58 protein-coding genes and 7 pseudogenes are annotated in these 57671 nt (G+C 32.9%); 18 read left to right on the top strand and 47 right to left on the bottom strand.

Translation table 11 applies throughout. The annotated features are described in order from the left end of the window. The first annotated feature begins 67 nt into the window (after positions 1–67). Positions 68–541: a MarR family winged helix-turn-helix transcriptional regulator gene (locus ACUN26_RS27605; RefSeq protein WP_000019315.1), complete on the top strand. Its 474-nt coding sequence runs from the start codon at positions 68–70 to the stop codon at positions 539–541. Between the two features lie 526 nt (positions 542–1067). Here the strand turns inward: ACUN26_RS27605 and ACUN26_RS27600 are convergent. The 4 genes and pseudogenes from ACUN26_RS27600 to ACUN26_RS27585 all read right to left on the bottom strand — a co-directional run bounded on the left by ACUN26_RS27600 (position 1068) and on the right by ACUN26_RS27585 (position 6765). After that, positions 1068–2906, bottom strand: a complete 1839-nt coding sequence (locus ACUN26_RS27600; protein WP_000439572.1) for a M60 family metallopeptidase — start codon at positions 2904–2906, stop codon at positions 1068–1070. A gap of 270 nt (positions 2907–3176) precedes the next feature. Further along, positions 3177–4349, bottom strand: a complete 1173-nt coding sequence (locus ACUN26_RS27595; RefSeq protein WP_001258160.1) for an RICIN domain-containing protein — start codon at positions 4347–4349, stop codon at positions 3177–3179. Between the two features lie 762 nt (positions 4350–5111). Further along, positions 5112–5442, bottom strand: a pseudogene (locus ACUN26_RS27590) (DDE-type integrase/transposase/recombinase); the annotation flags it as partial. Between the two features lie 93 nt (positions 5443–5535). Further along, positions 5536–6765 (bottom strand): helix-turn-helix domain-containing protein, encoded by a 1230-nt coding sequence (locus ACUN26_RS27585; protein WP_001065619.1) that lies wholly within the window; start codon positions 6763–6765, stop codon positions 5536–5538. 240 nt (positions 6766–7005) lie between these two features. Here ACUN26_RS27585 and ACUN26_RS27580 point away from each other — a divergent pair. Continuing rightward, positions 7006–7319 (top strand): annotated as a pseudogene (locus ACUN26_RS27580) (NAD(P)H-dependent oxidoreductase); the annotation flags it as partial. A 166-nt stretch (positions 7320–7485) separates the two neighbouring features. Here the strand turns inward: ACUN26_RS27580 and ACUN26_RS27575 are convergent. Beyond that, positions 7486–7959: a MarR family winged helix-turn-helix transcriptional regulator gene (locus tag ACUN26_RS27575; protein ID WP_001016481.1), complete on the bottom strand. Its 474-nt coding sequence runs from the start codon at positions 7957–7959 to the stop codon at positions 7486–7488. A gap of 200 nt (positions 7960–8159) precedes the next feature. Here ACUN26_RS27575 and ACUN26_RS27570 point away from each other — a divergent pair, with 200 nt between their 5' ends. The 4 genes from ACUN26_RS27570 (at position 8160) to ACUN26_RS27555 (ending at position 11566) form a co-directional block, all read left to right on the top strand. After that, a complete protein-coding gene (locus ACUN26_RS27570) occupies positions 8160–8744 on the top strand; it encodes a DUF3238 domain-containing protein (protein WP_001284288.1) in 585 nt (194 codons plus the stop codon). 157 nt (positions 8745–8901) lie between these two features. Continuing rightward, on the top strand, positions 8902–9501 hold the full coding sequence (locus tag ACUN26_RS27565) for a DUF3238 domain-containing protein (RefSeq protein WP_000182098.1): 600 nt from the start codon (positions 8902–8904) through the stop codon (positions 9499–9501). 601 nt (positions 9502–10102) lie between these two features. Further along, on the top strand, positions 10103–10723 hold the full coding sequence (locus tag ACUN26_RS27560; RefSeq protein ID WP_002040165.1) for a DsbA family oxidoreductase: 621 nt from the start codon (positions 10103–10105) through the stop codon (positions 10721–10723). 216 nt (positions 10724–10939) lie between these two features. Beyond that, positions 10940–11566: an FMN-dependent NADH-azoreductase gene (locus ACUN26_RS27555; RefSeq protein ID WP_000214301.1), complete on the top strand. Its 627-nt coding sequence runs from the start codon at positions 10940–10942 to the stop codon at positions 11564–11566. A gap of 512 nt (positions 11567–12078) precedes the next feature. Here the strand turns inward: ACUN26_RS27555 and ACUN26_RS27550 are convergent. Then, entirely contained in the window at positions 12079–12261 is a 183-nt protein-coding gene (locus ACUN26_RS27550) for a hypothetical protein (protein WP_000848331.1), read from the bottom strand. Between the two features lie 296 nt (positions 12262–12557). Between ACUN26_RS27550 and ACUN26_RS27545 the strand changes: the two genes are divergently transcribed. Continuing rightward, positions 12558–12833, top strand: a complete 276-nt coding sequence (locus ACUN26_RS27545) for a hypothetical protein (RefSeq protein WP_001087721.1) — start codon at positions 12558–12560, stop codon at positions 12831–12833. A gap of 67 nt (positions 12834–12900) precedes the next feature. Here ACUN26_RS27545 and ACUN26_RS27540 read toward each other — a convergent pair whose 3' ends face one another. The 5 genes and pseudogenes from ACUN26_RS27540 to ACUN26_RS27520 all read right to left on the bottom strand — a co-directional run. Continuing rightward, positions 12901–13134 carry a YuzF family protein gene (locus ACUN26_RS27540; protein WP_000122225.1) on the bottom strand — a complete coding sequence of 78 codons (234 nt, stop codon included), beginning with the start codon at positions 13132–13134 and terminating at the stop codon, positions 12901–12903. A 237-nt stretch (positions 13135–13371) separates the two neighbouring features. After that, positions 13372–13605 carry a hypothetical protein gene (locus ACUN26_RS27535; RefSeq protein ID WP_000340028.1) on the bottom strand — a complete coding sequence of 78 codons (234 nt, stop codon included), beginning with the start codon at positions 13603–13605 and terminating at the stop codon, positions 13372–13374. A gap of 297 nt (positions 13606–13902) precedes the next feature. Next, on the bottom strand, positions 13903–14049 hold the full coding sequence (locus ACUN26_RS27530) for a BC1881 family protein (protein WP_000738547.1): 147 nt from the start codon (positions 14047–14049) through the stop codon (positions 13903–13905). A gap of 549 nt (positions 14050–14598) precedes the next feature. Next, positions 14599–15060 carry a CarD family transcriptional regulator gene (locus ACUN26_RS27525; protein WP_000486314.1) on the bottom strand — a complete coding sequence of 154 codons (462 nt, stop codon included), beginning with the start codon at positions 15058–15060 and terminating at the stop codon, positions 14599–14601. Between the two features lie 217 nt (positions 15061–15277). Further along, positions 15278–15427: pseudogene (locus ACUN26_RS27520) on the bottom strand (acyl-ACP desaturase); the annotation flags it as partial. Between the two features lie 911 nt (positions 15428–16338). Here ACUN26_RS27520 and ACUN26_RS27515 point away from each other — a divergent pair. The 4 genes and pseudogenes from ACUN26_RS27515 to ACUN26_RS27500 all read left to right on the top strand — a co-directional run. After that, positions 16339–17256 carry a helix-turn-helix transcriptional regulator gene (locus ACUN26_RS27515; RefSeq protein WP_000764451.1) on the top strand — a complete coding sequence of 306 codons (918 nt, stop codon included), beginning with the start codon at positions 16339–16341 and terminating at the stop codon, positions 17254–17256. Between the two features lie 85 nt (positions 17257–17341). Further along, on the top strand, positions 17342–17854 hold the full coding sequence (locus ACUN26_RS27510; RefSeq protein ID WP_001016311.1) for a DinB family protein: 513 nt from the start codon (positions 17342–17344) through the stop codon (positions 17852–17854). Positions 17855–18206: 352 nt separating this feature from the next. Then, positions 18207–18776, top strand: a complete 570-nt coding sequence (locus ACUN26_RS27505) for a YdeI/OmpD-associated family protein (protein WP_000402104.1) — start codon at positions 18207–18209, stop codon at positions 18774–18776. A 364-nt stretch (positions 18777–19140) separates the two neighbouring features. Continuing rightward, positions 19141–19221, top strand: a pseudogene (locus ACUN26_RS27500) (helix-turn-helix domain-containing protein); the annotation flags it as partial. 51 nt (positions 19222–19272) lie between these two features. Here ACUN26_RS27500 and ACUN26_RS27495 read toward each other — a convergent pair. The 5 genes and pseudogenes from ACUN26_RS27495 to ACUN26_RS27475 all read right to left on the bottom strand — a co-directional run. Beyond that, positions 19273–19770, bottom strand: a complete 498-nt coding sequence (locus tag ACUN26_RS27495) for a DM13 domain-containing protein (RefSeq protein ID WP_000824691.1) — start codon at positions 19768–19770, stop codon at positions 19273–19275. Between the two features lie 76 nt (positions 19771–19846). Beyond that, complete coding sequence (locus ACUN26_RS27490) at positions 19847–20926, bottom strand: sensor histidine kinase (protein ID WP_001239405.1); 1080 nt, start codon at positions 20924–20926, stop codon at positions 19847–19849. Next, positions 20923–21636 carry a response regulator transcription factor gene (locus ACUN26_RS27485; RefSeq protein ID WP_000830325.1) on the bottom strand — a complete coding sequence of 238 codons (714 nt, stop codon included), beginning with the start codon at positions 21634–21636 and terminating at the stop codon, positions 20923–20925. Before ACUN26_RS27485 ends, ACUN26_RS27490 begins: the two co-directional genes overlap by 4 nt. 536 nt (positions 21637–22172) lie before the next feature. Then, a complete protein-coding gene (locus tag ACUN26_RS27480) occupies positions 22173–24344 on the bottom strand; it encodes a binary toxin-like calcium binding domain-containing protein (RefSeq protein ID WP_000734347.1) in 2172 nt (723 codons plus the stop codon). 213 nt (positions 24345–24557) lie between these two features. Further along, positions 24558–24704, bottom strand: a pseudogene (locus tag ACUN26_RS27475) (IS6 family transposase); the annotation flags it as partial. A 479-nt stretch (positions 24705–25183) separates the two neighbouring features. Here ACUN26_RS27475 and ACUN26_RS27470 point away from each other — a divergent pair. The 3 genes from ACUN26_RS27470 (at position 25184) to dltC (ending at position 27351) form a co-directional block, all read left to right on the top strand. After that, positions 25184–25780: a TetR/AcrR family transcriptional regulator gene (locus ACUN26_RS27470; protein WP_000071633.1), complete on the top strand. Its 597-nt coding sequence runs from the start codon at positions 25184–25186 to the stop codon at positions 25778–25780. Positions 25781–25875: 95 nt separating this feature from the next. Further along, complete coding sequence (gene dltB, locus ACUN26_RS27465; RefSeq protein WP_000127960.1) at positions 25876–27042, top strand: D-alanyl-lipoteichoic acid biosynthesis protein DltB; 1167 nt, start codon at positions 25876–25878, stop codon at positions 27040–27042. A gap of 69 nt (positions 27043–27111) precedes the next feature. Continuing rightward, positions 27112–27351 carry a D-alanine--poly(phosphoribitol) ligase subunit DltC gene (gene dltC / locus ACUN26_RS27460; RefSeq protein WP_000134285.1) on the top strand — a complete coding sequence of 80 codons (240 nt, stop codon included), beginning with the start codon at positions 27112–27114 and terminating at the stop codon, positions 27349–27351. 588 nt (positions 27352–27939) lie between these two features. Here dltC and ACUN26_RS27455 read toward each other — a convergent pair. From ACUN26_RS27455 to ACUN26_RS27395, 13 genes are all read right to left on the bottom strand, one after another. Continuing rightward, positions 27940–28239, bottom strand: a complete 300-nt coding sequence (locus tag ACUN26_RS27455; protein WP_000998175.1) for a contact-dependent growth inhibition system immunity protein — start codon at positions 28237–28239, stop codon at positions 27940–27942. 18 nt (positions 28240–28257) lie between these two features. After that, a complete protein-coding gene (locus ACUN26_RS27450; protein WP_000056066.1) occupies positions 28258–29964 on the bottom strand; it encodes an RNase A-like domain-containing protein in 1707 nt (568 codons plus the stop codon). Next, the gene (locus tag ACUN26_RS27445) at positions 29961–30323 is read right to left on the bottom strand and encodes a DUF3958 family protein (RefSeq protein ID WP_000373350.1); all 363 of its coding nucleotides are present in this window, start codon (positions 30321–30323) and stop codon (positions 29961–29963) included. The genes ACUN26_RS27450 and ACUN26_RS27445 overlap by 4 nt, the downstream gene beginning before the upstream one ends. A gap of 41 nt (positions 30324–30364) precedes the next feature. Beyond that, complete coding sequence (locus ACUN26_RS27440) at positions 30365–30640, bottom strand: TIGR04197 family type VII secretion effector (RefSeq protein ID WP_000529675.1); 276 nt, start codon at positions 30638–30640, stop codon at positions 30365–30367. Positions 30641–31382: 742 nt separating this feature from the next. Continuing rightward, positions 31383–31874 carry a hypothetical protein gene (locus ACUN26_RS27435; protein ID WP_001067533.1) on the bottom strand — a complete coding sequence of 164 codons (492 nt, stop codon included), beginning with the start codon at positions 31872–31874 and terminating at the stop codon, positions 31383–31385. A gap of 393 nt (positions 31875–32267) precedes the next feature. Beyond that, positions 32268–32744: a small multi-drug export protein gene (locus ACUN26_RS27430; protein ID WP_000230641.1), complete on the bottom strand. Its 477-nt coding sequence runs from the start codon at positions 32742–32744 to the stop codon at positions 32268–32270. 18 nt (positions 32745–32762) lie between these two features. After that, positions 32763–33197 (bottom strand): hypothetical protein, encoded by a 435-nt coding sequence (locus ACUN26_RS27425; protein ID WP_000595646.1) that lies wholly within the window; start codon positions 33195–33197, stop codon positions 32763–32765. Continuing rightward, positions 33194–33406 carry a helix-turn-helix transcriptional regulator gene (locus tag ACUN26_RS27420; protein ID WP_000979036.1) on the bottom strand — a complete coding sequence of 71 codons (213 nt, stop codon included), beginning with the start codon at positions 33404–33406 and terminating at the stop codon, positions 33194–33196. The genes ACUN26_RS27425 and ACUN26_RS27420 overlap by 4 nt, the downstream gene beginning before the upstream one ends. Positions 33407–33767: 361 nt before the next feature. Then, on the bottom strand, positions 33768–34271 hold the full coding sequence (locus ACUN26_RS27415; RefSeq protein WP_000550610.1) for a DUF4303 domain-containing protein: 504 nt from the start codon (positions 34269–34271) through the stop codon (positions 33768–33770). 472 nt (positions 34272–34743) lie between these two features. Beyond that, positions 34744–35571 carry a hypothetical protein gene (locus tag ACUN26_RS27410; protein ID WP_000821262.1) on the bottom strand — a complete coding sequence of 276 codons (828 nt, stop codon included), beginning with the start codon at positions 35569–35571 and terminating at the stop codon, positions 34744–34746. Positions 35572–35731: 160 nt separating this feature from the next. Next, positions 35732–36304: a hypothetical protein gene (locus ACUN26_RS27405; protein ID WP_001035530.1), complete on the bottom strand. Its 573-nt coding sequence runs from the start codon at positions 36302–36304 to the stop codon at positions 35732–35734. A gap of 182 nt (positions 36305–36486) precedes the next feature. Next, complete coding sequence (locus ACUN26_RS27400) at positions 36487–36915, bottom strand: hypothetical protein (RefSeq protein ID WP_000473626.1); 429 nt, start codon at positions 36913–36915, stop codon at positions 36487–36489. Positions 36916–37115: 200 nt separating this feature from the next. Continuing rightward, entirely contained in the window at positions 37116–37676 is a 561-nt protein-coding gene (locus ACUN26_RS27395) for a DUF4236 domain-containing protein (RefSeq protein WP_000540765.1), read from the bottom strand. Between the two features lie 333 nt (positions 37677–38009). On the opposite strand from ACUN26_RS27395, the pseudogene ACUN26_RS27390 reads away from it, so the two are divergent. After that, positions 38010–38197, top strand: a pseudogene (locus ACUN26_RS27390) (hypothetical protein). Between the two features lie 209 nt (positions 38198–38406). Here ACUN26_RS27390 and ACUN26_RS27385 read toward each other — a convergent pair. From ACUN26_RS27385 to ACUN26_RS27360, 6 genes are all read right to left on the bottom strand, one after another. Continuing rightward, the gene (locus ACUN26_RS27385) at positions 38407–38517 is read right to left on the bottom strand and encodes a YjcZ family sporulation protein (protein ID WP_000540371.1); all 111 of its coding nucleotides are present in this window, start codon (positions 38515–38517) and stop codon (positions 38407–38409) included. A 710-nt stretch (positions 38518–39227) separates the two neighbouring features. Next, a complete protein-coding gene (locus ACUN26_RS27380; protein ID WP_000397862.1) occupies positions 39228–40121 on the bottom strand; it encodes a helix-turn-helix domain-containing protein in 894 nt (297 codons plus the stop codon). A 232-nt stretch (positions 40122–40353) separates the two neighbouring features. Then, on the bottom strand, positions 40354–40974 hold the full coding sequence (locus ACUN26_RS27375) for a DUF6241 domain-containing protein (RefSeq protein WP_000823713.1): 621 nt from the start codon (positions 40972–40974) through the stop codon (positions 40354–40356). 250 nt (positions 40975–41224) lie between these two features. Further along, the gene (locus ACUN26_RS27370) at positions 41225–41815 is read right to left on the bottom strand and encodes a hypothetical protein (RefSeq protein ID WP_001034980.1); all 591 of its coding nucleotides are present in this window, start codon (positions 41813–41815) and stop codon (positions 41225–41227) included. Between the two features lie 82 nt (positions 41816–41897). Beyond that, complete coding sequence (locus ACUN26_RS27365) at positions 41898–42242, bottom strand: DUF4064 domain-containing protein (protein WP_000831285.1); 345 nt, start codon at positions 42240–42242, stop codon at positions 41898–41900. An 18-nt stretch (positions 42243–42260) separates the two neighbouring features. Further along, the gene (locus ACUN26_RS27360; protein WP_000277060.1) at positions 42261–42902 is read right to left on the bottom strand and encodes a hypothetical protein; all 642 of its coding nucleotides are present in this window, start codon (positions 42900–42902) and stop codon (positions 42261–42263) included. A gap of 311 nt (positions 42903–43213) precedes the next feature. Between ACUN26_RS27360 and ACUN26_RS27355 the strand changes: the two genes are divergently transcribed. Next, complete coding sequence (locus tag ACUN26_RS27355; RefSeq protein WP_001055918.1) at positions 43214–44644, top strand: IS4 family transposase; 1431 nt, start codon at positions 43214–43216, stop codon at positions 44642–44644. Positions 44645–45244: 600 nt separating this feature from the next. On the opposite strand, the gene ACUN26_RS27350 is transcribed toward ACUN26_RS27355, so the two are convergent. The 3 genes and pseudogenes from ACUN26_RS27350 to ACUN26_RS27340 form a co-directional block, all read right to left on the bottom strand. Then, a complete protein-coding gene (locus ACUN26_RS27350) occupies positions 45245–45838 on the bottom strand; it encodes a TasA family protein (RefSeq protein ID WP_000053753.1) in 594 nt (197 codons plus the stop codon). A 599-nt stretch (positions 45839–46437) separates the two neighbouring features. Continuing rightward, positions 46438–47307, bottom strand: a complete 870-nt coding sequence (locus ACUN26_RS27345; RefSeq protein WP_000606396.1) for a hypothetical protein — start codon at positions 47305–47307, stop codon at positions 46438–46440. Positions 47308–47559: 252 nt separating this feature from the next. Next, positions 47560–47730 (bottom strand): annotated as a pseudogene (locus tag ACUN26_RS27340) (CPBP family glutamic-type intramembrane protease); the annotation flags it as partial. Between the two features lie 84 nt (positions 47731–47814). Between ACUN26_RS27340 and ACUN26_RS27335 the strand changes: the two are divergent. Next, positions 47815–48411, top strand: coding sequence for a DUF4030 domain-containing protein (locus ACUN26_RS27335; protein WP_000515247.1), 597 nt, complete (start codon positions 47815–47817; stop codon positions 48409–48411). 320 nt (positions 48412–48731) lie between these two features. Here the strand turns inward: ACUN26_RS27335 and hfq are convergent, their stop codons facing one another. The 4 genes from hfq to ACUN26_RS27315 all read right to left on the bottom strand — a co-directional run bounded on the left by hfq (position 48732) and on the right by ACUN26_RS27315 (position 51699). Further along, positions 48732–48920 carry an RNA chaperone Hfq gene (gene hfq / locus ACUN26_RS27330; RefSeq protein WP_000482674.1) on the bottom strand — a complete coding sequence of 63 codons (189 nt, stop codon included), beginning with the start codon at positions 48918–48920 and terminating at the stop codon, positions 48732–48734. A gap of 753 nt (positions 48921–49673) precedes the next feature. Then, positions 49674–50498, bottom strand: coding sequence for a DUF2262 domain-containing protein (locus tag ACUN26_RS27325; protein ID WP_000337474.1), 825 nt, complete (start codon positions 50496–50498; stop codon positions 49674–49676). 395 nt (positions 50499–50893) lie between these two features. Then, entirely contained in the window at positions 50894–51322 is a 429-nt protein-coding gene (locus ACUN26_RS27320) for a hypothetical protein (RefSeq protein ID WP_000873460.1), read from the bottom strand. A 41-nt stretch (positions 51323–51363) separates the two neighbouring features. Then, entirely contained in the window at positions 51364–51699 is a 336-nt protein-coding gene (locus tag ACUN26_RS27315; RefSeq protein WP_000831332.1) for a hypothetical protein, read from the bottom strand. Between the two features lie 798 nt (positions 51700–52497). Here ACUN26_RS27315 and ACUN26_RS27310 point away from each other — a divergent pair. Continuing rightward, entirely contained in the window at positions 52498–52728 is a 231-nt protein-coding gene (locus ACUN26_RS27310; RefSeq protein ID WP_000467337.1) for a helix-turn-helix domain-containing protein, read from the top strand. A 5-nt stretch (positions 52729–52733) separates the two neighbouring features. Here the strand turns inward: ACUN26_RS27310 and ACUN26_RS27305 are convergent, their stop codons facing one another. The 5 genes from ACUN26_RS27305 to ACUN26_RS27285 form a co-directional block, all read right to left on the bottom strand. Continuing rightward, positions 52734–53348: a replication-relaxation family protein gene (locus ACUN26_RS27305; protein WP_001216350.1), complete on the bottom strand. Its 615-nt coding sequence runs from the start codon at positions 53346–53348 to the stop codon at positions 52734–52736. Then, the gene (locus ACUN26_RS27300) at positions 53287–54468 is read right to left on the bottom strand and encodes an FtsK/SpoIIIE domain-containing protein (RefSeq protein ID WP_000949944.1); all 1182 of its coding nucleotides are present in this window, start codon (positions 54466–54468) and stop codon (positions 53287–53289) included. The genes ACUN26_RS27305 and ACUN26_RS27300 overlap by 62 nt, the downstream gene beginning before the upstream one ends. 100 nt (positions 54469–54568) lie before the next feature. Next, on the bottom strand, positions 54569–54754 hold the full coding sequence (locus ACUN26_RS27295) for a hypothetical protein (protein ID WP_000152451.1): 186 nt from the start codon (positions 54752–54754) through the stop codon (positions 54569–54571). A gap of 1 nt (position 54755) precedes the next feature. Further along, complete coding sequence (locus ACUN26_RS27290; protein WP_001077844.1) at positions 54756–55052, bottom strand: hypothetical protein; 297 nt, start codon at positions 55050–55052, stop codon at positions 54756–54758. 1037 nt (positions 55053–56089) lie between these two features. Further along, positions 56090–57671 (bottom strand): hypothetical protein (locus ACUN26_RS27285; RefSeq protein ID WP_445540905.1); only part of this gene is annotated, 1582 nt, incomplete at its 5' end.

The following is a 57671-nucleotide window of genomic DNA, read 5'->3' as shown; positions in this document are numbered from 1 at the left end:
TGCCATATAGTACAATAGAAATCAGATGAAGTCAATCGTATTGACTTCATTTAAGGAGGTTTTATGTATGAGTCATCCAGTATTTAGCGAATTGGACCTTACGTCACTTTTGTCATTATCCTTTAGCGCATCAATCAATGAACTACATGACAAATTGAGTGAATTGGGATTTGGAGATATTAGACCTATACACGGTTTTATGTTTAAATGCATCACTCCTAATGGAGCGACAGGTATAGAACTAGCCGAATATTTAGGAATTACAAAGCAAGCTGTGAGTAAAATGGTGGATTATCTTGAGAAAAGTGGTTATGTAATGCGCAAAGCTCATCCAACTGATAAGAGAGGGAAAATTATTGTTTTGACCGAAAAAGGTTGGCTAGTAGTGCAAGCAAAAGAGAAGATACTAACTGAAATTGAACAACGTTGGATTGAAAACATAGGCGATGAAAGAATGCAAATGCTCAAGGAAGATTTAACAAAGTTAGTTTATGAAGCAAATGAGGGTAAAACATCATCGAGGTTAAGACCTGTCTGGTAAATAATGAGTTTATAAAAGGGGCCTAACCGTGCACCCATCAAGTTAAGATATCATAATACCCCCATCTTTACATCTTGATCGTTTTTATCGTTTTGGGGCATTTGCTTTTCTTAGCTTGATTGTGATGGGGTATTAAAAAACGTTATCCTTTCTAAATAAGCTAGGTTGGGTATTTTTTCCCAAACCCCCGAACAGGGGGAATTAGCTTAATTGATTTTAAATTTATACGCTATGTCAAAAAGTGTACTATATGACATAGCAAAAAATAGGTCTTTTCATTTCAAAATTACAACCAAATCACTTTTGAAACATATCAGTAGAATTCTAGATGTTTTGACAAACCTATTTTTAAAAATAACCCAAAATCCTTATAAATAAGGATTTTGGGTTACTTTTTTCTTATTCCCTCTTTTCAAGGGGATAGACAAAAACACCCAAGAAACAAAAAAAGCTTGTGATTATTAATCAAGCAAGCTTTTTTATCAAACTTTATTTAAAAGTTACACCTTGTATGTTTTGGTAATACTTATGGTTTAACAGGCGAAGAATCAGTTAGAACATCTACTTCTGCTATAGAAGCAAATCCATTCTTTCCGTTCGTTACTTCCACTTTTACATATTTAGCGGAAACAGGTTCGAATGTTGCCAATTTTTGTGTCGTACTATTTTCCCATGTTCCAGAAGCTACTTTTTGATAGTTACTACCATCCATACTTGTATAAATATTATAGTTTAAAATACGGCCATTAATCCCACCATCTTGACGCGGGAGACACGCTACTTGAGTAATCGATTTCGTCTGATCGAGATCTAACGTTAAGTTGTATGGATATTGATTTGTTGTACTCCATTTGCTATGCCAAATAGTGTTTGGATTGTCATCAATTGCATTCCTAGCTGGATCATGCCATGATTCCTCGCTGTTTGCACTTGCTTTCATTATTTTTTTAGACAATACAGCTAGTGGTTTAACAGGTTTAGCATCCGTCGCTTCCCATATAGGGGCAATTAATGTTGGATTATTTAAAGCTTCTACTTTTTGTCTCGTTTCTTGTGATGCTTTCAGCCCCCATTGATCAAAAAATGGAAGTAAATTTTGTTTCGCTACTTTCGATGTATTGTAAATAAATAATTGTATTTTACCTTCAGCATCTAATCTAGTTTGATTCTGTGGTAACTCTCGATATAGTTTGTGAAGATTTGGATAAAAATCTTCACCATATGCTAATTGAAGTTGCCAAAGCATAACAAGTTTCACAAACAAGTCGTCAATATTTTTATATTCTTTATCTGTTTGTTTTAAATACGTAAAGGCTCTATCGTAATCCTTATTTTGTTCTAAACGTGTTGGTTGATTCGGGAATAATTGCTTTTGTGCAGCTAAAGAATATAGGTTAACAGTTACTTCCCACGTACCCCTTCGATCATCCCACGTCCATGGCTGTTGCTGCCTTTTATGTCCTGCTTCATGCATTTGTCCCCATCCAAATTTATTAACATCTAAAGCACTTTCGATTGCGTTACCAGCAGTAGTAAAAAATACTCCATTAGTACTTGCATACATGCCCCAAGTGTTTTTGTTAGGATTTTCTGCAAAAGCCCAAATGCGACGAGTTGGACGATGCAACGGACTCGGGTCTGTTTCAGATAACCCTGATATCTTATCTTGTGCTCGAATCATTTCATCATATTTTTTTAATAGAGGAACAGGATCTTGGTCCACGATATATTGCTTGGCACTATCCTGCGTAACAGTAAGTACTGCTTTTTCTGATTTCAATTGTACAGCATGTGCATCTGGGTACTTGTCCATCATTGCAATCCAGTCTTCTTTCGTATGTTTCCCTAGTTCAAAGAATGGAACAGGGCTCCCGCCTTGTGTTACTTTCACCGTAACTGTTCCTGTTTTTTGATAGTTATCAAACCCTAATAAACCACCGTTCGGAGAGGAGATCGTGTTAGAACCAGGAGAAAGGTCAATTTCTTTTCCTCCTTCTTTATCATATTCAGTTGTCCCAATAATTGCTTTAATCTTTTTTGTTCCCGATACTTCAATTGTAACTTGTTCATTCGGTTTTACATAGATTCCTGTTGGCATATATGATTTTGTATATGATCTTCTTTCTCTTTGTGCTTCTTCATAGTAATCTCCTGTACCTGGAAGTTTAAACTCCCTCTGTTCATACTGATTTTCAGTTTGCGTGGCAACCGTTTCAGCTTGAACTGTCAAGTTATTTGTTAAAGTAGGTGTAAATAGTGTAGTTGCCAAAATAACAGATGTAGCAAGTACTTTCATCGGTTTTTGGAACATAAAATTATTCCTTTTCTTCATATAAATCATCCTTTCCTTTTCAATTCGTTCCATTAAAGTCCTTTCAAACAAAAAGTGACTTAAAATCAACCCTTATTGTGTATTTGGGAGTTACTTGACGTTTCTCTTTTTTCGAATCTAAATATTTCTTCCTTTTAAATATAGCAAGGAGGGAATATGTAATTGGAATAGAAATACTTATTTTATCATTTGAAGTAAACAAATAATTATAACAAGGGAAACCCCCTCATTTTTTGAGGGGGCTCCAGCACTTCACTTTGCTTGTCCACGTACTGTTGAAGTATATTGCAATATGTTTCTTATTTATTTAGCTATTGTTCTTGCTATCGTTTGCTTACTGTCTCTTACAATCGAAGGATCTGTAACAACTGAACCGTCTGTTCTCTTTACTGTATATTTTGTTACCAGTTGATATGCTGTAAATCCTGTGTTTTTACCAGGTATACTTGGAATACTCTTTTCCTCTGTTTCTTCCGTTGCATTCGTAGAAGTTTTAGTAACTTCTGTTTGTATTGTTCTTGAAACACTCGATTTAATTGATAGAGATGATTCTCCAAATTTCAATCCCAAGTCTGAACCAAAGCTCATTGCAAGCGTATCAGACATCTTTTTTTGATCTATCTCACTTACACCTGATTTAACTGTATATTTACTAGTGGCACCAGCAGGAATAATTTCTGAGCGTACTTTCTCCCAATATTCTTCTTTTACTAAGACATAATATGGTGAATTGTGTATTTTTGTATAATCACTCGCACCATTATCCTTGACCATGATAGATGGTATTAAAGATGCCCCAACAACAACAGAATTTGACGTTTGAGGTAATTGTTGATCAATAGTCCCACTTGTATTATAATCTGGAGCATTTGGTCTAGTTCCTACAGCTGGTAAGGTTGGTAATGAAAAAGTACTGCGTGCAGCTGGAATATGAAATACCCTATTATTATCAGAAGGATTTGATTCATCCAAATCTACATAATCTTTAAATCCATACCTTTGAACCCCCGCCCAAGATGCAACTTTCCCAGATCCTTGGTTTACAATTTCAAAATTATTATTTCCCTTGTCTCGTAAATACCATTGTTCATTAGCGGCACCAGTCCAACTCGTTTGTCGCAACCCCTGATCATTGTCATTGTAAAAATCACGAACACCATCACTACCAATGAAAGCATTACCAATCCCTACAGGTTTTCCACTATTTTTATTTACGATTGCATATGCTCCTCCATCAAGTGGGAAAAATACAAATTGTTCATTGTCACCACGGGCTCCATCCCATAGAACAATACCTGCATCATCAGATTGCCACCCTTTATATACATCCCAAGCTATGTTTGTATTAGCTGCCAAATGAATAGTATGATATTCATTATTTGCTGGAGCTGCTGCTTGACTTGAAGGAGCCCAGATAGATAGACTCATTGCTCCTACACCTAACCCTGCCATGACTTTTTTTGATACTGATCTCATAATATTTCCCCCTAGTTTTGCCGGTAAAATCCCTACAAAATTACAAAAGATGAAATTATACTGTACATTGCTTATACTTTTATTGCGAAATAAAATCACTTTTGCTATGTAGAAACTTAAAACCAATTTTGTACAAATATAATACTTTTGTGATTCGAGACCTTTTAAAATAACTGAATATTAAGAAAGTTTGAAACAACATAATGTTACTTGCAACTTTACTAAACTCCTATTTAGTGTAATTTGCCCCTTTCTTAGTGGTCGTACCAGTTATGTTATTTATTAAAACATTAAATTTCCGATGCGTATATAGTAAGATTTTGTCGTAAATAGTAGAATTTCATCTTATATATTTGATAATTTTATTGTTACATACTTAATATGAGTGAAAGGATATTATACTAATAAAATTAATGATGAATTCTATTGTATTAATTATAATGATTACAACTTAATATATTCAATAAAAAAATAACTATATTAATTTAGAGGGGGGTAGTTTGTATTTTAGAAAAACATTTATAGAATAATTTAATGGTATTACTTATACTTTTTTACCTTTATTTAGGTATGCATAATTGCATGAAATGTGGATATATCAAGTAATATATGATATATTATTAAGTTTTATGGAATAATTCCCGATATTACTGTTAATAAATAATTAATTTTCCATATTATTCAAAAACATCTTTATATAGTCATAAAAAAACCTCTGAAATACAATTCATTCTAACCACCTCAATACTTGACATGAAGATAATAAGATGGATTCTTATCGATCCGTTATAACAAGAAGTATTGAAACATGAAAAGGCCGCAAAGCTTTCTTGAAAAAGCGCTTTGCAGCCTTCTGGTTTCTTGTTTTGCTTAAAAAAATGGTTTGTGTTTCCTTTCAAATTAACACCATGATATAAATATATCCATTGCCATTTTACTTTGATATATGTTTCATGGACTCTTCAAGAGTCATTGGTTTGAGGTGAAATCAGATTCATTTGTCCAATTCAGAACCATACTGATGAACGCAACGCATAATAGTTGTATAAAAAATGGATAAACCCCGTTTCTCCATCATTTTCACAAAATAACGTACCATTTCTAGAGTAATAGAAACAGTATGCTCAAGTTTTAGAGATTACTTACACGTATATTAAAGTTTTTGCACCAGAAACAGATACCAAGCTTATATTACGGTATATTTTTCACGATACTGTCTAGGAGTCATGTTTGTAATTTTTTTAAAAACCTTTATAAAATAACTTTGGTCATGAAAGTTAAGCAAAGTGCAAATATCTAATAATGGATATGTAGTTAGTGTTAATAATTTTTTTGCTTCTTCTACTCGTTCCCTTTGAATATATTCACTTAAAGGAATTCCCACTTCTTTTTTAAATAATTTAGATAAATAAGTAGGGGTAATCGCCAAATGATCAGCGAGTTCATTGAGAGATATTTCATTGTAAACATTTTTTCTAATATGATTCAGGCATGCAGTAATCGTTTTTGAATACTTTTGCGCATTGTATTCTTTCACACGATCTGCAAAAGTACGTAAAGCGTCTCCTGACAATCGCTTTACAGAGTCTACGTTATCTAGTTGTTCCATGGTTTGTATATACAAAAGACTAAGAGAAAAAGCAATATCTGATGGAAGGTTACCATCTATCGCATATCGAGTAGCTAGAGTAATCGCAATAATTCCAAGAACCTTTTGGTTTCTGAGTGGATCTGCTGCTAAAATAATCCCATCACCTTCTTTTGGAATCGCATACATATATTGTAATAATTTTTCTTTATTTCCTTCTTTGATTGCTAAAAAATAATTATGTACAAATGCCCTGTTGTGAGTTTCAGGATTATTTTGTCGGCGTTTTAAAATATATAAATCAGGTTTCACAATTTTATAGGGAACTTCCTCTAGCAATTTATTTTTTTCTAAAACGATATCTACATCTAACTTTTCATTGAAAATCATGTAATGTAATAAGATTCCGATATCAATTAAAGTAGTTTTTTTAATCTCAGGTAGGCACTGATAGTAGGCTAGTCTTTCTTCAATTTTATTACTTGAGTTAAATTCTTTCCGGATGTTAAAGGCTATATCATCTGAGCTCTTTGGGTGTATAGTGGGACCGATTATAATAGTCCCTTTTACACAATCATGATTTGCTATATGAATTAGGACGAAATTTTCAAGATAACTGTTACATCTGAAAAGTGGGAAGTTATCGGGATCATTTCCTTGATAAATGTCACTAAGATGTTCTTCTTTAGAAGAATAAAATGGACTACAAACATCATCAGAAATAGAATGATATAAGATTTTTTTGTCTGTAGATAAAATGTGAACAGGTACATTAAAGGCTTTATGTGCGAGATCACACAAGTGTTGTATGTCGATGGAATTATTCATTACCTTCTCCTTTTAATTGGGTTAAATGATAAATTTTCACATTATTCCTTTATAGATTCATAAATTATTTGCCGTCAGGTATAACTCACGACAAAATATTACTATAAAATATCAAAATAGTACAACTCACGACAAAATATCACTATATTCTTTTATAAAAATCATATATTATTTATTTGCAATTTTTATACAAATATAGAAATGGGTAGGGAAATTGCAGTACGTTAATCGGTTGTTATTCCAGCCATTTTGAAAACATATTTGGACGCTGTGGCTGTTTCAGGAAAAACATTTAAATATTCAAAAGAAGGATCAATAGGATTACTGACAGGGAAAAAAGCCTTACACATTCAAGCACGCGGTGATATTTACTCTGAAGGGTCAGAAGCTTATAGAGAAATGGGTCATCTTTATTTAGAAGTTATGATGGAATTTTTCGGTACTTCCTCCTTTGAAGGAATATTTATTGAGGCCACAACAAGTTTCCAGAAAAGGCACAAGAAATGAAGAAAAAGGCTATTCTTAGAGCTAAAGAAGTTGCTAAAGATTTTTAAATATTTTTTTAACAAATCACTAAGCTTCTACTTAACTTTTACCTAATTCATCACTAAACAATTTTTTTGCACTATTGACAGACAAATACGGATTTTTATCATTTGGGGAATCATCTGTTTCGTAAGTTAATGAATGTTTGGTTGATCCCCTTTATAGACTTTATTCTTACCAGACAGGTCTTAACCACGATGACAATTTACCTTCATTTGCTTCATATACTAATTTTGTTAAATCCTCTTTGAGCATTTGCATTCGTTCTGCACCTATGTTTTCAATCCAGCTCCCCTCAATCTCAGCTAGTATCTCCTCTTTTGCTTGCACTACTAACCACCCTCGTTCAGTCAAAACAATAATATTCCCTCTCTTATCAGTGGGATAAGTTTGGCGCATTACATAACCACTTTTCTCAAGATAATCCACCATTTTACTCACAGCTTGCTTTGTAATTCCTAAATATTCGGCTAGTTCTATACCTGTTGCTCCACTAGGAGTGATGCATTTAAACATAAAATCATGTACAGGTCTAATGTCTTCAAATTCCAATTCACTCAATCTGTCATGTAGTTCATTAATCGATGTACTAAAGGATAATGACAAAAGCGATTTAAGATCCAATTCATTACATACTTGATGATTCATATATAAAACCTCCTCCAACAAAGTCAACCCGGTTGACTTTGTTGGAATTCCATTGTACTATGCTTAACATAGTCAATTATGTTGACTATGTTAGATTCCATTGCACTATGCATAATATAGTCAATTGAATTGGCTATATTATGATTATGAAAGAAATAGGATTCACCAAAATAAAAATTAATAAATTATGGAGGTTTCTCATGGCTAATATCGTTAAAATTAGAGGTAGTGTATTTGCACCATATGCTTGGTTGGCACCTATTAAAGATTCTTCAACAGGAAGAGTATTCGAATATACTGGTGATGCACGTGAATTTACACCATATGCTGTAAACACAATGCGGTCAAGATTAGAGCAAGAAGTAATTATTGATTTTTATAAAAAAGAAATTTTCACATTTGCAGATGCTTGTATTACAACTGTAAAAATTACAAATCCAGATGGTTCTATTGAGCATAAAAAAGGAAAAACAGATACACAAAACATTGTATGTACGAATGTTTTGTGGGGCGCTGATGAAGTCTCTTTTGAAATGAAGGCAAGTGCTAACAATCCTTTAAATACAGCAGCACCTGCGGCTGACTATTTATTAACTATACGTGTTAACAAAAGTGGAGCCTTGCATATTGAAGGTTCTCATGATGGGTTCCCTTGCTATGAATTTTATAAGCAAACGGATTTTGGTCGATTTGAATTAATCTATACACATGATTACAGAGAAACTGGTGACACTCCAGCGGCGCTAGCTGGAGAGATGGAATACAGTTTTAAAAAGACAATTTAAATATAAATATGAATCAGAAGAGTATCACACTTTACAAGCGGTAGCTAGTATAAATGGAAAACAATTGATTGTTCTAAAGAAATTGTGGCCTGTTTTGCTCAATGATTAAAGGTTATGTATTATCCAAAATAAAATTAAAATTACAGAGGTGCTTCTCATGACTAATATCGTTAAAATTAGAGCAAGTGTATTCATTCCAATGTCTTGGACTGCAATAGGTTGGACTGGACCTAAGGAAGATAAACAAAAGGGAAACTTAATCGAATTCGAAGGTGACTCACGTGAATTTACCCCTTATACTGTAAACGCTATGCGTTCTAGAGTTGAACAAGAAGTAGTTGTAGATTTTCATAAAGAAGAAATTTTCACATATGGGAATACGGGTATAACAACGGAAAGAGTTACAAATTCAGATGGTGTCGTCAATAAAAAAACAGGAAAAGCTAGTACAGAACGTATTGTATGCACTGATATTGAATGGGCTTCTGATGACGTCAAGTTTCAAATGAGTGCAAGTGCTAGCAATCCATTAAATATAAATGCACCTACTGTTGACTATCTTTTAATTGTGCATGTCAAAAAAGATGGTACTGTTGATATTGAAGGTAAACATGATGGATTCCCTTGCTATGAATTTTATAAACAAACAGATTTTGGTCCGTTCGAACAAATTCATACACATGATTTCAGAGAAACTGGTGATACACCTGAAGCTCTAGGTGGGGACATGGAGTACAGTTTTAAAAAGATATTGTAAGGATGATGTTTTACCACATTGTTATTGAACCAAGATAAATTTGTATTCATGATAGGTATATCGCTCGCAAAATGGGAAAACCCATATGAAATAAATCTATATAAGAAATGCTATTGGTTTCATGCCGTTATAGATGATTCCAGGCAATATAATTTAAATCGATGTTAAAATAATGATGAAAAAACCATTCGAGTTTTTCTATTTTGTTGCCGGTATACCATTGTTATCAAACTAAGGTTAGGAAAGATCAGTTTCAAAAGAAACTTTTTTCTTTTTCTAAAAACAGTGTAGATACTTAATTAGACGTATACTGCTCGGGGGATGTTGTAGAAGCAAAAGAATTGTTTCATTTCTATGAAAAACCGAATCTTGATTCTCCTATAGGAGCAAATCTAAAAATTGTTTTAGAGTTTATTGTAATCTAAGCACAATAAATCATGGGTCAAGTATTTAGAGAGTATAAGAATGGAACAATCCCGTTACATTATTAGTAAATAAATTTTTCGCCGTAAGTATGCGGATACAATGTAAGCATATATTTTTTTATCCAGATGTAACTTAACGTGTTACATCTGGATAAAAAAAGTGAGGAAACGTATATATGACTATAAAAATTAAAGTTTATTCTGATTTTATATGCGCATTTTGTTTTTTAGCAACAGGTCCTTTGAATGAGGTTGTAAAGGAAAAAGATGTAGAAGTAGAATGGATGCCATTTGAATTGCGTCCTAGTCCATCTCCGAAAATTGATCCACGGACACAAACTCGTGTAATGGCAGCTTGGGATTCATTTATTTATCCTACTGCTGAAAAATTAGGATTAGAAATAAAGTTACCACATTTTCGTTCGTATACACATCTTGCGTTTGAAGGTTATCAATTTGCAAAGGAACTTGGAAAAGGAAATGAGTTTCACCATAGAGTGTTTATTGCACATTTCCAAGAGGTACAAAATATTGAAGACATCGAAGTGCTAACAAAATTAGCGGTGGAAGTGGGACTTTCTCAGGTTGCATTTAAAGAAGCATTAGTATCACGAAAGTACCGAAAAATGCATCAAGAAGCTCTAAGACATGCCCATCAAGAAGCTCAAATTATGGCTGTTCCAACGTTCATTATTGGTGACGAAGCCATTCAAGGATTTACTAGCAAAGAAATATTAGCAAAGGCGATTGATCAAGAATTAGAAAAGGGTAAAGAGAATGAGTTAGCTGGACTGTAATGTATACGGAGATTGTTAATGCTATAAATACTTGATGATTCATATATAAAATCGAATAAAGTCAATCGAGTTGACTTTATTCGATTTTTATTGTACTATACGGAACATAGTCAATAAAGTTGACCACATTGTTTTTTATTATAAAAGAAATGGGATACCCATTTTTACTGGGTAAATATAGAACAACGTAAAAGTGAGTAACAGGAGGAGAAGAGAATGACAACAGTTTTATTTGTAAAAGCAAACAACCGTCCAGCAGATCAATCAGTGAGTGTGAAATTATATTATGCATTTTTAGCAAGTTATAAAGAATCACATCCAAATGATACAGTGGTAGAGCTTGATTTATACAATGAGGAATTGCCATATGTAGGAGTAGATATGATTAACGGTACATTTAAGTCTGGTAGAGGATTTGATTTAACAGCAGAAGAAGCAACGGCTGTAGGTATTGCTGATAAATATTTAGATCAATTCCTTGCAGCTGATAAAGTTGTTTTTTGTTTCCCATTATGGAATTTAACAATCCCAGCTGTACTACACACTTATATTGATTACTTAAACCGCGCGGGAAAAACATTTAAATATACGTCAGAAGGTCCAGTAGGTCTTATTGGAAATAAGAAAATTGCATTATTAAACGCAAGTGGCGGTGTATATTCTGAAGGACCAAAAGCCCCAATGGAAATGGCTGTTAAATATGTAGCAAGTATGATGAGCTTCTTTGGTGTAAAAGATATGGAGAAAGTCGTGATTGAGGGCCACAATCAATTTCCTGATAAAGCAGAAGAAATTGTTGCTGCAGGGCTTGAAAAAGCGATTAAAGTAGCAAGTACGTTTTAATTAACAAAACACTTGTCACTCTATATGGCAGTACCAACACTTTTATAGCGGTGGTACTGCTTTTTTATTTGCTTAGCTCGCATCAATTGGGTAGTAAGGATCCAATTGATGTGAGCTTTCCATTAAGTTTTCTTTCTGTTATTATTTTTTGAATACCATATACATATTTTACCACAAATAGTTAATTTAATATTTATTGGGGAATTAAAAACAAAAGTAAACTAATATTCAAAAGTTTATTTTCATTTTATTATGAGAGGTATCGCCAGCATTTCGGAAAAAACCCACGCTAAGCAAAAATACAATAAACTACCCATATGGACAGCTTATATACAAAATAACTAAAATCTGACCTCACTCATTAATTGCTTTTTTAAAATGCTCCTTGTATTAAATACTTTAACAATCGAGGTGCAATTAAAGTCGTAACGATAATTACAATAATAACTGAAGTGAAATACTCCCGCTATAATACTTATTATCATTTTCACTCCCCCTTACGTTTCCCCTTATCATTCTGATTTACACCCAATGATTGAAGCTGAATATTCAATTCCATTTACAATTGCTTGTGTTCGATATTGTACTACACCCTCTAAACCCTTTGAACGAAACTTTTTTACAACTTTATCTAAGTCCATTTTTAAATCCTTACGACTCCCAGTTCTAACTATTTCAATTTCTATAGTTTTCACAGTAACATCTCCTAAACAGAATGGTAAAAATTTGTTGCGTTCACTATCTCTTTGTTCTTCTTTACAATACATTTAATCTATTAAGATTTAAAAATTATACAACAAAAGAGTGACTCGTTTAGAATCACTCTTTTCACCTACCTCTTAACTTCATACCATTTATAATTGAGTTCTTCACCAAAATCACTTGTGACAATCCCTTTGACCGATGAATGTTGCAAGTAAGAACGGCCCACTCAATATTTTCTATTCAAATATGATAGAATGAAAATATATTCAAAACGGAGGGAAAACAAATGAATTCAAACACAAAACAGTTTATTTATGATATCCAGCAAAGAAAGAACAATTATATAGAAAATGTATTAATAGCAATACAACACCCTAAAAAAGAGCAATCTGAACAGGTCATTCAAAATATAGTAGAGAAGATGGATATGATGATTAGTCTAGTTACTACGTACATGGGGATTGAATCAGGATCTACGGAAGAATTAAAAGAACTTCAGCAAGAAATTATCCATGCTCAAGCATATATCCAAAAAAGGAAATTTGAAGAAACACAGAGATAAAACCCTGTGTTTTTATTTGGACGTCTATGAAACCAATTTGTTATAAATCAAATTAGATTTAATTTAATCATTGTTTTGGCATAATCCATACAATTTGTTGAATTCGTACAATATACGGTACCGTATATTCAATAAGCAAATGATCTGGTTTCACATCCTTTAACTTTCCTCTTACATTACCTCTTACAGTTTCAATAACCACATATTTACCAATTACTGATTGTAATGTCTGATATACGTAGGGATTAGGTGTACTTACCATATGTTGTTCACTCAAGTCATTTCCTTCCGAATAACTCATTCTATAAGACTCCTTTCTAATTTGCATTCTTTCTCCTAATATATGATATAAATCTTATAAATATGCTAGAAGGATAATTCATTATATGAACGGAAATAACATTTTAATAAGGTACGGTTTCTATTTCTAAATTGCTAAAAATTATTTATATAAAGTTACTTTTACTAGTTAATAGATGAAGATATACGGATATTTTGAATGTACATCTAGGTTGTTCCTTTTAGGATATGTATGATTTTAAATACGCCCTTTATTAGAATAGTGCTCATACTTTTTTTGAGATTCTTTCGTAATACGTGCATTAAGTAAAATTGCTAACAATAAATACACTCCATATTTTCCCCCTGTAGCTCCTATGATAATCACACTACTACAAACAAGTATAATTAATAGGATAAACGAAACTGAATAAATACGATCATAATTCTTTGATATCTTCTCGTATTTTATGCGCTCTTTCCTTGCATCCATCTAAATTCCTCCTTTAAATTATCCGTTTCACTCTCAAATAAATCTTGCTCTTAAAAAGGAAACAATATATCGTTTTAAATAATTAGTTTATTTTTTTATCAACTAATTTATATAACGTAAAAAGAAATCCTACCAATATTAAGCTTTCCACCATGATAATCCCGACCCTCTCCTTCCTTTTAACCCCAACACATCAGATAAAAGTTACGTATATCCCATATTAGCTGTAGCAAACAAAAAGGATCTTCCTTTCTCGTAAAGGCTGATCCTTTTCTTCGTTCATTCAACTATTTTTAGCTATTCTTGATTAATTAGAATCACAGCTGGTCCATCTACACGAATTCCACCAACTTCGATTTTTTCATAAGGCTCAACTGTAATAGAAATAATCCCTTCTCGCTTCTTTAATTCATTACTTAATTCTTTTGTTAACATTTTTTTCATGTGTGCACTCCTTCTTACTGCTTCATTTACTATTGTTATGTAAATAAGATTAAAAATGGTTTCCTGGTCTGGAAACCATTTTTTTGTAGTTGACCATATGGTGTTACCAGTTCGTTTATCAATTTTACGTAAAGAAGATAAACAATTACTATTCACTGTCTCTGTAGATGTAAGGAACTCTTAAAGAGATAGCGGTGAGATTGCTTGTTTTTTCTTCTAGAAATAATGACTTAGATAATATATTACCTAAAACAATGAAAGCCCTACCTCTCTTTCATCCTTACGGATCCTTGTCCGTGCCAGTGTGAATCAGGATTGCAAAAATCAAGTGACTATTTAATCGAGTTATTTGATGAAACTTTGAACGTTCGTAAAAGAAATTTAAAAATAAAAATGGATAAGATTGAAGTAATAACAAAAGAGGTTCCTACTCTAAAAGTGAGTTGAAGAAGTTGAATATCTTTGAAATGATTTACTTTTAATAATCATCATATTCCCGAAAAATTCAGGATATTTTCGGGGGATGTAATACATTATCTATAATGAATCTTAACAGAAACTTTTTATTTGATTTTCAGTGATCCCTTTAATTAATCCTAGTTCACTAATCAAAAATTCATGTGCGTTATCCAACATTTTTTTTTCGCTTGTATTCAGTGCCTTTTCTTTCTTCATACGCATTAAATCACGTACAACTTCAGCACCATCTTGTATTTCACCCGTTTTTATTTTGTCCGTGTTCACTTTATACCTTTGTTTCCACGGCAATAATTTATCTGATTCTCCATGCTGAAAAATGTGCATAATGTGTTTTAATGCAAGTATATCAGTAACTGGGCGTATACTCGAACTTAGTATTTTACCCATAGGAATCATGACTTGCATATTACTGATTGACATTTTTATAACATAATACTGTTGTTTTTTTCCTGAGAATTCTTTTTCTTCTATGGCTTCAATTATACCTGCTCCGTGCATTGGATAAACAATGTTATCGCCAATTTGAAACATATAATCCACCTCCATATATGGTAACCTTCTTAACCTTAACACATATGTTATTTTTTATCAAATATTTTATAATATCATAAAATTATTTTTATAGTCAACAACTTTTTAACAAAAAATTAAATTAAGTAAAAAACATCCCAAAAACAATAGGGAGTGTGTCAGATTTCCCATAAAGGGAAGGGGAATTACCCCGCTTATATTCTGAAATCTCTACTCATTAACGTAGATCAGTTTTCACTTGAAAACGACCAAATCGATCACGTATTTTTTTCAATCTTGTGTGGTATTCCAAAATCTCAATTCTTGCTTTTTCAGCTAAAGGTGCAATTGGTCGTAAGTCTTTTAACCCCCAATAATCAACCACTAATTCCCTTATATTATCGTATTACTGATAAAGCAGGTAATACTAGCGACCCTACAGAATAAAAAAACAAAAAGAACTTGTAGAAATTACTACAAGTTCTTTTTGTGATAATGGAAATAATACAGCTGGTTCGTATCAATTTGCTATTTTCATACTTTTGTAAAACTCGTTTTCACTAAATAAACATTATAAAATTCTACTTTCGAATTTTGTTTAAATTTTGAAATTGTAATTTAACCCCAGATTGGCCCCTCATTCCCTAAATCGTTTCGGTACCCCATTAAGAAAAGTACCCAAAACGACCGTTGTCAGTGATTTGAAAGTAAACTACTGGCTAAAAGTTTACATTGGATTTTTGAATCATTTATAACTAATTTTGCAATAATTTTCTCAATATAGACATATTTAGTAATTACGGTTCCGATATTCAAAATTAATAAAAATTGGAGTATTATAAAAATATGATGGTTATTCCTTTTGTTTACTCCTTGTTCTAAAGATAAGATTGTGTTCCCGATCTTATCTTTTTTCTTTGTAGATTTTTGATACAAAAAAGAATCCTTATAATAAGGATTCTGCAACAGGAAATAACAAAAAATAAATAATAAAAAGAATTACTTATATTATAGTTTATATAGTAATAGTATAATATCGAGAAATATTTACGTAAATTCAGTATGTATTACGTAGCAATAGTAGAAACAGTTTGTTTATAGACTAGCTGTTGCTTATCACAACATGCGTCCAAATTGTGTCTAAACATACAATTTTCTTTTTTGATATGGTGGGGCCTCAAAGGGAATTCCATCCAGTTTGACTTCACAACAAGCAGGCCAATCCCAAGATTAGTAAGAAAAAATCTGTGATATACTAATGAGCAGTAATACGAAATGAACTAACGGGCGGGGATACACATGAAATTGGAGCGATTGCTCTCCATAATTTACAAGCTGCTAAATCACGAAGTTTTGTCTGCCTCCATGTTGGCTGAAGAGTTTCAAGTTTCCCAAAGAACCATCTATCGGGATATCGATGTGATCTGTGCTGCGGGTTTCCCAGTCGTATCGTATCAGGGATCTAATGGCGGATATGGCATGATGGACGGATACAAAATGGATAAAAGCCTGCTCGGTTCTTACGATGTCAATTCTCTGGTTACTGTGCTCAGAAGCCTCTCCACCGTATTTGAAGACAAGCGTGCGCAAGGGACCATCGAAAGACTGCAGACGATTGGACCGGATCATCACGTCACGAGTCTGTCCGTGGACTTGGAAACCCACCGCACGGAGCCCGACACGCTTCGTCAGTTACGTACGTCCATTACCCAACAAAATGTCGTTCGATTTGATTATATCAATGCTAAGAATGAACGCACGACCCGTGATATGGAACCGCTGAAACTTCATTTTAAATATCGTAATTGGTACATTTATGGGTTTTGTCGAACTCGGCGAGATTATCGGGAGTTCCGACTGTCCCGGTTGATGAACTTGTACGTGACACAGGAAACTTTTCAACCGCATCACGAGGTGCCGGGAGAGGTTGCTTTGTCAAGCAAGGGATGGCAAAATCAGTTGGAGGATGTAGTGATTCGGGTGGGGAAGGAGACTTTGGCGGAAGCGATGGATCAGTTTCACCAGGTTGATAAGCAATTTCATGCCGATGGAAGTATGACGATGCGAATTCCTGTTTATAAGCCATTGAGAGCACGATGGCTCTGGTCCATTCTTCTAAGTTTTGGCAGTGGAGCCGAAATCCTGGAGCCCCTAGAACTACGTGGAATCCTCAAAGAACAACTTCAAAATGCGTTCAAACTTTATGAAGATGTATGACAGACTGTTGTCATATATCTTTTTTTATTATAACTATAGAAACAAAATCAAATCTATGAAAAGTCAAAAGGAGACGATACGAATTATGAATCATCCAATAGAAATGTATAACTACCACACATGGGCGAACCAAACGATTCTTGGGAGAATCAAGGAACTCCCGTCCGCTATGCTGAGTCAAGAAGTGAACAGCTCGTTTCCCACCATCGCCCATGCCCTTAGTCATATCTATGCGGTTGATAAGATGTGGTATCTGGTTTTAACAGGCACTGGAATGCAAGAGGCGCTGCATGCATGCATACCCTTGAATGAGAGTATTCTGTCTTCTGTAGATGAATACTCTCATAACTTTGCCGAGTTAGAGGAACAATACAGGGAATGGTTCCGAAGCCAGACCGATTTGGAGCAAACCATTCTGCTTGACAATCCATTTGCCAGCATCCGCCAAACACGGTTGTCGGAAATTGTACTGCATGTGGTCAATCACGGGACCTATCACAGAGGCAATGTTTCTACAATGTTGCGTCAGTTGGGCCACGCATCTACCATGAACGATTATTCACTTTATTGGTATCAGGAATCTACGAAATCAATTTAATCTCTGACGTCGAGAGAGTATGTCGATGATATCCAATCCCGTTTTCTGTACAACGGACAGGAGAACTTCGATATGATGAAATGACATCATCAGTATCTAAATCCTCAGCAGGAACGTATGAAAAATCGTTTTAAAGTCTTGGTTAAGGCACTGAACGTTGCTTTGAATTTAATCAATTCAGTCTAAAAAGGTCGATATTTCTGAGAACAGAGAAATCGACCTTTTTACTGCTTGTAAAATGAATATATGTATCATTACACTCTCTTGCTTATAACTTCAATATTGACTAGAATCAAAGGTTGTATAATGAATATAATTACTTTCCATACTTAGAAAGGAGATTGTTTTATCTATGGAAATTGAAAATCTAATTCCAATAAATTCGAGAGACGATTTAAGGGTTTGGCTACAAGAAAATTGTACAACTGAAAAATTTTGTTGGGTAGTAGTTAGTATGAAACCAACCCCAGATACGTTGCTATATTTGGACGCGGTCGAAGAATCTTTGTGCTTTGGATGGATTGATGGAGTCAAAAAGAAAATATCTGAAACCCAACTGGCGCAGAGACTGTCTCCTAGAAGCAAAAAAAGTTCATGGACTGAATTGAATAAAGAACGTGTCCGCCGCCTCGAAAAGTTGGAGTTAATGAGAGACGAGGGAAGAAGGGTACTTCCTGATATGGATTACGATTCTATTAAAATAGATAGGGTTATAGAGGAACGGCTAAAAGAGGACGGGCAAGTATATGGAAACTTTTTGGAATTTCCAGCTCTTTATAAAAGAATTCGGATTGACACGATACAAAGCAATAAAAATCAGCCAGAATTATTTAAGAGTAGATTAGACAAATTTATAACAAACACTAAAAGAAATAAAATGTACGGTCAATGGCATGATAATGGACGCCTATTAGATTATTAAGGTGCGCTAAATCGAATAGATATGAATTGTTTGTTAAGTTGGTGCTATAAGTAAACGGCAATAACCCACCCCTATCGGCTGAATCCCATATCTATGAAACATTGAATTCTCAAGTTTATAAGGGTGAGCTTGATTATTTAATTTTTAATGTATTTTAGAGGTGTTTTTTAGGCATACGGCAACAAATTCTTCTTTTTTGACTATACCGAATACGAAAAAATTATAAAAATGGGATTATAAAGTACACTTATCTTCAGTGGCTCCAAAAGTAAAAAATCGTTGCCGTATACCATCTTTTCCTTAACGTAAAGAGAATAGGTTGATTTGTGTCTAAAATGTGTCTAAACGTACAATTTTTTTTGATATGGTAACCCCAAATAAGAGACAAGAAATATGAATTGCTATCACCATTGGTTGCAGTCGTTTTGTATTTAATCATTTTCTTGTTCTATAGAATGATACTTATGTTACACAAATCACACTTTTATGTTCTTGCTTACTTTTTAAAATAAGCAACACCAAAGTTTTCATTAAATCTCTTACACCAAACAGAAACCGAGCCATATGTACTTACATCTATCCCTTCAGGAATTTCATAGTTTTGGTCGCCTTTGTTTCCCTTTAACTTTCCTAATTCAATATACTGGTGGTTTTTCACATCTTCATTATTTTTCAAACGATCTGTAGGAACTAATACTACTCGCACATCTGGCCCGTTAGATGTTGAAAAATTAGAAAGTCGTAAAACACGTTTTCCATCCGCTAATTGATAGATTGTTGCTGTTCCAGTTGTTTCATGGACACCGTTTTGAAACTGACCTGTACTTATAACTTGATCTTGAACTTGTTTTGTTTTCATTGGTTGCATTTCTGTCTGTGGTAATGCTTCATTCACTTGCTTATCAATGAATAATTTCTCCGGTCGGAACAAGGACCATAAGATTCCCACGACAATTATAAATCCACCTGTAAACCATATATATTTTCTTTTCATAAAGTAAAAGACCTCCGTTAATATACTGTTTAATAGTATGTTAACAAGGAGGTCTTTCATTTTTCTTTCATAAATATTACAAAAGTCTTTCAACGTTCTTATTTTTTTCTGATGTGATGGGAAGAATAAACCAAAATTCACTGCCCTGTTTTCCATCTGCGCGATCTCTCACACCAATTTCTCCTTTGTGCCTTTCAATCAATGATTTTGCAATGGCTAGTCCAAGACCAGATCCTCCAGATTGTGAACTTCTTGATTGATCTGTCCTAAAAAAGCGTTCAAATACGCGTAATTGGTCATTTGGAGAAATTCCTTCTCCTTCATCACGCAAAATGAACTGGACTTGTTGATTTTGCTTATTTTCCTCTACAATCAACTCAATTGTTCCAGAGACAGGGGAATATCGAATAGCATTATCTAACAAATTACCTATGACCCTTGCTATTTTACACGGCATAATTAATAGTCGGGGTAATCTATCAGGAACCTGCAATTGTAAATCAATCTGTTTGTCTTCTAATAAGACAGAATGTGACTCTAATACATCTAATAGAACTTTATCTATATGTGTGAAACTTGGATAAAAATCTACTTGTTCAAACTCTAACTTTGAAAGTTCAAATAAGTCATTGATTAATCCACTTAATCTTTCTATTTCTTTTAAGATCGTCGCTAAGTATTGCTTTCTCATTTCAGGATCTTCGATCAGGTTATCTTGTAACGCTTCTATCATCAATTGTATGCTAGCCATAGGCGTTCGTAAGTCATGTGAAATATTCGTGATCAGCTCCTTACGTGCATTTTCTCCTTCTTCTAACCTAGTAAAACCTTCTTCTAATTTTTTCGCCATCTGTTGAAAGGCTGTTGCTAATTCTTTAAACTCCTGTGGTTCTTTTCCAATTATATACATTGTTTCAAATTGTCTATCACTAAATTGTTTCGTTAATGCCATTAAATTTTTGATAGATCTCATGATAGGGCGTGTCATTAACCAGTAAATAAACGTAGAAATTATAAATGCCACAACCGCAATTATTGTTAATAGCTTTGTTTGTTCTGGTTCAAGTAACATTTTCGTCTCACTATACCATATAGCAAGTACCATGATACTCGTACTTAATACATTCATCAGTAATAATTGAATACGTAATCTCATGTTTCACTTCCTCCATTTGGCTCAAAACGATATCCTATCCCCCAAACCGTGTGAATCCAACGACTCTTTATCGTATGCTTCTCCAGTTTGTCACGTAAACGACTGACTAAAACAGTTACTATGTTTGTAGCCACTTCATGTTCAGTATCCCAAATGAGTTCAAGAAGTTGCGAACGAGAAAAAACTTGTTTTGGATGCTTTGCCATGAGATAAAGTACCTCAAACTCTTTCGCTGTTAATTCCACTTTATTTTCACAAACCAATACACATCTCGTCTTTGGATAAATTTTTAAATCTGGAAATTCTATCACTTCCGTTAGGGATTCTTTTGCTTGTATCGGTACCTGGCTGCCTCTTCTTAGTATAATTTGAACCCTTAATACTAATTCACGAGGGGAAAACGGCTTTGTTACATAATCATCTGCTCCCATTGTTAAGCCTAAAATTCGATCCCTTTCCTCTCCCTTAGCAGTTAACATAATAATTGGTACATTTGATTGTTGACGAATTTCCTCGCATAATTCCCATCCATCTTTTTTCGGCATCATTAAATCTAAAATAATTAAATCTGGTTGATGAGTAAGAAATAAATCCCAACCTTCTGTGCCATTTACAGCGGTATATACTTCATATTCTTCTCTTTCTAAATACCGTTTGCATACTTCTCGAATATTTTCTTCATCTTCTACGATTAAAACTCTTCTTTTCATCTGTAATCCTCTCTTCTTTTTACCAATAATACAAAAGGTGCTCTTATCTGCTTTCATCTATTACAGATATAAAATTCAGATATAAAGATGTAACGACTAATCCTAGATCTAAATCAGAATCCTACACTTTGGTCTTATGGTCACTAAAAACGATTAAAAGTGCCAATATAATCTAGATGATAATTTTAGTATTTAATTACTTATATGACTAGATAAACACTTAAAATAGTAGTATCCCAATCATATAAATCGAAAATTCAAATCAGATTTTTTATTACAGAGATTACTTATTTATCTTGTCAGGATCGATTTTATTGTGTATCTATTTTCCAAGATCTTTATAGTAAAAAACCACTGCTTTAGCTATGGTTTTTTACATACATGATTTCAAGTACAAACAAATGAAGGATACATTAAAAGGAATGAGTTCAATATCGAACTCATTCCCTATTAGCAGCCTACATTCTTGTTTCTAACTTTTTGGGTTCAGTCCATTACCGATGTTTTTTTAAACTTTGCAACAAAATCGTTCCTTTTTACTTAGCTTTGACGAGACTCCATTTATCTTCAAACCTACCACCATATGTCTGTCTATCATTACCATATGAGATATAACCAGCGTCATAAGTAGAAAACCCTAACTTGTTACCATCAGATTGTAGGTGCCATTCTCTCTGGTAATCAAGGTAGCCAGGGCTATGTGCATGATTAAATTTAAAAGTACTTGCATTTTGTTTTTGGTCAAAATGGATATACTTATCTTGAAGTTTTAAATATTCATAGCCTGAATAAGCACTATTTTGAACTTTAATGTGTAACTCTTCACCTGCTTTGATTGGTTGTCCAGGTTTAGGCTGCCCTTTTCTTTCAATAATTACATTAACTGGTTGAGTGTAATTCCCACCAGACGCAAGGTATTGCCACTTATCATTTCCTTTATAACTGAGCACAGGATTTCCACTAAGCTGCAGAGTATAAGGAGTTCCTTCTACAATAAGTTCGTCGCTGAATCGATGGGTCAAATAATTTTCATATTCTTTATTATACGTAACAACTGTAGAGATTTTTTGTGTCGGAAGTTTCTTTTGTGCATCATTGATTTCAAATGTAACTTTTTGTGATGGATTGAAATCATTCAAGCTTACAGCTTCTTTAGACTCATATACGTTTCCTTTTCTCACTAATGTTACTTGTTGTGTTTGTTTAGAATTTTTATTTTCAAAAGAAACAGAGATTTCATTACTCGCTCCGAATAAGCCAGGTACGACTGCTGCATAAAACTTTTTCGTAAATGGATCATAAGCACTATATGACAATTCCGGTTGCTGAATTTTTGTGAAAACACCGACTTTTGCGCCTTTCGAAACATAAGATTTTTTAGCATTTTCTAGATTTTCTTTCGCAATGATAACTTGATCTCCTCTGCTATTATCTATAAATTCATTTATCTTTTTAGAATCTACTTTAACATGCTTCAGAACCTCATTAAACGTTAAATTTGTATCACTACCAACACCTTCTGGTGCATACATTCTAAACTTCGGTTTGTTCCCGATATCAGTCTCTAGTATTGTAGTCGAAGCATTTACACGAGATTCAAATTTTCCTGAATCTCCTAAATTCATAAATTCTCCATCTTTCTCAATATACAATTCCATTGTACTCGTAGGTAGTACTTCAACAGAAAGAATTGCACCTTGTTCAACAGCTTTCAATTCATCTAACGATAAGTAAATATTTACATCTGCTTGATTATCTACACTATCTATCAATACTTCTGTTGTATTTCTTCCACCTTTTTCTGTACTTAACTGATTTGCTTTATAACGATCTTGTGTTGCCTTTACTGTACTGATAATCTTGTCTCCTAAACGAATGTTAAAATGAGGAGAAACATTTTGAGCAGATGCCGTCCCTGTATTTTTATATTCTAACTGTAAGCTCACTTTTGCTGCTTTTGCTGAATCGACAGTTTTTGCGGTAGACCAATCTATATTAGAAGAATATCTTTCGGTATCTGTTGATGTTTTCGAGTATCCATAGCTTACATTTAATGAGGCCTTCCCAGAAGGAACAGGACCGGCTGCGGAACCTTCGACACCACCTTCTACACCTGCTCCTACACCAAACGAATGTTGTGTCGATACACTTTTTTCCCAACCTTTATCAATGGACCCACCGTTTGAATCCGTAATAGCCGCAAGAGGAGTAACCCCAATACGTTTTATACCAACTTGCAAATTCGGTATATTTGCGACCATTGGATTAAATTCAGTATCAGAGTTACTGCCATAATACTGAACTTCATATGCATCTGTAAAAGGATCTCCATCCGAATTCGCGCTCATAGGATTTGTAATAAATTTTAATTTATCTTTGTCTCGCTCTGGATCCCATGCCTGTGCTTCATTTTTCCCGGTTTGTCGATTGAACTCAATTTTATAGCCTTTTATTTCTAAGTCGTTAGAAATACCATCTTGATCCCAATCGTCATTTTGTATTTCAATTTTTTCAGTAGACATCTTTCCCTTTTTTCCATCAATTCCATAGATAAGATCTTTTCCTTCTTTTGCATTTGCATCCTCTTTAAACATTTCAATTGTGCTTCCTGCATTCGGCTGTTTTATATCTGCTAAAGCAGGGGATGCTAAAGTCAGTGCCATCGATACACTACCTAATACACTAAGTGCTGGCTTCAATTTCTTCATTGTTATTTTTCCTCCTTGATTTTCAGGTGAGTTAGAACACCTACTATTAAGAACAACTTCATCATATCTAATACCTCTTTCATTTCTCTCTCAAAAGTGTTACAAAAGTCTTTCGTAAGTATAAAAATTCTTTCATACATCTATTACTTTTATTTTATGTATATAAATCCGGCAAACCATTTAGGCCGTGGTTAGTAATTGTTTTAGTTCATTTTAGGCTGAAAAGGCGGAATCTATTTGAAGACTCCGCCTTTGTTTGTATAGGGTATGAATGGTTTCGATTCCTCTTATCGTACGTAAAGCATGGAAAAGTGTTTGAAATCTAGAGGATCTAGCAGACCGGCGCTTCACATGGCGATGGCGTACTGCCTCCATATTGAAATCTTTTATAAATATCTAGCCAAATATTTATTTGAACATTCATAATCAATTACACAATCAATATAACTATGTCCAAACCTATACTTATTGTATATTTTTTACACAACAAAGAAAAAAGCATCCTATTTGGACGCTTTTATGCCATCGTTTATTTAAATGAAAATTTTTATAAGCCAAATACAACTACAAGAATATATGCTATCACTTATCTTTATCTATGAGGTCTCACCATATCCATCAACTTTAGAAAAATAAACACCCCCAAAAAGAAAAAATGAGCTGAATTCTCAAAAAACTAACTGTAGAGAAAGAGAATTTTCATTTAGGGTGTACTTCAAAACCTTAGCTTGGTGGACATGGGAGTGGTACTCAGTATTGTAAAAAATGCTCTAATGGGGTAGTATAATTTTATATTTATTGGTCGGTTGACCAAACAAAAAATAAGAAGGTGAAATACAATGTCTAATTCTAAAAAAACAGCTACTCGGGATCAAATACTAATGGCTACGTTTGAATGCTTAGCTGAAAAAGGTACAACCGCTATTACATTACGAGATATTGCTACAAAAGCGGGAATTACTTTAAGTTTAATTCATTATTATTTTCCAACAAAGGAGGGGTTATTAGTTAACGCTACCTCTTATGTCATGCAAAAACAAATTAAAGAAATTCAGAAGGAACTCTCAGATATACAAGATTTTTCAGAGAAATTGAAAAAACTTATATTTGTAGTACATCACCAATTCAAAAGTTCTGAATGGAGAAAAGTGTATTTTAGTTTATTGGCAGCAGCATCATGGTCACCGAAAATTATGGAAGAAATTCGGGTTCTACAGAACCAATTGATAGATCTAATTCAAGAATATGCTCAAACTTCCAATGTAGAAATCACAGATTTAGAAGCATTTTCAAGGGCTTTATTGGCTTCGATTAATGGATTAGCGTTACAAGTTATGCATGGGGCTTCAGAGGAACAAATTGCTCCGGCATATGCGATTATAGAAAAACTATTTATTAGCATCTGCAACCCCAAAAATGCAATGAGCGATTACTAAGCTATATAATTTTAAGAAAATTCATGTGCCAATCCATTATTCATAACACCATATGGAATAAAGGATTGCAAAACATTATAAAGTGAGGCTACAGCATGACCGCATATGGATCATTTTATTTTTTCGCTATAGTTGGTATTTTATTGATACCTACTATCGTAGCTGGATTAAGAGGTAAAATGTTGCGCAAATATAATGCTGTCCTAACGCTAATTATGCTTGCTATTATCTTCTCGGATAAACCAAATCAAGCAATGCTGTTAGCAGTATTTATTATTTGGCAATATGTCCTTATTAAAGGCTATTTACTACTAAGAAAACAAAATAATAATACGTTCATGTTTTACATGGCTGTTATTTTGTCGATTTTGCCACTGATTTTGGCAAAAATTGCACCATTTGTACCTGAATTAAAATTCATTGTTTTTACTGGTATATCTTATGTAACATTCAGGGCGGTACAAATGGTATTTGAAATTCGTGATGGCTTAATTAAAGAATGCTCATTTTTTAATTTCTGGGAATTCATTTTGTTCTTCCCTGCTATTTCAACCGGACCTATCGATCGGTATCGCAGGTTCCAAAAAGATATTCAAAAACCACCAAGTGCTGAAGAATATCAAAATCTACTATACATGGGTATTAACCGTATTTTTCAAGGTTTTCTGTATAAATTTATACTTGCTTACCTAATAAAAGAAAATATTATGGATGCAACATTAGCTCACCAAAACACCATTTTATCAAATATGATTTACATGTATAGCTATAGTTTATATCTATTCTTTGACTTCGCAGGTTATAGCTCATTCGTAATTGGTGTCAGTTATATGATGGGTATTAAAACACCAGAAAACTTTAATAAACCGTTTATCAGTCGGAATATTAAAGACTTCTGGAATCGTTGGCACATGAGCTTATCATTTTGGCTCCGTGATTTTATTTACATGCGCTTTGTCTTTTTTGCAACAAAGAAAAAGCTCATTAAAAATCGCTATATGATTTCATATATTGGCGTCTTTTTAAACTTTTTTGTCATGGGAATTTGGCACATTACTGGTCATGATATTGCTCAATATATTATTTATGCTCTATATCATATTGCTCTGTTTATTTTATTTGATATTTTCGAACGAAAAAACAAGAAGCATAAATTTTGGCCCAACAATACGTTCATGCATGTCCTTGCAATTGTGATTACATTCCATTTCGTATGTTTCGGTTTCCTAATTTTCTCTGGTCACCTAAATCATTATTTTTAATAAGTAATTTCTATTCTTGTAACTAAGAAGTTACTAATAGTACATTTCGGATATAAAGGAGATTTTTTAATGACAGAATTCAAAAATCAAGTATTAGATATTTTAGAAGAAGTATGTGAAAATGATATTGTAAAAGAAAATCCTGATGTTCAACTATTTGAAGAAGGTATCCTTGATTCTTTTGGTACAGTATCTTTACTAGTAGAATTCCAAGAACGTCTAAATATTGAAGTATCTATTTCTGATTTCGATCGCGATGAGTGGGCAACACCAAATATGATTATTAAGAAGTTGGAAGATATCCGATGAAAAAGCAACCTTGGGTCCGATGCTCTTAGCATTGGACCTTTTTGTGGTTCTAGTACAAGAAATCTATAAAACTTGGACATTTTGATACTCTCACAATCATTTGTTTTCAGCCGCATGCTCTTCAATCTCTTAAATAAAAAATATGTTTGGGTATATGGTGAAGTGTTGTACTGGTTTAGTTAGCTGGGATGTAACCAAATTTAATTATATTCTGTTCCCAAAACTCACTTGTAACTTTATTATTTATACCTCAAGAAATACATTCCCCTTTAAAGAGGTATTGTATTTTAGACTCAATAATCATTAATCCCTCATGGGGGCACCATATCAGAAAAGAAAATTGTACGTTTAGACACATTTAATCAATTACCTGTACGTTAAGAGGTCCCCCTAGTATAGCTGGCATTGTTGACGTAGGCCCTGGATTTACTATCGACGCCCAAGTTGACATTAACGGTTCGCCTCAATATATAAAATATAAAGTACAAAACTGGAAGGGAAGTACGTTCCATATTACAGTTAGCCATGCGTATGTGAATGTAAATTAAGACGAAGAAAAGACCGCCTACTATGGGCGGTCGATTTTTACTAAGTATTTTTTAATGCTTGTTTTAACGTTTCACTTGTTTGTTCAAGCCATTCTAGGGGAGCCAGTTTTAAAGCAGGAAAATAAATGTCTGTATAATATTCAATGAATTCTTCTTTTTTTTCCGTGGATAGATCACTGTTTAAAAATGCAGTTATGTAATTTATAGTATTTTCTATACAAACCTTGTGGGCTTCTTCTATAAATTCGTGTAAGGCTTTTTCTGGTGTTCCCATATCTTGATGGAATGTTCCATCTAAAAAATCACTTAATTCTTCATAAATATAATCTTTATCATTCATAAATAGCCTCCTAAATTTCTATCTTATGGGGAATCCTGTTCTAATATAACTTCCTTCTCCATCTTTTTTTAAGACAATTTTAGCGTTCGTTACCTCTAAAACATCTTCAGATGTTCTTAATATAGATCGACCAATAATTTCATCACCTCTATACCTCAACGCTAAAGTTGGTGGGCTGTAGGGATCAGCTAGCCACCTTTCTATTTTACGTATATTTTGAGGATTAGTTAATACTGCATCAGCAACTTTTTGGGCTTTTTCTAAATCATTAAAAGATGAAGACCCAGTGATTTTCTGATCATCTATTAATCGTTGAGCCAATGCCTCATCAGGTATTGCAACATGTTTTTCTATTAAATGTCCGCCTTTATCTTCGTGTTTCTTTAAATCACCATCAAATACACGTGGACTATATTGATTGGATCTATCTATGTTTTCAGCAAGTGAAAAAGTATCTTTGGCTTTATTAAAAGTAGTGTAATCAAAAGATCTTAGATTAAGTGCATTGGTATCGGCAAGAGCAAATTGATTTTTGGGCATTAGAATATTATTCAACATGTCAACGCTTTGCTTATACTTATCTAAAGTTATTACGTTTTTAGTACCTTGTATAAAGTTTACACTTTCACTAAGTTTTGAGGTTTTGCCTGACTTTGATACTTTACCTAATGTTGAAATTTTATCTGCACCTTTTGTTCCTACAAATAATTCGGCAATTGCTAATTTAACTTGCATCTCTACATTTCCAACCCATTTAGCTCTGCTATTCCAATCTCCATTTACAACATCTTGATCCCACGAATCAGAAATAGCTTGTTCTACAGCAGCAAATGTCTCGTCGATGTGAGAAAGAGCATACACAGCGCCCTCAACACTATCTATTGGATGTAAAATTGTGTTTAATATTCCTTTAAGTTCATCTAACACCGCTTCATTTTGCCCTTTTTTGTAGTTATGATATTGCCCGATAATAGGAGTATTTTCTATCTGGCGAATAAATTTTTCGTACAACTGATCCATCGCTTCTACGTTATTTTCAACAGTATCTTTAAGTTTATCGAACAACGATTCTTCTATAATACTGGTTTCTTCAGAATGATGTTTTTTTTCTTCTGTAATCGCTTGGATAGAAGTTGTCCACTCCATATTCAATCCTTGTGTACTAAACGTGCCACTTGCAGGACTAAATCCTTTTCCACTTTGAACTTCGGCAAGACCAGTAGCAATACTAGATGCTAGTTGAAGGGCCGTGCTGTAGTTATTACTGGATGTTTGATTAAATTCATATAGGTGATTTAACTTTTCTTGAAGTTTATGCCTCATGACAGTAAAAAGATTCGCCATAGCATCCATCCCCGGAACTGGCATGGTTTGACTGATGGCTTCCATACTTGCTTTCATTCGGTCAATCCCTCGAATTTGTTCTAGTATTTCTTGTTCGATGACATCTGTTGAAGCTACTTGTGATTGAAATTGACTTGGAAAGGCATCATTCTGACGGATTAGTTCTTCACATAAGTAAATGATTCCTTGTGCTAAAGGACGAAAGGTTTGTACAAAAAATGATTTTGCACTGCTATATGTTTGTCCTTGTAGAACAGTATCAATTGCAAAAGCATCAATCGACTGAATAGCTTGTTCCATACCTTGAATGGTAGCGGTACATACAGCGTTCATGCTTTGAGTTTGGTTCTGTACTTCTCCCAAATACATATTTAAACTCATGCATTAGTCCCCCTTGCTAATTGTTGTTGCTGGTAGGATAAGTCTTCTTCTAAATTATTAAGGTCTCGTCTTTCCTTAAGCAATGTTTCTTTTTTGTTTTCCAATTCGAACGTAAGTTTTCGCTCAATGTGTTGTGCTTCCTGGCGGATATTCATAAAAAAATGAGATAATTCTCTATCGCTTTGCCAAGTTTCTAAAATGCGGTTAAATAAGCGATTACTTCGATTTTTCCATTCGTGAAAATCTGCTTCCGCTTGTTCCTGAGTTTGAATCGCGGATTGATTTCGGTCCTGTTTTTCAAATACATTTCGTAACTTCTGATTTAACTGTTTGCTTTGGTTTTCGATATCTCGATCCATCTTCTTCCTCCTACCGTTTTATCTTTACGAAGGTGGTCACATTAGCGAAAAGTGTTGTGAAGCTCGTGATCCATTCTCTCAAACTCTTTGGCTACCGAATGAATATTATCGACCTCTCGTTGAAAGGCGGTCCAAAATTGTTGTGTTAAATCTAAGGCTTGTTGATTCGCTTCTTGTGCTTTGGAATTAATCGTTAGCGTCGTACCCGTCGCCTTCGTGATTGAACGATTTGAGGCACTTTGGATTGTATCCGAAGCTTTCCTCATTTGCGTAGCGATTTGTGTTGCTGTTTGTAAATTACTTTGAAATTGCCCCATTCTTAAAAACCCTTTCTATAGTGTTCTGAACATACCAGTGAAATTTCAATTCTTCTAACTTATCAACTAACCTTTGTATACCCCTTCTTCCCTAATACGAAATTATACCATGTAAAAAACTAGAAATTACTCTCGAGAATAAAATATATTATAAAAGTATAAAAGGTTCTTCTTCATATATTTGTACCAGAACCGCTTATCTTGAATAACTGTAGAAAGATCAAATTTTCGTTATGGAGAACAATGAATTTCTTCATTTATAGTGCAGTACCCCATTCCCATCAACCTAAGAAAACAGGTCACCCCATGCCTTCTTACAGGAAGAATTATAACGTATTTTTTATTCACTCAATTACCGAAGTATCAAATATTTTAAATAGTTTCTTATCCCCTAATCACCGAGTACGTTTATTTCTCCAAATTACTGTCCATAATAATAAACAAAGACAAACCCTTTATCCTTAAGATATAGACGCTTTCTCAATGGTATCAAACTCGGCGATTAGGGTGGAGTGGTATACCTTAAGTTGATGGATGTGTGACGATACCCCTTTTAAAATTTAATGTAAACTAATGGCTAAAAGTTTACTTTCGTTTTTTTAAGAAAAACAAAGAGAACCTGTAGTAATTACTACAAGTTCTCCGTGAGATAATGCAAGGGCAAAACAAACTATCATGGTGACCCCTATTAGCTGTTTATGTAGCTTTAAGATAAAGTTAGATTAAAATTTATATTTACCTTTTATGATTTAACTTTTCGTTCCTCAAAATTCTTTTTATCCGATTCATTCGTAAAGCCTTCAGGCCAAATTCTTTCTTTGATCTCTAAGAACTCTTTATCTCTTTTAAGAATTTCTTTGAATTCCACAAATAATGAATCTAAATCTAATTCTTCTTTTCCACCGTCAAATATATATGTAATAAATGCATCATTTGAATTTTCTTCACTAACAGCAAGACGTGTCTTTGAAAAAGGATAAATCTTACCTTCATATTCTAATTCATCAATGGGAAATTCATTTCTTGGTAGATTTAAATCTGTTACTACAGTTTTTTGTTCTTGAACAATCTGTTTGTTTATGTTGGAAGATTGTCTTATGGTATTAATAATCGTCGCGGTAACAATGTGGGAATTTTTAAGCTCTTTAATCACTTCTTTAACATCATTGAAAATCAAGTTTTTATCTTTTATTATTTCCTTTTTTGTTAATACGACAACTCTACATGGATTCATAAAATCACTACCTTCTAAAGTTTTATCTAAATCTTACCATAATTACAAATAAAATTAATCGAATAAATAATCGGAATTTATTATTTCTTTTTTTGTAATGATCTACTAAATTATAGAGGTCTATTAATTTAAAGCTCCAATATTCTTTAAAAATTTAATCATTTACTTCTTCTAATTTTTTAATAGGAATTAAGTCTTGATAATATACGATTTACACATTTAATCCGAGCACCGTTAATGAATAGTTGTTTTCTTAACGTACAGGGAATCGGGTAATTTGTGTCCAAATTGTGTCTAAACGTACAATTTTCCCGAAATGATATGGTGATTCCTATTACTCCATAATTTTTAGATAGTGAACGATTTTAGATTACCTAAAATCATCATGATATCCTAAATAATATTTAAAAAGCTAAGCCCATACATCGCAGCAACTGTAAAAATGACTGTCCATACTGCTAGACTGACCGTCATCCAACTTATGACGTGTGTCCGGTTAGATCCAAATGTTAAAGCTAATACGGCTGCAATATCAGTTCCTACGAGAATTGGAGCTAGAAGAGCCAAACCTGGAATACCATATCGTTCCCATATTTTTCTTGATCGGGTTTCTTTTTTAGAAGGTGTTGTTATACCTTTTTTTAGTTTTCTTGCTGCTTGCCATTTGGCATACTGTTTAAAGAAAAAACCGAGTAATAGAACCAAGATAAGATTTCCTGCAAATGCTGTTACTCCTACTGCAATTGGTTGTAACCCCCATGCGATACCAAGTGGTATAACGATTGATACATCCATCCATGGGGCAAAAGCTAAAAGAAATAACACTACATATTGCCATAATGCACCTGCATTTTGAGCCCACTCCACCATATTGTTTCATCCCCTTTGTTAAATACGATTTAAAATAAGAATAGTAGTTAACCAATAGACAGTGTATTGACCTGCACCTAGTAAACCAATGCACAATAACGGAACAAAATTATGTTGAGAAAAGAGGAAGCAAATCCCTGCCGTTACTGGAAGTGCAATGCTATAGTAAATATACACATTTCGACAAGCCTTATAGGTTACCCACTGCTGCCCTTCATCTATTTCACGAAATTCAGATGGTATAAAGCCAAATAACCTGATCCTATCATGAGGATTCTTTCGGTTATAAATTCTTGTGAGAATGAGCCATAAAAAAGTAACCGTCACTAAAATCCCGAAACATAACTTAGCTAAAATGACTTGTGTATTCATAAGAGAAAATAGTAAAAATGCAATAATCAACACAAATATACTGGCCCCTATGAGTGGGGATCTTAAAACCTGTTTTATCATAATCGTTCCTCTCCTTTTAAATAAAAAACCTCTTCTACGGTAACTTGAAATACAGCAGCTATTTTTAACGCCATAGTGACAGATGGAGAATAATCACCTTTTTCTATTAATCCAATTGTTTGCCTTGTGACCCCAATTGCATCAGCCAAGTCTTGCTGAGTCCATCTAAATCGTGCTCGTAATTCTCTAACTCTGTTTTCTAGCATCATAATTTCCCTTTCCTCATTTACAATTACTGTAATTGTAAATGATTACTAACAAAATGTAAATAATCATTTGCATTATGTAATTAATAATTGCTAAATACGACATAAATCCCCCCTAAGTTAAAAAGGGATCCCACCCCATCGCTATCAAGCCATCAAAACAAAATACCCCATAAAATGAAAAAATACGCTAAGCAAAAAATAAAATAAGCTGTCCATATGGACAGCTTATTTACATAATTCTCGTTATCAGAAGTTGTTTTTAGATGATCAGTTTTTATATTTTAGGCTCTGTTAATATTAATTGTTGACTTTCAAAAAAAAACCGCTTCTTTATAAAGAGCAGTTTTACTTATATTCATTCTTATTCAAATTCTGAAGCGTATTCTTCATATACCTTTAATGTATTAAGCAGTCTAGCTGATTTAAGCATGATTTCATTTGATGAATCAGTTACACAAATGTCAATAAATCGGTTATCGTTTCTGTCACCAAACAATCCTTCTGACTCAAGTTCTATTAACACTTTTAATAATTCATTCAGCAATGTATCTATTAGCAAATCAAAGTCTTCTTCGACGGTTTCATGGTATCTTTTAATAGTTTTATTCACTTCATCAAACATTCCGAAATCGTCCCACTCACTCCACTCAACAGCCCCATATCTATAATAGTTGTATAAAGGGTCTGATTTATTCACCTTAATCAGTCTTTCTTTATTAGCCACTGGTCCAACGCTACTGAAACAGTCGTCCGTCATTAGGGAGTATCCATATATTGTGTCATTACCACACCTAGATGTAAGTTCATTATAATGACAACGAATTGCATTTTTCAATTGAACATGTAAACTTTCTTGAAGATGCATTTTCACCGTATCTCCTCCGTTCTTTTTGTAACGACATGTTATTACATACTTCAATCTTAACATGAAAATCAACATTAAACGTTAGATGAATATCGTATTCATGCTCGGTTAACATAACGTCACATTATCGGTAGCAAGGAAAAAGACGGAATCTTATTCTCACAAAGGAACCTTCTTTTTTTGTTCTATGGATCTATACATTTTTTTATACATTCCTATCCTGAAAAGGTTTTAGAGTACTCGTTTGTTACGGGATTAGCCGAAAAACTGTATAATATCTTGCATACTCTTAGCGTGCTTTTTTTCCGAAGTGCTGGAAATCCCCTTTTAAGAAAAAAGAAAAGACACCCTAAGGTGCCTTCCTGCGACTTGAACCATCGTGATATGGTATCGGATGCCAATCCAAATATTATTTTACCATGTTAAATTGTTTTATATATTGAGAAATATGAATCAGGTCTATATTTTTAAATTACTTGATTACGCCACCAGAAAACCCAGACATTTCCATAATATCAATTATTTTATCTGATACGATGGCTTCTTCTCCGCCTCCATAGTATGCGTTTAATGCGTTGATAAACCAATATGCATCGGCCGTTACTGACCTACCTGCAGATTTCATTGATTCAATAACTGTTTGAACATATATAAATTTATCATCAAATGATAATTTAACCCAATCTCTGCCAGTGGCATTCTTAATTTTTTCTACTTCTTCATTAGCTGATGAAGAAGTACTAGTTGAAGGGGATGGGGTACTATTTTTGGTAGGTTCGATATATTTTCCATCTTTGGCACTTGCATCGTAAATAATATTCTTCTCATCAGCACTTTTGTCTTTATCATCTAAGTGAAGCCAATCCCCAATTAAGTAAGGAAGATTATAGTTTGCATAGTATTCGTGTTTATCAGTTTTTAAAACAACATTTAACAATTCACATTTAACGCCTTTTCCACAGTATAATTCTCCCTCACCATCTTTACCTTGTGGCGTTCCACTTTGTTTCTTGATGATTTTACCTATAGATACCAAGTATTCATATTGTTCTTTAGGTTGTAAGTTATCAAATGAATCGTTAAGATAAACTACGATATCATAATAATAATATGGATTTTTAGCATTTTGATCTGATTTTTCTATTTCTTTATATGTTACGGATTTTAGGTGCTTTTTAATCTCTTTATCATTCGGTATTTCGGAAACAATACTATCCAAATTCTCAGTGGTTTGCTCTGGGCCCCCACAACCTGATAAAACTAACATTGCAGTGATAATAGTTAAAATGATTCTTTTCATAGTTGTCCTTAATTCTTATTGTTTTAATGGATGCCATTTACAATATGTAAGATTTCTCATCTCATAGTAGCAAACGATTCATTTGTATATTGTCACATTGTGTCGAATAAAAATAAAAAAAGACACCCAAAGGTGCCTTCCTCGGCTTAATAACCGCATTTTATTTTCCTCGTAGGCTCTGTTCATATGCTTTAACTTCATCAGTTGATCCAAATGTTTTCAGGTTAAATATTTTGTTACCATCAACACATACTACTAATAATCCATCTTTAGCTTGAATAACACTTCCAACATTGCCCTTTTTTAGAGAAATACTAAAAGGATGATCTACATTCATCGTTTTTTTCTTCTCTACATATTGATTAAATTCCATGCCAACTGGGAATGCCTCTTTTAATTGTTGAAGAGTATACTCAGTTGTAGTTGGCGGATCACTTTTAGGCTTTTCTTGTTCTGGTTGTTCTTGCGGTTTAGGTGTTTCTTGACTCGGTTGTGTCGTTTTTTGAGGTGAACTAGTTTGCTCTTTTTCATAGGAAGTTACTCTAGATTTCAACTCTTTGATTTGTGTTTTTAATTCTTGTTGTTCATTAAAGTGTTTATCGATAACTTTATCCATATCTTTTTGTGAATACTTAGGTTTCATATCTTCTGATTTGGAATCCTTAAAAATAGATACGGAAGCAATGATAACAACTATTACGGCGATAATGCCAATGATTAGTTTTTTGTTCATTTATGTTCCTCCTAAAACTATTTAATCATTATATAACAATTAAATAGTTTTAGGTAGAAAAAAAGACACCCAAAGGTGCCTTCCTCCGACTTGAACCACTTTAATTTTAATAATATGTATTGGACTCCCACCCAAAGATAATTCTAACATGTTTTTATATAAATGAAAGCGAATTCTTTAACTTACTTAATTACTTTGTCCATAACTTCTTTATATTTGTTAAATTGGGCATCTTCCATATCACCATTCATTTGTATAAGGAAGTTACCTTTTGCGTAAGTATGAGAGAATAGCATCTGATTACCATTACCTAAATCGTCATAGTATTTCTTAGCTTTTTCAAGGTCTTCTTTGTTTTTAAACTCAAATATTCTACCACCACTATCTTCACCTAATGCTGGAACAAGAATGCGTTTTGCTTCTTTTCTAGTATTTCCAAATTCTTTTTCTGGTAGGTCACTAGGATTGTCAGCTTCTAATCCTGCAGCTTTAAATTCTTCAATTACCTTACCAACCGTGACATTACTTGTCATTGATTTAACGCTGTCACAAGCGGATAAACCAAATAATAATAGAGCTCCAATAAGTAATACTGCTAATTTTTTAAACATAGTTGTTCATTCCTCCTAATGTAAATAAATCCGTAAATATAATAACAAATTATCTATCTTTATATTGTCATATATTGTCGAACGAAAATAAAAAAGAGAGCTGGAGCCTTCAAGGAGGTATGGAAACAATTATGAGCTTCGAGGGCCATCTTGGAATTCAATACTACAATTCATTTTTGGGAAGTGTATTTGAGAGCCTTTTATTTTTGGATTATAAGAGTGCTCTCACATTTACGACAAGCAATCTTCTCTTCCTCAAAAATGAATAAGTTTTCAGCATCACATTCTGGGCATACAACCGCAAATGGTGTTTTTATATTTTTATAACATAGGAAAGAAAGGGCTGCCAGGATTAGAGCTGGTATAACAAGCATCATAATTAAGAATAGGCCCGCAAAAACGCCTCCAATTATGGAAAGTGGTTTCATTAGTTTTCTACCCACGGAGTTTACTTGATTATCCTTCTTACGAAAAGCAGTAACAATGTAAGTTTTGGTTTCTCTTACCTGCTCAAATGCTCTTACCGTATTGTAATCTTGTTCATTCATAGTGGGATAGGAAGTGTTTTGCCCTTGAAACCCTCGTTGTATATAATAGTTGTTTGACTCAGCTATTCGTGGTGTATACGAGATTCCAGTTCCAGGTATATAAGTTGTTATTCTTGATTCAGTTGGAATGGAGTTCCCTCCCGTACCTGTGTATGTAAAGTTAATTTTCACACCCGGGGAAACTTGGATAATTCTACGAAACTTATAACCCATAATATTGTATCCTCTCCATCTAATTAATATAATTATTTACTAATTATAACAAATTTTTAACTTAAAATTAATATATTAAGTTAAAACAAATTAATAAAAAGATTAATATTGAAGTTTACTAATTTAAGGCGTTTTAGGAGTCCTTTTTTATAAAGAAAAGACCCCCTAAGGTGCCTTCCTACGACTTGGACTATCCTGTATTAATGCCGTTTCGATCAGCAAATTAAATTATAAAAATAATTTGTTATATTTCCATGTACCCTAGCTCATATAATGTATAAGGAGATTATTGGTTAATTAATAGTGCACATATATTAGGGAGGTACATAAGCCATGTTAGAGGTAATTACGGCATTTTTCTTACTAATTCTCCATTCCATTGTTTATCTCTTTTCAAGTGGAGAAACTAAGCAAATAGCAAAAAACATATAAAAGAAATTCTTAATAGTCCTGATGGAATAATAATATTAATCGTTGCTACGGCACTTTTAATCGGGGGGATATATTTATTATCATTATGATTTCGGTTTATGACTATAAACTAAAATCATATCCAAGTATACGAGACAATGGTTCACTTAGGAAGTATTCGTATTATGGTGGCGAATGGGACACAGGTGGTCTTTTTGGAGAAGCCAAATGTGTTTATAATAAAACTGATAAATCGGATAATAAATAATATACATAAAGAAAAGGCGCCCAGATAAGGGTGCCTTTTCTAATAGTTTTTTTAGCAGAAGCAACTGCATCCGATAATGATTAATAGAATAAATAATACAACTAATAAAGCAAATCCTCCAGCGAAACCGCAGCCTTCGCCACAACTACCACCATATCCCATAACAATAGTGCCTCCTTTAGGCCAGAGGGTAAAACTAGGGTTCATTCCATGTATTTTAATGGGTTCACATTACCTTATGTTTTTAGGTATTAATTGAGCAGGTCCTTTTGAAAATAAAGAAAAGACGCCATAAGGCGCCTTCTTCCGACCTGAACCACGTTCATTTAGTATAAATCTATCCGTATTATCCCCTTGTTATACGTGTAAACACATCCTATAAAACAGAATCGTCTATATACACCAGATTGTTAGTTTACAAAATACAAGAGATTTGAGATCAATATTAGAGTGACGCGACATCTTTTATAATTGTCAATATGTTACGTCTTTCAAAAGAATCTGCTTTATAGAACGTGTCCACGATTTATATTTTACTATATGCAATATTTATTTAGTGTAATTTTACGAATATGTATAATTACATAAAGCTTATGAGAAAAAGAGAGTATACTTTGATATTGTGTAATAAAGACAAGGCCCACCTACGGAAATAGGTGGGCTTTTTTATTGGGTATTACTATCTCAGTGCACAAAAGGGAATTTGTATTTAAATAATAGCATATCCTTAAAGTTCCTATATTGAGAAACAAAGAAAAAACACCCCAAAGTGCCTTCCTCCGACTTGAACGACTTTAATTTTAATAATATAGTTCTAAGTTTAAAAACTATAGGGATTTTTTCTGTGGGCTTTGTAAGTAGTTTTTACGAAATTATGAGTGTTTTTTATTCTGTATTTCAATAAGTTCATCTTTAATCATTTGTATATAATGTTCTTTTTCTCTTAGTTCAAATATAAATAATGCTTTTTTCATGTTATTAACAACATCTTCTTCATTATGTTGTTTAATCTTTAATAAATACTGACTTTTTAAATAGTATAGTTCACCTAGTAGGTATAAAGTGTCTAGATTAATAGCTAATTTGATGCCCTTATCAAGGTATTTTATTGCCTCTTCATGTTGATATGTGAGGTCCAAAAATTTTGCTGAATTTAAAATGATTTTTAATTTAATTTCTTTATCTCTAGGAAAATCTAACTTATTAAAATTGGTTAAACATCTTCTTAATATATTAATACTTTTTTCATATTCTTTGTGTTCTGCATAAAATATAGCCATTGTCTGCATAATATCTATTTCTCTTTCTGATAAAAAATCAGAATTGGTTAAAGTTAGTTCTAATGCATGATTTAAAAGAGTTAAAGCAGTTTTTGTTGATCTATTTACCTCAAATATAGCAATTGCTTCATGCCATATTAGAAATTGTTTATCTTCTTTTGATTGAAAATTATTTTGTTTTTTTTCTTGTTTTACTATTTCATAAAGTTCTTTATATTGTTTTTGCTTTGCGCAATCTCTCATTACGTATTTTACATTTTTTACGTATTTTAATTTCTTGTTTTGAGTTAGTGCAAATATATTATTTGGATCAATACCAAGCCGTTCAGATAATTGATACAACAATATGCTAGATGGATAAATCATACCTTTTTCTATTTTGCTAATTTGACTTTGTGAACATATTCCATGACATAATTCAGATTGTGATATATTTTTTTTAATTCTAATATCTTTAATGGTAATACCCAAATCGTAAAATTCCATTTTTTCACCTACTATTTAGAACTTTATTAGTTTAAGAATATTCGCTAATCTTTAATCTAATATAAAATTAATATATTTGCAATTCATGTTTATTTTCAAGGACTTAAAGTTTCTATAAGATGGTGAGGCTTTTTTATGTACAATAAAAGACACCCAAAGGTGCCTTCCTGCGACTTGAACCATCTTAATTTTAATAATATGTATTGGATGCCAAGCCGATCAAGTTAAGCTATCATAATTCTCCATGTTTCCACTCTTTATTATGAATATCTAATCCTTCTTGGCCAAAGTAATGGAGAATAAATTCTTTTTCATCACTATCAGTTTTTTTAGCTAGTTTAGATCCTTCCATACTTTGCTTTTTTCCAGAGCGTAAATAATGAATTTCACTATAGTCTTCAACTGGAGATTCAAAATCTCCAGCGTACCATTTGTTCAGAAGAGATTCATATCTTTGTCTTTCATCATCAGTATTGATAACATTTAAGTTGTTTTTTAGGTATTGAATGTTTTCTTTGGTCACTTGAAATTGACCTATAAAACGGGTACCGGGACCATGAAGATTATTCCCATGAAATGTGATTTTTTGGAGACACATATGTATCATCATGTCATTTATAGTTTGCTCATCTCGGATTTCTCCAATCGACTGTGCTGCTTTAGATAAATCATCTTCATTTACTACATAACTATCTTTAGGTTGCTTTTGAATGGTTTGAACTTTCGGCTTTTCCTGAACCTTTTCTTCTTGTTTAGGTTTTAATTCATTTGTGGTCTTCTCATTTGAGCTACAAGCAACCATTCCAATAAATAATGCGCTACATGCTAATGCTGTAAGTAATTTTCGTTTCATGTTGAGTGCCTCCAGTATATACTAGTTATTTCAGAAAAAATGTAAGATTTCTAATCTAATGGTAGCAAACTAGTTATCTGTATAATGTCGTATTTTGTCGAAAAATAATAAGAAAGACACCTCATGGTGCCTTTCTCCGACTTGAACCACTTTAATTTTAATAATATGTATTGGACTCCCATCCAAATATTATTTTAAGTAATGTTGGTTATTGAAAAATATGGTTCAAATCTATATTTTATTAAGTATACTATTTGTTTTTTTTCACTTCTTCTTTAACTTTTATAATTTTCCCTTTAATTTCGTCAGAGATAATAACATCAATATTGCCTTTTGTTTTTTTGTATTCTTGAAGTAATTCATTCGCATTTTGATTAAACGTTATTAATGTCCCGCTCGGTGATTCCATTTGTTCTTTTAAAGCTGTAATGGTACTGTACATTTTTTTATATTCTTCATAAAGTTCCTTATACTTTTCTGGTTGTTCTTTTGCAGCTTCAGATAACTCTCTTAGGCTCATTTCCATGCCGATATAGGTTGAGGACACAGTATCAATTGTTTTATCAAATGATTTTTTCTTTTCAGCGATAGCTAGATTGAAATCCTTACGATTATTAATTGCGTTTGACCAGGTTGTTGAGTATCCAGATAATACATCCTCGGAGATCATACCCATTGTTTCCGTTGCGATATAAAATGCAGCAGCAGATGCAATATTATTCGCTTCTTTCTTTTTTTGCTTTTCGGTTTCTTCCGAATTTTTTTGTACCATGTTCATAGATACAAGTGCGATTATTATAACTATAAAACCAATGACACTGCCAATAATTTTTTTATTCATATACATTCCTCCAATCGATTGTTCTCGGATGTTAGATTTTATTTATCGAATCAAAATAAAAGCACTCTTTCGAGTGCCTATTTTATGCAGATACAGTAGCTTTATCTTTACGGAAGATACCCATTAATCCGCCGATTAATAATAATACTCCTGGTAATAAGTAAATCAGAGAAATACAAATAAATCCTCCGATAGCAGCAACAGTCATCATGATACCGCCAACTTTCGCTTTACTTCTTACCATAACAGATCCAACGATTCCTAATACAGATAGAGCTACAGCGCCCCAACCTAATCCGATAATCGTATTTGCACCATCAGCTTCGAAAGCTGCTCCCATACCACCGATTAATAGTGCAACAAATGCACAAATAATACCAAAAATACCACCAATAAGTCCTAATACAAATTCAGCTGTTCGTTTCATGTTTAACTCCCTATATAATTATTTAGATTTAAAGAATACTTTATTCTGTTTCTGAGTTTCAAATTGAATCGTAAAGTCATCACCAGCATTTACAACTTGTGAAATATAACCTTCGCCTTCAGCGCCTTTGTATAATTTTTGATGTAACTGGTTAGGTGTTACAGCGGATAGTTCATGATTATATACTTGTCCTTCTTTTGATACTAATTTAAAGTTCATATCAGACAGTAAATATTCAAAATCTTGTGTTTCAGCATCTACTACTTTCCCTTTTACTTTAACTAATACCCATTCTTTTCCCTCAGGAGCAGGTTCGTTGAATTCATTTTCTTTTTTTAGAATTCCAAAAGCTTGTTCACCACGTATAACTTCTAAAATGGAAACTTCAACTTTCGCTTTGAATTTCTTAAATTCTCCACCGTCAGTATTTAAAATAACATCGTCTATAGAAGCAGTTTCATTAAATGCTATAGGATTAGAACGGTTACCCTTAGCGGATTCTGTTTTTCCTTCTTTTGAATTATCTTTTTTTGTTTCTTGTTTTGGTTGCTCTTTTTCTTTTGTTTCTACTCCATTACTAGTCTTCTCGTTAGATCCGCATGCAGCTAAACTAAAAGCAAGTGCTCCTGTTAAAGCGATTGTACCCAATTTCTTATACATTATGTTTCCTCCAGTTATGTAAAATGTAAGATTTCCAAAACTATCATAACAGAAACGGTTACAACTATTTTGTCATATTCTGTCGAAGGAAAATAAAAAAAAGACACCCAAAGGTGCCTTCCGACTTGAACCACTTTAATTTTAATAATATGTATTGGGCTCCCATCCGAGTATTATTTTATTATGTTAAATTGTTTTATTCATTTAGGGGTATCATCACACATCCATCAACTTAAGGATTTAGACTATTTTTGAAGCTAAAAGCACGTTACTATTCTCTTATGTTAATGAGAAAGGGTGACGTGCTTTTTATGAATATGCACCAAAAACAAGAGTTATCTTTATTTGCTGAAGAGTTATATCGATATATGTCTCCCGCTACACTTAATCAACTAGCTATAGAAGCAGGCGGGATGAAACGAAAACGCAAGTGCCACGGGCACCATTTCTTATCTTTGTGTGTATGGTTAAATCAACAAATCGCTACTACCTCTCTTACTCAACTTTGTAGTCAATTAGAAACTTCAACAGGAATTTTATTAAGTCCGGAGGGACTTAATCGACGATTTAATTCGGCTTCTGTAGCCTTCTTTCGAACTGTATTTACTACACTTCTACAAGCTAAAATTGGAGGAGTATCTAAGATTTCTAATTCTCTTTCTGCTTATTTTGAGCGGATTCTCGTTCTTGATTCTACAACCTTCCAAGTTCCAGATCGATTCGCAACTACTTATCCTGGTGCCGGAGGATGTAGTCATAAAGCTGGTGTGAAAATTCAACTAGAGTATGATTTGTTGAGTGGAGAATTTTCTGATGTGGAAATTGAACCAGGAAAACGAAGTGATCAGGCATATAGTGCGACTCGAACAGACATGGCACAAAAGAATGAACTATATATTCGTGATTTAGGATATTTTCGTTTACAAGACTTTAAGTCTATTCAGGATAAGCAAGGATATTATTTATCACGTCTTAAGTTACCAACTAAAATATATAGAAAAGAATTCGAAACAGTGGTATTTAAAACAAAACCTGCTCAATTGAGACCGGTATATATACAGATTCATTTGGAAGACATCATGAAACAATTACAACCTGGCCAAGTGTATGAATTACATGATGTATATGTAGGGAGTAAAGACAAACTTCCTACTCGAATTGTAGTTTATAGATGTACCGAGGAGCAAAAACAGAAACGTCTACGTGATCGAGCTATTCGCGAAAAGAAAAAAGGAATTACATATACAGAGCGTACAAAACTTTTACAAGGTATTACGGTATATATGACAAACATTCCTACGGAATGGGTACCAAAAGAGAAAATTTATGATCTATATTCACTGCGTTGGCAAATTGAGCTGTTATTTAAAATATGGAAATCTTGGTTTCAAATTCATCGTTGTAAATCTATTAAACAAGAACGATTAGAATGTCACCTTTATGGGCAACTCATTAGTATTCTATTATGTTCTTCTACTATGTTTAAAATGCGAGAACTCCTGTTACGTAAGAAACAGAAAGAGCTAAGTGAATATAAAGCGATGTACATAATTAAGGATTATTTTTTACTTTTTCATCAAGCATTACACAAAAACACCCAAGAGCTATCAAAGGTTCTCCTTCGTCTGTTTAACCTCCTACAGCACAACGGACGAAAATCTCATCGATACGAGAAAAAGACAGTCTTTGATATTTTGGGTGTTATTTATGAGTATACCACTTCTACTCATCAGGTAGCATAGTAAAAAAATTAAAACCCGTCAGGGTTTATTTGATATGCCTACTTTTATAAAATCTATAAAAGATAATAAAAAACTATATGGAAAGACCGCATTTTGTATAAAAATATACCTTAAGTTGATGGATGTGGGGTATCATCATATCGCCATTAACCTAAGAGTACCTACTACCTATTATTGTTATAAATATTATTCTGCCTAGGATTAATAAGAAGAGATGAAAAAGCACCTTCACAGGTGTCTTTTTTCATTATAGAAATATCTTAAATAAGACTCTTTTTAATAGTCTAATTGCAAAACCTTTGGATATTTTTAGGAATTATAATCAGAGTTTTATTTTCTCTCTGAATTTACATAATTTTCAAATATTATAACTTCACATTTTAAGATTTGGTATATAATGAAGGCAACCCGTAGTTAGAGTGTTTGCTCCGATTCAAATTATGAGATAGTTTGTTTCACCTTTTTTGTATTATCTAAAAAAGAACTTGTGGGGATCCCTACAAGTTCTTTTTGTGTTTTATTTTAAATAACCTACAATTTTTTAAATAATTAAAAGGCATAAGCTCAGTTTTAATTTTTACCAGTAATATGCTCTTAATTTTATCTTTCTTTTCCATCTGTTTGATTAGCTTGGAACTCCATTTTTAGCGCAATACTATCCCCTTGGAACACGTTCTGATCTGTGCCGTTGTCCTCAAATACAAACTTTATCCAAAACCAATCCATTTTCCCAGGTTTTAATCCCCCTGTTTCAGTCCACTTAGAATGAAATACTTTTTTGGAGGCAATCTCTGGGCTTTGTGATTTTAGTTCTGCAAGAGTTGTCTCGTATACAGGGCTTTTCGCAGGATCCCAATCCAAAAGAAATTGTACTTTAATATGTTTACCGAAATCTTCTGTAGTGTTATTTTGTTTTAAATCATTTACAGTATAGTCTATTTTCATCATGATATCTTTAATATCTAATGTACCACTATTTTTCAAATTGAATTTCTTTAATATTTTGTCCCCAGGTTTTAAATTTTCTAAGTTAAGTGAAGTAGTTGGTTGCATAGCTAAATCCAATGTACCTGCAGCAAATGAATTATTTGTCACCACTTGATCGCTAAAATATGCATATGTTCCCCCACCAATTAAAGATAAGCCAAGAGCGGCTGAAACCACTCCAACACCTAATTTCTTTTTCAATGACATTTTTTGTTCCTCCCATATCATTTTTATAATCTTTCTCCCTAATCAACTGAAAAGGTCCCCTTAATACAGATATACCATTAATTGTGAAAAAATTATATTAAAAGCAAAAAATTCCTTATTGAGAAAATTATGTTATTATCTATCTTCTGTAAATGAAACGTCCCAAAAATAGAAAAGTTGAATTTATAATTATCAAAACCTCTGCCAAAAACAAATTAATATTAATACCCTTTATAAGATGCACGGAAGTTTTTGATGATATTATCGATAAGTCGTCGAGGAGAAATTAACAAATAAAGGCTAACATACTACTATAGGGATACAGCCGAGATATGTGTAAAAACAGGTCATAGTCTGACTTTTATTTTTAAATAATTGGAGTTGCTAAGGAATTAGAAGATTTAACATCAGAAGAAAAAGAAGTATTGATGATGTATGGACACGATTCAAAGAATAACTCGCCATAACTAAAAATCCTTCCAATTTAAACGATGAAAGGAAAATGATACACACATTTAGGCATTCATTTTAATAGATGCCTAAATGTGTGTTAAGGAGCATAGAAACGTCGGAATTCACTTCTCGTTTCACTTATGAATTTAAAGATTTCGCCACTCATCACATGCCTTGCGAATATTTTCACGCATATTATTTGTAATTTCTAGCCTGTCATTTAAGAAAGTATCTCTCTGTGAGATTATCTCATTTTTAGCACTCAAATAGAGCCTTTGAATAGATAAAGAATTTCTACCAGCTTCGGTTAATCTATAACGTGGGATACCTGGAGATTCTGTGTACCATAGTGGATCTGTTAGTGATATAGGATCAGAATCATATATATGAACCTTTGTTTCTAAATTTTCATCCCATTCATCTATAAAATTAAACCTGTATTTGAGTGTAGGATAAGAATTAGAAGTAGTAGGAGCTGTAATCATATCGTAGAGGCCACTATTAGCATACATTGCATCACCTACACTTACATTTGTAAAGTAAACTAATTTGTCACCACGTGGTTCACATAAAGCAGCATACTCATCCCCACAACGACTTAAAGTAGCTTTATACCCAGAGTCAATTTCACTAAGAGCTTTTATGTCAGTTAGATGCAAAGTACAAATGTAAACAAGGGCTGTTATACCTTCAAACGTTTCAAAACGTACTAAATCTGATACTAAATCTGAACCATCGTCATATATGCCGTGTAAAATATTTACATCACCGCTCTCTGGATAGCCCTGAAGACGTCTCGCAATACTGTCACAATTAGCTACATAGTGATCTAAAAAGGCTTGGTCAATTATTTTTTTAACCCTATCACAAATTTCTTCTACTGCTTGTTTCACCGCTTCTTGAGCACTATCTTCTGATGAAAACATTTCGTTTATTATTGCTGTACCTATTGAAGAACCCAAAGAACTAGCTCCTATTTTTAATATTTTCTGCCAGTTTAACTCGTCATTTATCATAATGAACACTCCTTTATAATTAGAATGCTCACCATCATTTCAGTTTTATACATTTTTTATACCTTTATGCATTTTGGACACAGTTTAAGATGTTTGGTGTATATCAATATATGAAATTACCGGTGTTTCAAGAATCGGCTTTCCCCCTATACGATAGCCCTCTTCAACAAATATCTACTGTATTTGCACATGTGGACACGTGGACATTTGTACAAGTTCACATTTACACATGTGTAAATGTGTAAAAATTCACTATAAACTTATCGCTAGAAACAAAAATGAATTAAATGATATATGCGCTACTATTGGCACTATTATATCTCCTGTCTTTTCATAACTCCTAGCAAATAGGCATCCGTTTATAAAATAAGGGAAGAAGAACCAATCAAAATGCACGGCTGCAAATATTGATTTTATAAATAGAAAGAATATTTTATATAAAAATATAATTACTGTAAAATGAATGATGAATATTACAAAGTTAGGAATACTTAAGGAGGTAATTAAATGGGAAAGGGAAAAATTTTATGTGTTTCTGTATTATCACTTGTTTTACTGTGTTCCTGTCAGAGTAATACAGAGGAATCCAAGAGTGAGGGTTCAAAAGTCATGGATGTAGTTAATAATACTGTAAATAAAAAATCCTTTATTAGTGCTGCTATATGGGACGAAAATACAAGAAGGTTAGATATAGAAATTGCTGATACTGAAGATTCATCTAAAGTAAAAAAAGAAATTAGTAATCGATTAAAAAATCAAGGGATTAAGCCGTACACAATCAATATAAAGGAACGGGATATGAAGGTTGTGGAAAAAGAGAAAATATGGAATAAAGTTACTGGTTCTATTTCGGAAAATATATTTACTAAAAATGAGTATAAGGGTTCTGAGATTCATCAAATGAATATTGAAGTAGAACAGCCGTATGTTCTGACTATAAATACAAAAATTAGTAGCGCTGATCCAGGTGCCAAAGAGTTTGGGAAGAAATTAGAAAAAGAAATTACTGATTCGTTTAAAACAAAAGAAGTAAGCAAATGGATTGGAGGCGACTCTTACACTATCGAAATTTATAGTAACGATAAACAAAGAATTAACTTATAAGGTGCCAAGAAAATGGTACGCCATCTTATCTTTTTGTTTTTGGGTTTGAAATATAAAAAAGAGAATCCTTATAATAAGGATTCTGCAACAGGAAAGAACAAATATATAATAATAAAAAGAATTACTTATATTATCATTTAAAAAATAAGACAAATACATCAAGAAAATTCAGAATGTATTGAATATTTCTATACGCTTATTTATAATTGATTACGAGTTGGAGTAGTAATCTGTCATCTGTTCCTTTTTTTGAAGAAGATTGATCTCAATCTTCTATTTTTTTGTGTTTTTTCCTCTTCCCTCGAAAAAAGGAAAAAGAATTACTTAAGAATTGTGGAAATTGCTTGCTTGTAGACTAGTTGTTGCTTACCATGAGCCATTATAAGAACGGTGAATTTATCCATTGCAAGGATCTGCCCACGTACTGGAACGCCATTTTTTAGAAACACAGTAACTTCCCCTTTTTTCTCTTTCAATTGTTCATAAATATCTTCTTGTAAGTTAAACATGAAATGCACCCCCTAATTTTATCTACTTCTCTTCTAATACTTGCTGCCTCTCATAATTGTCTATATACAACTATCGTATCACATTTAAATTAAAGTACGGCTCTAAGAAGAAATTGAGCCGATCCTTTTGAAAATAAAAAAAAGACGCGATAAAGCGCCCCCCATTTGGGTAATTAAAAAGTAAAGTTTCCAAGATAACTGAAAAATAGAACAGGTGCTTAGATTTTACCAGATTTTTTCGCTGAATGAACATGCATTATTGCATGCTAACGAAAATCCTGCTATTTTCCATTTTGGGGTACCCTATATGCACATCAATTTAAGAAAAATAAATACCCCAGAACGAATTTTTGTTACAAGTTAGTACAAAGATTCGTTTTGGAGGTACTATAAAATCTTAGCTTAATGCGTATGAGGTGCTATCCCTTATAACAAGAATCAAAAAAGTTGAAGATAATATAACCGAGGTACAGTTATTGTTAGCTAAAATTACGGGTAACTTTAAGCGTGGTTATGAGAGATTTGGTAAATATAAACTAAACCTTTACTTTATAGTTCGCAAACAATGTTAGATGGTTTAACAATCGAGCGCCATTTTTTGAATAAAACTTAGATTTTTAAACCATTTTATTATCCGTACACATCAAAAAGTATAACAATTTATCCCGCTACTTTAGAGCAGTAAGAGCCCGATTGGTCCAACTAATCCATCAGTAGGGATGAAGAAAAATCCTCACTGATGGAAGTTTCAATTTATCCTGCAATCTCAGCCGAAGAGAGTCCCTCATGAATATTACCGCTTACAATGATGGAATGTCCCCAAAATATATCTCCATCCAAAAAGAATATTTCAAAATCACCTTCTGAATAAACGCTTAAGCTGCTTAATGTGATGGAATCGATGAACATTTCTTTTGTAATTTCGTCGATTTCCGCTTCATCATCATCTTGTAGCCATTCATTTGCTAACTCTACCAGTTCTTTTGCGGCGTACATTTTCATTTTCATGTTCCATTCATCTTGCTCTTTGAAAAGTACATGTGCTGTTTCCAGTGCAGACTTCATCATATGTTTGTCTTTATTCCAATCAAAATATAAATGACATTCTTCACCAGCCCAAGACATTCTCTTTTCAAAAGTTTTCACTCTTTTATCAAGTTCAAACTCACCCAAGATCCCGTCATGATAAAAAACCGGTTTCATCGCATCTTGTAAGATGATTTCCAACTCATCATCTTTATATGGTGTTTCCAAAACCTTAACAAGCATCAATGAATTTTCTGACTTGCGCACCTGTAATGTTACAACTGTATTTGCTGTCAAAATGTCTTTTGATTTTCTCCACTCTTCATCATCAACCAACCATGCGAGTCGTATGTCTTCTTTTGTAATCGTTTCATTGTTATGTAAGTCTTTCCACGCAATCAAATCAATTGACGCAGTCCACAAAATGTTGTCACCGCCTTTTGATGCACCAATTCCTAATGCCCCTGTGACAGCTGCTATTTCAATCACATTTTCTGAGAATCTATTTTCAAATCTACTTATTTCACTTGATTTACTCAATTTCGTACACATTCCCTTCGTCACCCACAGGCATAAGTACTTTGTGAGTTTTCCTGTTTTATTATAATTGGTCTATGTTTTGTAACAAAAACTAACGTTTAAATCACGTTTGTATTTAAAAATAATGAGCTTCATAACTCTTGAATTCATTGTAACAAAATACTGTATCCAAAGTAATTTGTCACTTTATAGTAGGGTTTAGTGTACTGCTACTTATTTAACTGTAGACCGGAATTCTTATGAGATAGATGAAGAGGATAGTAAGTAAGTATGTCTTCTTAGATATATTTAAAGAGGCTTATATTTAATAACATAGTGATGTTTTAAAACAATCAAATAAGATTATTAAAAAATATAACTTGTTAAGTGAATCTAGAATTAATGCTTATTATAAGGGAGTGTGAATTTCACGCCCCTGTGAACCAATAAAGGGCAAAATAACTTTCTTCTGTTTCCATAACAAAGAACACATCATTCCAGTCTGGTTCATAAGCATATGCACATCTGATTCCACTTCGAGGAAACTCGATAGGTTTGATATAAGGAGAATATCTGTTTCTTACTTCTGTAAATTCTTCTTTGGATATCATTTTCAATTCTTTTAGTTCCTCTCTAATCCCCTCTTCGAGTTCCTGCATGGTCATTTCCATCTCATTTTTTCCTTTATACCAATACCAATGTGTATTTCTCCGTTCAATGAATAGGCATTGTACTGCAAACTCCTCCAAATCATTAATACTGTCGTAGTTATTTTTTCTTTTGGTTTGTTCAAAAACGTATATTGTCTCTTCACATCCCCCTATTAATTCATCATCTTCAAATACAAAATATTTCACACTTACCACTCCTTAATTAATATTTTTTTGCTATTTATGTATTATTTCTTGCCAAAAATATTATTTAGTCCACTAAGTAAAAGTGCCAAGCCAGGGAATAGATAAAATGTAATTTTATTTACACAAACAAATAAACCTATTGCGGATACAATCATCAAAAATCCAGCCTCTTTACATGCACCCTTAGCTTTTATAAAGCCAAAGAATCCTAAAATAGAAAAAAATGCTCCCATACATCCAACAGTAAGACCTTTTTCAGCTCCTTCTAACTCTCCCATTTCGTATGCTAGTCTCCCTAGAAATAGAATGACTAGCGAACATAGTAATCCTAACAACGTACCAATCAGTCCAATTACATCTTCACCTGTTCGTTTCAATATAACAACCTATCCTATTTTTCAAATTATGTATGTTTTATGTCTGTAATATGATTGATGTATATACATATCACCTTTTCATGTTTATCAATAACTCTTAACTCATTTCGAGTAATCAAACATTGTTTCACCCTCCAAAACAGAACCTTTGTTCTTACTATAAACCTTTTGTTTTGGTTTATACAAACATTTTTTAATTAAATTCCAGTACGTGAAATTTAATTAAGTCTTGGATTAATAAAGAAGATAGACATCCCCTCCTTAAGTCATGTCTATCTCTTTACATGGAAACCTAAATCAACCATTGCATGATACATATCCAGATCATTTTAAAGAGTGGATCCTATTGGATACTGAACAGCGGAAAATTCTTAAGAAACACGTTATACCCAGATTGTTATAAAAGAGAAATACTTATTTCTTTAAAACCAATGAAATAATTACAATGTTCTTCAAAATTCGAATGCTGAACAGTCTAATATCTCTTAATTTATTAAACTCACCCTCAATTCTTCATAAATTTAAAAAAGCTTAAATCCTTATGCACCAATGGATTTAAGCTTTTTATTTTGTAAGAATACACTTTGCAACAAGTTGCCATTAGGATAGTGTATCAGCAACTTGTAGCTATTACTATGAATGCTACATTCTTCAAAATTATTACACATTTTTTAGATTTTCTTTATATTATTCTATGCTTTATTTAAAATTATAATTCCATATTTATGAACAAAAGTTTAGATTTATGGAAATTTGGACAAGTTATTATTACCACAAGCTTACTTAGGGGGGATCCCGATGTTTGGGTTAGGAAAAAAGAGAACTCCATTTGGTGAATATTTAGACCGTAGAGGGATTAAACAACAATGGTTAGTACAACGAACTGGATTAAGTAAATCTTTAATAAGTGATTTAGCAAATAAGAAGAATCGAATTCCCACCTTAACATCCGCAACTAAAATCATTAAAACACTAAGGAAATTTGATAAACGTATTGATTATCATGATTTTTGGGACATAAATGCTTAAAACAACTAAAATATATCTTCCATTACAAATGTTCTCATAAACACATTTCGGTTTATAGCATATTGCTCTAACTTTGATTGTCGATAGTCTGATAATGTAAAAAAATTAATTACTGGAACAATAGCATTCTGTCTTTTGTAGATATCTGTTATATGGCCATATAACTGTATTTTATGTTCGTTTGCCTTCATATGTTGCATACGATCTATTTCAACAAAATAGGGAACATTATCCTCAAAATACGTTGCGTCAGGAATAATCTGATACCGTTGACCATTAATTGAAAACTCGATAGGTCTTTCTGTTTTCCATTCTGGAAATCCAAGCCACATCCAGCTTTCGTTTCGCATTAATATGTGCTGTAATTGACTACTTTTCTTTACTTCTTTTGTAATTCCTAATAAATCCCGTCCCTTTTTATTTAAATAATATACGTGTTCACGAGCCATTTTTGTAATGTGACAATACGGGTGCATATCCTTTAATACACGATTTGCATTTCGAATACTCCCTAGACAGTGGATGGCTTGTAATTGCCTCCTAGTTAAAAAATCCAACTTACTCAAAGTGGATAAAATCTCGATTTGTCTCGCTTTCTGTTTGAGTGTTTGATGCCTCATTTTGCTTCACCACCTTATATTGCTTTAGTAACTCCCACATATCTTTATCCTTTAAAAAAGGTACTTGAATTTCTTCTGTACGATCAGTCTTAAATAATGCTCTTCCTGGAAGAGAAGGTAAATCTTCAAGACCTGGTTCATCCAAAGCAACTTGTGAAGCGACCGCCGTTGGTAATCGAAAGCCTATTTTCGCATCAGCATTCTGTTTAATTTGCCTTGGTAATGTATCAGAGGTTGGATATTGCGTACAAAATATGAGCCGGAATCCTAAACCACCTCCAATTCTTGCGATTTCAGATAGCATCTCCTGGCACAAAAATAAAACATCACGTTGTTTTTTAGGTAATCCTTGTGTCGGACAAAGATTTGCTCCTTCATCTACTATGATGAAGCAACGTTCTCTAATTGATGTGTCTATGATATTGGTAAAATAGGACTTCTTCATCATTTCAATCTGTTTTACCATCTTTTCACGTACTCTTCCCAACATTTCTAATGCCTGTTTTGGGTTTTCAGCGACTTCTACAACTTGGGATAACTCTTTGTAAGGGCTAAACTCTAACCCTTCTTTTAAATCAATAATAAAAAATTTCACGTGTTGAGATTGTTGTAAAATTAAACTAGTCATCACATTTTTTAAGAATACTGTCTTTCCAAAACGCGTCATTCCACTTACACACATATGCGGTGTTTTCTCAAAATCATGATATACATATTTATCTAACGCTTTCCCCACCATAACTCTCCATGTATGCTCTTTTAATAGATCCTTAGACCAATTCCACATTTCAGGTATTCTTTGGCTAAATACTCGAATATGAAGCTCTCTTTGATGAAACGATATTTTAACAGGTTTATATAGACCTTCTTCTAATACTTCAGCTAACTTTTGGATTAGTTGACTAGGTACACCAAGTGGTAACTTGTAAACATAATTCATACTTATATCATCTTTAATTTCTTTTATAAAAATGGGATATTGTAATTCACCTTTATGTTGAACACATACCTTTGTAATTTCAAAAAACATTGCAATTTTTTTCTTATCATTTGGTCCATTACTTTGGTAAAAATAAGCTACAGTTATAAAGGTTGCTGGGATTAATAAAAGTGACAACATTCCCTCCATACCTCCTTAAGGTAGTTGAGCCTGTATGGAAGCTTAGAAAAAGCTGTTTAAAATGTGCTATTAAAATCATTTTCAACTACCAGATGTAATGCTAGCGTAGAAACACATCTAGAATATCCATTAGAACGTACCAAACACTCCCAATTAGTAAGCATTTAAGACCCGCACGTAGCAACCAACCTGGAAGATAAAAACCTTTCTTCTTCAGCAATTGTATTCCTAAAACTGAAGCTCCCGTCATGCCATACACAATCCCTAGCTCTCCAATGATAGTCATATTAACCCCATCCTTTTGGTTTAATGGACAAATTCCCTTTACCGTCCTTAAAAAGTTGATATTCATCTAATAGCTGATTCCAGGAGACAGCCAGTTCATCATCATATAGATCCTCTTCGATTTTTTGACTTAAATAATAATACCCTCGGTATTGTCGGTTCAGGTATACTTCATGTCGTTGCATGTGTTCTTGTATAGCACATACGTTTTCTTCATTTTTAGTAGCTTTGTACATTTGTTTCAATGTTCGAGAAGAATACAGATAAGGTGTACTATACAGCATTTGATATTGATTCATATGTCTTCACCATCCATATAGAATTCTAGATACACTAAATACATATGATAATGATATGAGTTTTCGAATTTGTCCCTAAAAAAATACGTCATTCCAAAATAGGAATGACGTTTGACAGGAATCTTAAATTCTCTGACATGTTGCTATAACCTTAAAAAATAACTATGAGGATGGCTATAGATTTATTTTTGAACACACAATGGTATTTAATGAATGCTATAGTTTTGTTAGTTTTTCTATAATTATTGTTTATCGTTATACTATATCAGTTTGTTTAGGAATATTAGTTAATAAAATCTAATATAAATATATATCTTATATATATTTAAAATATAAAGATAAAACTTATATAGGACTGAGAAATGTACGTATATCCTTACTGTAACAAAGCCTTTTAACATTACATACCGTAAAAAATCATAAATAGTAGAATTTTGCAGCAGAAAAACAAACCATATTAAGCTCTAAAAACTACAAATAATCATAAATGAAACTTAGTATTTCTACATAAAAAATGAAACAAATTAATACATTATTAAACATATTTATTCAATCGTGAAATTTCATATGAATTAACGGAATCTCCACAATTTGATTATAGTTACCCACAAAAGATTCACATTATGTGTTAATTAATCAACATAATCCATATTTAGCACATAACTCACATGAATATTGATGATTTTTGATAGATGAAGACGTATAACCTATTTATATCAATAATAATTGCACTAAATTACTCACATTATGTGTTATTTATCTACTTATCCACGAAATTTAATTTATTTCTTATGATTTCTTGTAGATATTTGAATGTATTTAGACAACTCATAACGTCTTTTTATGAAAGTATGTGTGGAAATTGAGATAAGTATCATAATATTTTTGTATATGATTGCATAAAAAAAGACTCTATTATGAATAGAATCGAGTAAAGTTACTTATTGTGAAGAAGGAGTAAATTTCTTTTAAATAAACGGATCAACACGAATAGCCCTCTATCTTGAATTTTTTCAAAAATAGAGAGCTAATGATGATTAGTTCGCTTTCATTGCTGTCAGTACTTGCTCAGCTGTTGTTACTTGGATACCAGCGCGTATTAACTGTTCAAAGGCACGCATAAATGTAATTAAATTGAAGCTATCTGGTACTTCAATAACACGAAGCTTTTCTTTCGGTAATCTATCTATCTTTTCAATGAACAATTCACGAACATCACTAGGAATAATACGCTCTTTATGCCCTCTTGCTTTTAAGAGTTCACGTATTTCAATTTCTAAAGCCATATAAGCGTTTAGGTTTGTACCTTGTTCGTAGGCGTACTTTCTAAACAACGTTTCTTCTTGATACTTTAGATAGTTGCGGTGATACGATTCCTCTGTAACAGGTATAGCAAATTTAGAGTTTAGTAATTCATATGTTTTGCGGAACAACTTTTTGATGTTTCGCAGAGAGTACATAGAGAAATGCAATCCGAAATCAAATACAGCTTGTTCTTTTTGTTCTTTTGGAACATGCTGTGTAATAAGAGGATAGATACCCTCTTTAGCAGCTGTATCAAGAATTTTATATTGTGATGTTTGATTTAATAATTTCTTCAGTGTATATACTAACTTGCTTGGATATTCTTCATCACGATCTATCATGTCACGTAAGCTATGGATTACACTTCGAATTTGTCGATTGCATGTATGTTTTAGCACATGAATAAATTTGTTCATGTCTTGTGTAAATTCTCCAATACTCATCTCTTGTAGTACGGATTCGATAAAACGAGCTTTACGAGCATAAGTAAACTTTGGTGTGAATGGATCACGATACTGTACTTCTCCGATTTCTTTTGTACATAAGAAATCGGTATGTAAGGATAGATATAGAGTTGTATATCTTTTTTTATTCTTAACTCCTTTTTGTAATTTACAAATTTTAAATAGTGGAGTCCCTGTACATGGTAATGCAGTTGTTAACTCTGTTATAACCGCACGTATCTGATGTGGGTATTTTTTATGTAAGAAGCGGTACATCCCACCAAAATGAGTTCTATTCCCTCTTTCATCTTGTTTGTCTAAGGAACGTTTTAGTGTAGTTTCACTGTGCTGTTGCATTGCAATATCTAAGAAGAGTTTCTTAGATGCAATTGATAACTCAAAGAAAGCCTTTGTAAATACCACTGGGCTAATATAAACATATGCATTGGCCTTTTCAGTTTCTTCATTCATAAAATGAGTTAATTTAATTGTATATCGGCCATCTAATTCATTTTCAATCGAAATAATGTTATGTATACTTAATTTCTTTAATGCAATATAGAATTGAGAATGCTGTATGTAAGCAAATTCTTCTTTATACAGTTTGTAATCTTCCCACATCATATGTATTGTTACATTTGGAATGACTCCATTTGTGTAACATTTTTTATGTAGATATAAGAAGACCTCCAGATCTGCGTTTGTAATGCCATATAATTTATGCTTTCTTCCCATTGTTTCCGAAATAGCAGATAGTGTACGACGTGAAAAAGATGGTTTAGCCTGTGCAACGAAGCCATCCACATCGGCAATACGCTCTTCGTATGTCATATGATCAACAATATCCTCAAGGTATGTATCTTTATAGCTG

Source organism: Bacillus sp. WC2503 (genome assembly GCF_052682895.1).
This window is presented reverse-complemented; position numbering and strand designations above follow the sequence as displayed.

Excerpts from the sequence above, each read along its gene's own strand:
- ACUN26_RS27415 (WP_000550610.1), bottom strand. The coding sequence starts at position 34,271 with ATGCATCTTCAAGAAAGTTTACATGTTCAATTGAAAAATGCAATTCGT.
- ACUN26_RS27595 (WP_001258160.1), bottom strand. The coding sequence starts at position 4,349 with ATGAGATCAGTATCAAAAAAAGTCATGGCAGGGTTAGGTGTAGGAGCA.
- ACUN26_RS27455 (WP_000998175.1), bottom strand. The coding sequence starts at position 28,239 with ATGAATGATAAAGATTATATTTATGAAGAATTAAGTGATTTTTTAGAT.
- ACUN26_RS27535 (WP_000340028.1), bottom strand. The coding sequence starts at position 13,605 with ATGGATGCAAGGAAAGAGCGCATAAAATACGAGAAGATATCAAAGAAT.
- ACUN26_RS27370 (WP_001034980.1), bottom strand. The coding sequence starts at position 41,815 with ATGAATAAAAAAATTATTGGCAGTGTCATTGGTTTTATAGTTATAATA.
- ACUN26_RS27585 (WP_001065619.1), bottom strand. The coding sequence starts at position 6,765 with ATGAATAATTCCATCGACATACAACACTTGTGTGATCTCGCACATAAA.
- ACUN26_RS27490 (WP_001239405.1), bottom strand. The coding sequence starts at position 20,926 with ATGAGATTACGTATTCAATTATTACTGATGAATGTATTAAGTACGAGT.
- ACUN26_RS27515 (WP_000764451.1), top strand. The coding sequence starts at position 16,339 with ATGAAATTGGAGCGATTGCTCTCCATAATTTACAAGCTGCTAAATCAC.
- ACUN26_RS27510 (WP_001016311.1), top strand. The coding sequence starts at position 17,342 with ATGAATCATCCAATAGAAATGTATAACTACCACACATGGGCGAACCAA.
- ACUN26_RS27355 (WP_001055918.1), top strand. The coding sequence starts at position 43,214 with ATGAATATGCACCAAAAACAAGAGTTATCTTTATTTGCTGAAGAGTTA.
- ACUN26_RS27295 (WP_000152451.1), bottom strand. The coding sequence starts at position 54,754 with ATGACTATCATTGGAGAGCTAGGGATTGTGTATGGCATGACGGGAGCT.
- ACUN26_RS27410 (WP_000821262.1), bottom strand. The coding sequence starts at position 35,571 with ATGAAAAGAATCATTTTAACTATTATCACTGCAATGTTAGTTTTATCA.
- ACUN26_RS27425 (WP_000595646.1), bottom strand. The coding sequence starts at position 33,197 with ATGATAAAACAGGTTTTAAGATCCCCACTCATAGGGGCCAGTATATTT.
- ACUN26_RS27540 (WP_000122225.1), bottom strand. The coding sequence starts at position 13,134 with ATGAGTTATTCGGAAGGAAATGACTTGAGTGAACAACATATGGTAAGT.
- ACUN26_RS27350 (WP_000053753.1), bottom strand. The coding sequence starts at position 45,838 with ATGTCATTGAAAAAGAAATTAGGTGTTGGAGTGGTTTCAGCCGCTCTT.
- ACUN26_RS27395 (WP_000540765.1), bottom strand. The coding sequence starts at position 37,676 with ATGGGTTATAAGTTTCGTAGAATTATCCAAGTTTCCCCGGGTGTGAAA.
- ACUN26_RS27385 (WP_000540371.1), bottom strand. The coding sequence starts at position 38,517 with ATGGGATATGGTGGTAGTTGTGGCGAAGGCTGCGGTTTCGCTGGAGGA.
- ACUN26_RS27525 (WP_000486314.1), bottom strand. The coding sequence starts at position 15,060 with ATGTTTCAAATTGGCGATAACATTGTTTATCCAATGCACGGAGCAGGT.
- dltC (WP_000134285.1), top strand. The coding sequence starts at position 27,112 with ATGACAGAATTCAAAAATCAAGTATTAGATATTTTAGAAGAAGTATGT.
- ACUN26_RS27325 (WP_000337474.1), bottom strand. The coding sequence starts at position 50,498 with ATGTGTACGAAATTGAGTAAATCAAGTGAAATAAGTAGATTTGAAAAT.
- ACUN26_RS27380 (WP_000397862.1), bottom strand. The coding sequence starts at position 40,121 with ATGGAATTTTACGATTTGGGTATTACCATTAAAGATATTAGAATTAAA.
- ACUN26_RS27430 (WP_000230641.1), bottom strand. The coding sequence starts at position 32,744 with ATGGTGGAGTGGGCTCAAAATGCAGGTGCATTATGGCAATATGTAGTG.
- ACUN26_RS27365 (WP_000831285.1), bottom strand. The coding sequence starts at position 42,242 with ATGAAACGAACAGCTGAATTTGTATTAGGACTTATTGGTGGTATTTTT.
- ACUN26_RS27310 (WP_000467337.1), top strand. The coding sequence starts at position 52,498 with ATGTTTGGGTTAGGAAAAAAGAGAACTCCATTTGGTGAATATTTAGAC.
- ACUN26_RS27545 (WP_001087721.1), top strand. The coding sequence starts at position 12,558 with ATGAATTCAAACACAAAACAGTTTATTTATGATATCCAGCAAAGAAAG.
- ACUN26_RS27600 (WP_000439572.1), bottom strand. The coding sequence starts at position 2,906 with ATGGAACGAATTGAAAAGGAAAGGATGATTTATATGAAGAAAAGGAAT.
- ACUN26_RS27360 (WP_000277060.1), bottom strand. The coding sequence starts at position 42,902 with ATGTATAAGAAATTGGGTACAATCGCTTTAACAGGAGCACTTGCTTTT.
- ACUN26_RS27560 (WP_002040165.1), top strand. The coding sequence starts at position 10,103 with ATGACTATAAAAATTAAAGTTTATTCTGATTTTATATGCGCATTTTGT.
- ACUN26_RS27405 (WP_001035530.1), bottom strand. The coding sequence starts at position 36,304 with ATGAACAAAAAACTAATCATTGGCATTATCGCCGTAATAGTTGTTATC.
- ACUN26_RS27400 (WP_000473626.1), bottom strand. The coding sequence starts at position 36,915 with ATGTTTAAAAAATTAGCAGTATTACTTATTGGAGCTCTATTATTATTT.
- ACUN26_RS27305 (WP_001216350.1), bottom strand. The coding sequence starts at position 53,348 with ATGAGGCATCAAACACTCAAACAGAAAGCGAGACAAATCGAGATTTTA.
- ACUN26_RS27420 (WP_000979036.1), bottom strand. The coding sequence starts at position 33,406 with ATGATGCTAGAAAACAGAGTTAGAGAATTACGAGCACGATTTAGATGG.
- ACUN26_RS27435 (WP_001067533.1), bottom strand. The coding sequence starts at position 31,874 with ATGAATCCATGTAGAGTTGTCGTATTAACAAAAAAGGAAATAATAAAA.
- ACUN26_RS27555 (WP_000214301.1), top strand. The coding sequence starts at position 10,940 with ATGACAACAGTTTTATTTGTAAAAGCAAACAACCGTCCAGCAGATCAA.
- dltB (WP_000127960.1), top strand. The coding sequence starts at position 25,876 with ATGACCGCATATGGATCATTTTATTTTTTCGCTATAGTTGGTATTTTA.
- ACUN26_RS27290 (WP_001077844.1), bottom strand. The coding sequence starts at position 55,052 with ATGAATCAATATCAAATGCTGTATAGTACACCTTATCTGTATTCTTCT.
- ACUN26_RS27495 (WP_000824691.1), bottom strand. The coding sequence starts at position 19,770 with ATGAAAAGAAAATATATATGGTTTACAGGTGGATTTATAATTGTCGTG.
- ACUN26_RS27470 (WP_000071633.1), top strand. The coding sequence starts at position 25,184 with ATGTCTAATTCTAAAAAAACAGCTACTCGGGATCAAATACTAATGGCT.
- ACUN26_RS27530 (WP_000738547.1), bottom strand. The coding sequence starts at position 14,049 with ATGAAAAAAATGTTAACAAAAGAATTAAGTAATGAATTAAAGAAGCGA.
- ACUN26_RS27445 (WP_000373350.1), bottom strand. The coding sequence starts at position 30,323 with ATGGATCGAGATATCGAAAACCAAAGCAAACAGTTAAATCAGAAGTTA.
- ACUN26_RS27300 (WP_000949944.1), bottom strand. The coding sequence starts at position 54,468 with ATGTTGTCACTTTTATTAATCCCAGCAACCTTTATAACTGTAGCTTAT.
- ACUN26_RS27570 (WP_001284288.1), top strand. The coding sequence starts at position 8,160 with ATGGCTAATATCGTTAAAATTAGAGGTAGTGTATTTGCACCATATGCT.
- ACUN26_RS27440 (WP_000529675.1), bottom strand. The coding sequence starts at position 30,640 with ATGGGGCAATTTCAAAGTAATTTACAAACAGCAACACAAATCGCTACG.
- ACUN26_RS27605 (WP_000019315.1), top strand. The coding sequence starts at position 68 with ATGAGTCATCCAGTATTTAGCGAATTGGACCTTACGTCACTTTTGTCA.
- ACUN26_RS27345 (WP_000606396.1), bottom strand. The coding sequence starts at position 47,307 with ATGATAAATGACGAGTTAAACTGGCAGAAAATATTAAAAATAGGAGCT.
- ACUN26_RS27485 (WP_000830325.1), bottom strand. The coding sequence starts at position 21,636 with ATGAAAAGAAGAGTTTTAATCGTAGAAGATGAAGAAAATATTCGAGAA.
- ACUN26_RS27505 (WP_000402104.1), top strand. The coding sequence starts at position 18,207 with ATGGAAATTGAAAATCTAATTCCAATAAATTCGAGAGACGATTTAAGG.
- hfq (WP_000482674.1), bottom strand. The coding sequence starts at position 48,920 with ATGTTTAACTTACAAGAAGATATTTATGAACAATTGAAAGAGAAAAAA.
- ACUN26_RS27565 (WP_000182098.1), top strand. The coding sequence starts at position 8,902 with ATGACTAATATCGTTAAAATTAGAGCAAGTGTATTCATTCCAATGTCT.
- ACUN26_RS27375 (WP_000823713.1), bottom strand. The coding sequence starts at position 40,974 with ATGAAACGAAAATTACTTACAGCATTAGCATGTAGCGCATTATTTATT.
- ACUN26_RS27575 (WP_001016481.1), bottom strand. The coding sequence starts at position 7,959 with ATGAATCATCAAGTATGTAATGAATTGGATCTTAAATCGCTTTTGTCA.
- ACUN26_RS27335 (WP_000515247.1), top strand. The coding sequence starts at position 47,815 with ATGGGAAAGGGAAAAATTTTATGTGTTTCTGTATTATCACTTGTTTTA.
- ACUN26_RS27450 (WP_000056066.1), bottom strand. The coding sequence starts at position 29,964 with ATGAGTTTAAATATGTATTTGGGAGAAGTACAGAACCAAACTCAAAGC.
- ACUN26_RS27480 (WP_000734347.1), bottom strand. The coding sequence starts at position 24,344 with ATGAAGAAATTGAAGCCAGCACTTAGTGTATTAGGTAGTGTATCGATG.